This is a genomic window from Nitrospirillum guaranorum, from assembly GCF_034653275.1.
In the GTDB taxonomy this organism is placed as follows: domain Bacteria; phylum Pseudomonadota; class Alphaproteobacteria; order Azospirillales; family Azospirillaceae; genus Nitrospirillum.
The window spans coordinates 279773-336111 of record NZ_JAYEES010000004.1 but is presented as its reverse complement, the minus strand read 5'-3'; the positions used below and the strand labels follow the sequence as shown (position 1 = coordinate 336111).

The 56339-nt window shown below is 68.2% G+C and carries 49 protein-coding genes and 1 pseudogene (1 of these 50 cut by a window edge); 12 read left to right on the top strand and 38 right to left on the bottom strand.

Features of this window, described 5'->3' with window-relative positions:
* The 5 genes from UAJ10_RS23350 to UAJ10_RS23330 form a co-directional block, all read right to left on the bottom strand.
* A protein-coding gene (locus UAJ10_RS23350; RefSeq protein WP_322917649.1) for a molybdopterin molybdotransferase MoeA crosses the window boundary here: on the bottom strand, window positions 1–1133 show its 5' portion. The gene continues 103 nt to the left of window position 1, outside the view; 1133 of the gene's 1236 nt are visible here — the first part of the coding sequence; it begins with the start codon at window positions 1131–1133; its stop codon lies beyond the left edge, outside the window.
* A 15-nt stretch (window positions 1134–1148) separates the two neighbouring features.
* The gene (gene mobB, locus UAJ10_RS23345) at window positions 1149–1664 is read right to left on the bottom strand and encodes a molybdopterin-guanine dinucleotide biosynthesis protein B (RefSeq protein ID WP_322917648.1); all 516 of its coding nucleotides are present in this window, start codon (window positions 1662–1664) and stop codon (window positions 1149–1151) included.
* Between the two features lie 62 nt (window positions 1665–1726).
* Window positions 1727–3523, bottom strand: coding sequence for a hypothetical protein (locus UAJ10_RS23340; protein WP_322917647.1), 1797 nt, complete (start codon window positions 3521–3523; stop codon window positions 1727–1729).
* 5 nt (window positions 3524–3528) lie between these two features.
* Complete coding sequence (locus UAJ10_RS23335) at window positions 3529–4581, bottom strand: glycosyltransferase family 2 protein (protein WP_322917646.1); 1053 nt, start codon at window positions 4579–4581, stop codon at window positions 3529–3531.
* 824 nt (window positions 4582–5405) lie between these two features.
* Window positions 5406–6170: an RluA family pseudouridine synthase gene (locus UAJ10_RS23330; RefSeq protein ID WP_322917645.1), complete on the bottom strand. Its 765-nt coding sequence runs from the start codon at window positions 6168–6170 to the stop codon at window positions 5406–5408.
* Window positions 6171–6395: 225 nt separating this feature from the next.
* On the opposite strand from UAJ10_RS23330, the gene UAJ10_RS23325 reads away from it, so the two are divergent.
* The 4 genes from UAJ10_RS23325 (at window position 6396) to UAJ10_RS23310 (ending at window position 11019) form a co-directional block, all read left to right on the top strand.
* Window positions 6396–7205 carry a DUF2076 domain-containing protein gene (locus UAJ10_RS23325; protein ID WP_322917644.1) on the top strand — a complete coding sequence of 270 codons (810 nt, stop codon included), beginning with the start codon at window positions 6396–6398 and terminating at the stop codon, window positions 7203–7205.
* A gap of 126 nt (window positions 7206–7331) precedes the next feature.
* Window positions 7332–8834: a Do family serine endopeptidase gene (locus UAJ10_RS23320; protein WP_322917643.1), complete on the top strand. Its 1503-nt coding sequence runs from the start codon at window positions 7332–7334 to the stop codon at window positions 8832–8834.
* Between the two features lie 92 nt (window positions 8835–8926).
* Complete coding sequence (locus UAJ10_RS23315) at window positions 8927–9601, top strand: response regulator transcription factor (RefSeq protein WP_322917642.1); 675 nt, start codon at window positions 8927–8929, stop codon at window positions 9599–9601.
* Window positions 9586–11019: a sensor histidine kinase gene (locus UAJ10_RS23310; RefSeq protein WP_322917641.1), complete on the top strand. Its 1434-nt coding sequence runs from the start codon at window positions 9586–9588 to the stop codon at window positions 11017–11019. The genes UAJ10_RS23315 and UAJ10_RS23310 overlap by 16 nt, the downstream gene beginning before the upstream one ends.
* A gap of 23 nt (window positions 11020–11042) precedes the next feature.
* Here UAJ10_RS23310 and UAJ10_RS23305 read toward each other — a convergent pair whose 3' ends face one another.
* Window positions 11043–13754, bottom strand: a complete 2712-nt coding sequence (locus UAJ10_RS23305) for a glycoside hydrolase family 38 N-terminal domain-containing protein (protein ID WP_322917640.1) — start codon at window positions 13752–13754, stop codon at window positions 11043–11045.
* Between the two features lie 322 nt (window positions 13755–14076).
* Between UAJ10_RS23305 and UAJ10_RS23300 the strand changes: the two genes are divergently transcribed.
* Window positions 14077–15672, top strand: a complete 1596-nt coding sequence (locus UAJ10_RS23300) for a HAMP domain-containing methyl-accepting chemotaxis protein (protein ID WP_322917639.1) — start codon at window positions 14077–14079, stop codon at window positions 15670–15672.
* Between the two features lie 84 nt (window positions 15673–15756).
* Window positions 15757–16371 carry a class I SAM-dependent methyltransferase gene (locus tag UAJ10_RS23295; RefSeq protein WP_322917638.1) on the top strand — a complete coding sequence of 205 codons (615 nt, stop codon included), beginning with the start codon at window positions 15757–15759 and terminating at the stop codon, window positions 16369–16371.
* A gap of 1 nt (window position 16372) precedes the next feature.
* Here the strand turns inward: UAJ10_RS23295 and UAJ10_RS23290 are convergent, their stop codons facing one another.
* The 9 genes and pseudogenes from UAJ10_RS23290 to proS all read right to left on the bottom strand — a co-directional run bounded on the left by UAJ10_RS23290 (window position 16373) and on the right by proS (window position 25932).
* Window positions 16373–16942, bottom strand: a complete 570-nt coding sequence (locus UAJ10_RS23290) for a hypothetical protein (protein ID WP_322917637.1) — start codon at window positions 16940–16942, stop codon at window positions 16373–16375.
* Between the two features lie 3 nt (window positions 16943–16945).
* On the bottom strand, window positions 16946–18238 hold the full coding sequence (gene tcuC / locus UAJ10_RS23285) for an MFS transporter (RefSeq protein WP_322917636.1): 1293 nt from the start codon (window positions 18236–18238) through the stop codon (window positions 16946–16948).
* Window positions 18239–18315: 77 nt separating this feature from the next.
* Window positions 18316–19296: a retroviral-like aspartic protease family protein gene (locus UAJ10_RS23280; RefSeq protein ID WP_322917635.1), complete on the bottom strand. Its 981-nt coding sequence runs from the start codon at window positions 19294–19296 to the stop codon at window positions 18316–18318.
* 100 nt (window positions 19297–19396) lie between these two features.
* A complete protein-coding gene (locus tag UAJ10_RS23275; protein ID WP_322917634.1) occupies window positions 19397–20365 on the bottom strand; it encodes a retropepsin-like aspartic protease in 969 nt (322 codons plus the stop codon).
* A 32-nt stretch (window positions 20366–20397) separates the two neighbouring features.
* A complete protein-coding gene (locus UAJ10_RS23270) occupies window positions 20398–21456 on the bottom strand; it encodes a pepsin/retropepsin-like aspartic protease family protein (RefSeq protein WP_322917633.1) in 1059 nt (352 codons plus the stop codon).
* Window positions 21457–21538: 82 nt separating this feature from the next.
* On the bottom strand, window positions 21539–22468 hold the full coding sequence (locus tag UAJ10_RS23265; protein WP_322917632.1) for a DNA-3-methyladenine glycosylase family protein: 930 nt from the start codon (window positions 22466–22468) through the stop codon (window positions 21539–21541).
* A pseudogene (locus tag UAJ10_RS23260) lies at window positions 22465–23213 on the bottom strand (ABC transporter ATP-binding protein). Before UAJ10_RS23260 ends, UAJ10_RS23265 begins: the two are co-directional and overlap by 4 nt.
* A complete protein-coding gene (locus UAJ10_RS23255; protein ID WP_322917631.1) occupies window positions 23206–24486 on the bottom strand; it encodes a lipoprotein-releasing ABC transporter permease subunit in 1281 nt (426 codons plus the stop codon). The pseudogene UAJ10_RS23260 and the gene UAJ10_RS23255 overlap by 8 nt, the downstream one beginning before the upstream one ends.
* A 129-nt stretch (window positions 24487–24615) precedes the next feature.
* The gene (gene proS / locus UAJ10_RS23250) at window positions 24616–25932 is read right to left on the bottom strand and encodes a proline--tRNA ligase (RefSeq protein WP_322917630.1); all 1317 of its coding nucleotides are present in this window, start codon (window positions 25930–25932) and stop codon (window positions 24616–24618) included.
* 449 nt (window positions 25933–26381) lie between these two features.
* Between proS and UAJ10_RS23245 the strand changes: the two genes are divergently transcribed.
* Entirely contained in the window at window positions 26382–28073 is a 1692-nt protein-coding gene (locus UAJ10_RS23245) for a methyl-accepting chemotaxis protein (protein WP_322917629.1), read from the top strand.
* A gap of 72 nt (window positions 28074–28145) precedes the next feature.
* On the opposite strand, the gene UAJ10_RS23240 is transcribed toward UAJ10_RS23245, so the two are convergent.
* The 3 genes from UAJ10_RS23240 to UAJ10_RS23230 form a co-directional block, all read right to left on the bottom strand.
* Window positions 28146–29963 (bottom strand): DUF885 domain-containing protein, encoded by a 1818-nt coding sequence (locus UAJ10_RS23240; RefSeq protein WP_322917628.1) that lies wholly within the window; start codon window positions 29961–29963, stop codon window positions 28146–28148.
* Window positions 29964–30093: 130 nt separating this feature from the next.
* Window positions 30094–30648 (bottom strand): hemerythrin domain-containing protein, encoded by a 555-nt coding sequence (locus UAJ10_RS23235; RefSeq protein WP_322917627.1) that lies wholly within the window; start codon window positions 30646–30648, stop codon window positions 30094–30096.
* Window positions 30649–30734: 86 nt separating this feature from the next.
* Window positions 30735–31169 carry a hypothetical protein gene (locus UAJ10_RS23230; protein ID WP_322917626.1) on the bottom strand — a complete coding sequence of 145 codons (435 nt, stop codon included), beginning with the start codon at window positions 31167–31169 and terminating at the stop codon, window positions 30735–30737.
* A gap of 91 nt (window positions 31170–31260) precedes the next feature.
* Between UAJ10_RS23230 and UAJ10_RS23225 the strand changes: the two genes are divergently transcribed.
* Window positions 31261–32553 (top strand): NCS2 family permease, encoded by a 1293-nt coding sequence (locus UAJ10_RS23225; protein ID WP_322917625.1) that lies wholly within the window; start codon window positions 31261–31263, stop codon window positions 32551–32553.
* A 730-nt stretch (window positions 32554–33283) separates the two neighbouring features.
* Window positions 33284–34264, top strand: a complete 981-nt coding sequence (locus UAJ10_RS23220) for a LysR family transcriptional regulator (protein ID WP_322917624.1) — start codon at window positions 33284–33286, stop codon at window positions 34262–34264.
* Window positions 34265–34289: 25 nt separating this feature from the next.
* Here the strand turns inward: UAJ10_RS23220 and UAJ10_RS23215 are convergent, their stop codons facing one another.
* Window positions 34290–34847, bottom strand: coding sequence for a DNA-3-methyladenine glycosylase I (locus UAJ10_RS23215; protein WP_322917623.1), 558 nt, complete (start codon window positions 34845–34847; stop codon window positions 34290–34292).
* 79 nt (window positions 34848–34926) lie between these two features.
* Between UAJ10_RS23215 and UAJ10_RS23210 the strand changes: the two genes are divergently transcribed.
* The 3 genes from UAJ10_RS23210 to UAJ10_RS23200 all read left to right on the top strand — a co-directional run bounded on the left by UAJ10_RS23210 (window position 34927) and on the right by UAJ10_RS23200 (window position 37175).
* The gene (locus UAJ10_RS23210; RefSeq protein WP_322917622.1) at window positions 34927–36168 is read left to right on the top strand and encodes an iron-containing alcohol dehydrogenase; all 1242 of its coding nucleotides are present in this window, start codon (window positions 34927–34929) and stop codon (window positions 36166–36168) included.
* Between the two features lie 56 nt (window positions 36169–36224).
* Entirely contained in the window at window positions 36225–36551 is a 327-nt protein-coding gene (locus tag UAJ10_RS23205) for a hypothetical protein (RefSeq protein WP_322917621.1), read from the top strand.
* 279 nt (window positions 36552–36830) lie between these two features.
* Window positions 36831–37175: a hypothetical protein gene (locus UAJ10_RS23200; protein WP_322917620.1), complete on the top strand. Its 345-nt coding sequence runs from the start codon at window positions 36831–36833 to the stop codon at window positions 37173–37175.
* Between the two features lie 77 nt (window positions 37176–37252).
* Here UAJ10_RS23200 and UAJ10_RS23195 read toward each other — a convergent pair whose 3' ends face one another.
* The 19 genes from UAJ10_RS23195 to UAJ10_RS23105 form a co-directional block, all read right to left on the bottom strand.
* Window positions 37253–37789 carry a hypothetical protein gene (locus tag UAJ10_RS23195; protein WP_322917619.1) on the bottom strand — a complete coding sequence of 179 codons (537 nt, stop codon included), beginning with the start codon at window positions 37787–37789 and terminating at the stop codon, window positions 37253–37255.
* Window positions 37786–38292 (bottom strand): hypothetical protein, encoded by a 507-nt coding sequence (locus tag UAJ10_RS23190; RefSeq protein ID WP_322917618.1) that lies wholly within the window; start codon window positions 38290–38292, stop codon window positions 37786–37788. The genes UAJ10_RS23195 and UAJ10_RS23190 overlap by 4 nt, the downstream gene beginning before the upstream one ends.
* Window positions 38293–38352: 60 nt before the next feature.
* Window positions 38353–38616: a DUF1467 family protein gene (locus tag UAJ10_RS23185; protein ID WP_322917617.1), complete on the bottom strand. Its 264-nt coding sequence runs from the start codon at window positions 38614–38616 to the stop codon at window positions 38353–38355.
* 96 nt (window positions 38617–38712) lie between these two features.
* Window positions 38713–40377, bottom strand: a complete 1665-nt coding sequence (locus UAJ10_RS23180; protein ID WP_322917616.1) for a ribonuclease J — start codon at window positions 40375–40377, stop codon at window positions 38713–38715.
* A gap of 44 nt (window positions 40378–40421) precedes the next feature.
* Window positions 40422–41213, bottom strand: a complete 792-nt coding sequence (locus UAJ10_RS23175; RefSeq protein WP_322917615.1) for a type III pantothenate kinase — start codon at window positions 41211–41213, stop codon at window positions 40422–40424.
* A 17-nt stretch (window positions 41214–41230) separates the two neighbouring features.
* Entirely contained in the window at window positions 41231–41953 is a 723-nt protein-coding gene (locus UAJ10_RS23170) for a biotin--[acetyl-CoA-carboxylase] ligase (RefSeq protein ID WP_322917614.1), read from the bottom strand.
* 62 nt (window positions 41954–42015) lie between these two features.
* Complete coding sequence (gene nuoN / locus UAJ10_RS23165; protein ID WP_322917613.1) at window positions 42016–43455, bottom strand: NADH-quinone oxidoreductase subunit NuoN; 1440 nt, start codon at window positions 43453–43455, stop codon at window positions 42016–42018.
* A gap of 18 nt (window positions 43456–43473) precedes the next feature.
* Window positions 43474–45159 (bottom strand): NADH-quinone oxidoreductase subunit M, encoded by a 1686-nt coding sequence (locus UAJ10_RS23160; RefSeq protein ID WP_322917612.1) that lies wholly within the window; start codon window positions 45157–45159, stop codon window positions 43474–43476.
* A 19-nt stretch (window positions 45160–45178) separates the two neighbouring features.
* The gene (gene nuoL / locus UAJ10_RS23155; protein WP_322917611.1) at window positions 45179–47125 is read right to left on the bottom strand and encodes an NADH-quinone oxidoreductase subunit L; all 1947 of its coding nucleotides are present in this window, start codon (window positions 47123–47125) and stop codon (window positions 45179–45181) included.
* A 5-nt stretch (window positions 47126–47130) separates the two neighbouring features.
* Window positions 47131–47439 carry an NADH-quinone oxidoreductase subunit NuoK gene (gene nuoK / locus UAJ10_RS23150; protein WP_040846291.1) on the bottom strand — a complete coding sequence of 103 codons (309 nt, stop codon included), beginning with the start codon at window positions 47437–47439 and terminating at the stop codon, window positions 47131–47133.
* A gap of 15 nt (window positions 47440–47454) precedes the next feature.
* Window positions 47455–48063 carry an NADH-quinone oxidoreductase subunit J gene (locus UAJ10_RS23145; protein ID WP_040846282.1) on the bottom strand — a complete coding sequence of 203 codons (609 nt, stop codon included), beginning with the start codon at window positions 48061–48063 and terminating at the stop codon, window positions 47455–47457.
* A gap of 167 nt (window positions 48064–48230) precedes the next feature.
* Entirely contained in the window at window positions 48231–48719 is a 489-nt protein-coding gene (gene nuoI / locus UAJ10_RS23140; protein ID WP_088873695.1) for an NADH-quinone oxidoreductase subunit NuoI, read from the bottom strand.
* 89 nt (window positions 48720–48808) lie between these two features.
* Window positions 48809–49828 carry an NADH-quinone oxidoreductase subunit NuoH gene (nuoH, locus tag UAJ10_RS23135; protein WP_322917610.1) on the bottom strand — a complete coding sequence of 340 codons (1020 nt, stop codon included), beginning with the start codon at window positions 49826–49828 and terminating at the stop codon, window positions 48809–48811.
* Window positions 49821–51887 (bottom strand): NADH-quinone oxidoreductase subunit NuoG, encoded by a 2067-nt coding sequence (gene nuoG, locus UAJ10_RS23130; protein WP_322917609.1) that lies wholly within the window; start codon window positions 51885–51887, stop codon window positions 49821–49823. The genes nuoH and nuoG overlap by 8 nt, the downstream gene beginning before the upstream one ends.
* Before the next feature lie 20 nt (window positions 51888–51907).
* Window positions 51908–53188 carry an NADH-quinone oxidoreductase subunit NuoF gene (gene nuoF / locus UAJ10_RS23125; RefSeq protein WP_322917608.1) on the bottom strand — a complete coding sequence of 427 codons (1281 nt, stop codon included), beginning with the start codon at window positions 53186–53188 and terminating at the stop codon, window positions 51908–51910.
* Between the two features lie 5 nt (window positions 53189–53193).
* Entirely contained in the window at window positions 53194–53826 is a 633-nt protein-coding gene (nuoE, locus tag UAJ10_RS23120) for an NADH-quinone oxidoreductase subunit NuoE (RefSeq protein WP_145608528.1), read from the bottom strand.
* Window positions 53823–55016, bottom strand: a complete 1194-nt coding sequence (locus UAJ10_RS23115; RefSeq protein WP_322917607.1) for an NADH-quinone oxidoreductase subunit D — start codon at window positions 55014–55016, stop codon at window positions 53823–53825. Before UAJ10_RS23115 ends, nuoE begins: the two co-directional genes overlap by 4 nt.
* Window positions 55017–55024: 8 nt before the next feature.
* Window positions 55025–55672: an NADH-quinone oxidoreductase subunit C gene (locus tag UAJ10_RS23110; protein WP_322917606.1), complete on the bottom strand. Its 648-nt coding sequence runs from the start codon at window positions 55670–55672 to the stop codon at window positions 55025–55027.
* Window positions 55673–55693: 21 nt separating this feature from the next.
* Window positions 55694–56266, bottom strand: a complete 573-nt coding sequence (locus tag UAJ10_RS23105) for a NuoB/complex I 20 kDa subunit family protein (protein WP_040849827.1) — start codon at window positions 56264–56266, stop codon at window positions 55694–55696.
* Window positions 56267–56339: the final 73 nt, after the last annotated feature.

The window sequence follows — 56339 nt, the reverse complement described above, 5'->3', positions numbered from 1 at the left end:
GACAGGGCGGCGCTGCCGCCGGCGCCGGCCAGGTGGGCCACGGTGTCACCCCCCTCCTGCCGCAGCGCCACGCGCAGGTATTCGCGCTTGCCCGGGGCCCGGCCGTGGGCGAAGCCGCAGCGCACGGTGACGCGGGGCGGATCGGCGACGGTCTCGCCCGACAGGCGCTGCACCAGCGGCCGGCCCAGGGCGAGAAAGGCGGCGAAGGCGGCGAACGGGTTGCCGGGCAGCCCCAGGAAGGGGGTGTTCCCGACATGGCCGAACGCCAGCGGCTTGCCCGGCTTGAGGGCCAGGCGCCAGAAATCGATGCCGCCCAAGGCCGCCACCGCCGCCTTCACATGATCTTCCTCCCCGGCGGAGACGCCGCCGCTGCTGAGGATCAGGTCGGCCGTGAGGCTGGACAGGGTGGCCGCCAAGGCCGCGGGATCATCGCCGACGATGCCGGCCGGCACCACGCGGCAGCCCAGGCGACGCAGCAGGGCGGTCAGCAGGGGGCCGTTGGCATCATGGATGGCGCCGGGGGGCAGGGGGGCGCCGGCGGGCCGCACCTCGTTCCCGGTGGACAGCAGGGCCACGGTCAGGGGTGCGCGCACCGCCAGGCCCTGTTCCCCCAGCGCGGCGGCCAGCGCCACCGCCGCCGGGGACAGGCGCCGCCCGGCCGGCAGGGCCACCGCGCCGGCCGCGATATCCTCCCCCACCGCGCGGCAATGGCGGCCGGGGGCAAGGCCGGGCGGGGCCAGCAGCACGTCGCCGTCCAGGTCCGCATCCTCCTGCATCAGCACGGTGTCGGCGCCCTCGGGCAAGGGCGCGCCGGTGAAGATGCGTACGGCGGTGCCGGGCACCAGGGGTCCCGGCGCGTCCCCCGCCGCGATCCGGCCCGACAAGGGCAGGCGGACGGGGCCCGCCGCCCCGGCGACATCGCGGTGGTCCAAGGCGTAGCCATCCATGGCGGCCTGGGCGAAGGGCGGCAGGCTGCGCGCCGCCACCACGTCCCGGGCCAGGACACGGCCGTCGGCGGCATCCAACGCCACCGTCTCCACCGCCGTGACGGGCCCGAGCGCCCGCAACAGGCGGTCGCGCGCCTGGTCGACGCTGAGCAAGGTGTCGGGGTAGCAGTCGGTGGCGCCGGGCATGGGGATGGCCGTTCCTCAGTCCGCGCGGGCCAGACCAACATGGCCCAGGATAAAGGTGGCGATGTCGGCCACCGCGCCCAAGGGGAAACGCCGCAGGCCCGCCGGCACCGCCACCGGCGGCGGGTCGTCCGCCGCCAGGGCCACGATGGTGGGATCGTCCGGGAACAGCGGCGCCTTGCCGTTTTCCGCCCGCCAAATCTCCAGCTTAGGAATGGGGTCGCGCTTGAACCCTTCCACCAGCACCAGGTCCACGGGCGACAGCTTGGCGACAAGGTCGGCCAGCGTCGGCTCCGCCGCCCCGCGCAGCTCATGCATCAGGGCCCAGCGCCGGGACGACGCCACCAGCACCTCGGTGGCGCCGGCGGTGCGGTGGCGATGGCTATCCTTGCCCGGCTGGTCCACGTCGAAATCGTGGTGGGCATGCTTGAGGGTGGAGACGCCATAGCCGCGCCCCGTCAGTTCCGGGATCAGTTGGACCATCAAGGTGGTCTTGCCCGAACCGCTCCACCCCGCGAGGCCGAACAGCTTCATCTGGCGATCCTCCCCCTTCTTGGCCCCTTTTTGGCCTCGCAGGCCTTTGGGGGCCGCCTCGCTTACTGCGGCGGCTCCCGCAAATCACGCACATAGGCCAGCACCTCGCCATCGCGCTCGATGCGCACGATGTCCTGGCCCGCCGGGATTTCCTTGCAGGCCCAGCGGGTGAAGGCAAGGTAGAAATCGACAGGGCCGGTATTGCGGCGCGTCGGCTTCCAGGCCGGCGGCAGATAGTGGAACACCGAGGTGGGCGGGCCGCAAACGCGGATGCGGTAGGGCTGGGTCAAGGCCTGCGGGCCCTCCAGCTTCACCATGGTGTCGGTCAGGCGCTTGGCCGCCTCGGACAGGGAGCTGCCCCAGTAGTCCAGCTCGAACTTCGGCCCCGCGCCGCGCACGCCGCCGACGAAACGGTTGAACCAGATGGTCTCATAGGGGTGCAGGTGGGCCATGAACCCGACCTGCACGGCGGCGCAGGCCACCAGCAGCGCGGCCATGAAAGGGTTCAGCCAGAAATTGCGCGGCCAGCGCAGGGGCAGGCGTGTCACCAAGCCATTCAAGCCCAGGCCGGCGGCCGTGGCCAGGGGCGGCATCAGGAACAGCATGTGGCGGATGCCGTCGTACAGCACGGCATCCGTCGCCACCACCGCGGCCGGCGGCAGCAGCACGGCGGTGGTCAGCGCCACGCCATCCAGGCGCACGCCCGCCGGGAAGGGCCGGCGCAGGGTGGCCCGGGCACCGAAGGCCGCGATGGCGGCCAGGCCCAGCAGTTCCACCTCCGGCAGCTTCACGCCGAAGCCCACGGGCAGGTACCACCAGGGCAGATTGGTGGTGCGCACCTGCGCGCCGGCGAAGGTGAAGGTGAAATCCATGGGGAACTTGGAGAACTCGGCCAGCGCCTCCATGGGGTGGCGCAGGGGGTTCACCTGGGCCCACGGCCAGGCCGCGATCATGACGGCATAGGCGATGGGAACCGCGATCCACAGGCGGCGCACCAGGCGCCAGGCCTCTGCCCCCGTCTGCCGCGCGCCGTCACCGGCCAGCACGCGCTTGGCCAGATGGGCCAGCAGCGTCAGCATGATGGGCCCGGCCAGCAGCACGCCGCCCACGCGGATGCCCAGCGCCATGCCGAAGCACAGGCCCAGCATGGCGACGGAACCCAGGGACGGCCCCTTGGCGTCGGTGTCCAGGCTGCGCCCCACCCGCACCAGCCAGGACAAGGTCCAGGCGGCGGCCACGGCGAAGGGCACGTCCTTGGGGTTGGCGAAGGAATGCCCCCACCAATCCGGGATCAGCAGCAGGCACAGGCCGGCGATCAGCCCGGCGCGAGCCCCCGTCCCCCGCGCCGTCCCCTGCCCCGTTTCCGGGCTTTCAGCCATATCCTTGGCGATACGGCGCACGGCCAGCACGCCCAGCAGGCCGGTCAGCCCGCCGATCAGGCGGCGGGTGGCGTAGACGTCCAGCGGCAGCAGGTTCTCGAACAGCGCCTCGACCGTGTCGAACAGGGCGCCGTAGAGGTAAAGGTTCTGGAATTCGAGGACCGCGCGGTCCTTGCCCAGCGAGGCATACCATTCCAGTGCCCGCTGGCCGTATTCCACGTGCAGCGGCTCATCAAACGTGATGCCGAAGTCGGGGAAGGTGCAGGACACGGCCGCGACCGCCACCGCCATGACCAGCCAGAAGGCCACGTCCCACGGCGACAGCCGGCGCCACAAGGGCGGGCCCAGCCGCGCGCCGGCCGGCACCATGCGTCCGGCGCCGATGGCCCCGGTAGCGATGCCCCCAGGTCCGAGGGACGGCGCCGAAGGGGCGGTGTGCGGGCGGGCGGCCGACGCGTCAGGGGAACGGAGCAGGGACATGGGGGTCAGGGATGCCCCCCGGTGCCGCCGGCCATCATCCCGCCGGGCACCCCACCGGGGACCGGCGCGTCATCGAAGCCCACCCTCTCGCTCACCAGGTACATGGGTCGGCCCTTCACCTCGGTGAAGACGCGGCCGAGATAGTCGCCCAGGACACCGAGGCCGATGAGCTGCACGCCCCCCAGGAACAGGACGGCCACCATGAGCGAGGCGTAACCGGGCGTGTCACGGCCGAACATGATGGTCTTGGTGATGATGACCAGGCCATAGAAGAAGGAGGGCACCGACAGGGCGATGCCCAGCCAGGACCAGACGCGCAGCGGCACGTTGCTGAACGAGGCGACGCCGTCCAGGCCGAAGCGCAACAGGCGCCAGAAGTTGAAGGAGGTGGCGCCGGCGTGGCGCTGAGCCACCTCGAACGGCACGGCCACCTGGCGGAACCCCACCCAGCTGAACAGACCCTTCATGAAGCGGTTGCGCTCGGGCATGGCGTTCAGGGCGTCGACCACGCTGCGGTCCAGCAGGCGGAAGTCACCGGCGCCGCGCGGCAGCGTCACCTCCGACAGGTTGTCCAGCAGGCGGTAATAGATCTTGGTCAGGAAACGGCGCAGCCACGGGTCGGTCAGGCGGCTGGCGCGCACGCCATAGACCATCTGCATGCCCTGGCGCCACTGCTCGACGAAAATGGCGATGGTTTCCGGGGGGTGCTGCAGGTCGCCGTCCATCAGCACGACGGCGTCGCCGGTGGCGTGGCGCAGGCCGGCGGACATGGCTGCCTCCTTCCCGAAGTTGCGCGACAGGCGCAGCAGCTTCAGCCGGGGTTCGCGGCTTTGATGGAATGTAAGGGCGGCGAAGGTGCCATCGCGCGAGCCATCGTCCACGCAGATGATCTCGAACGGCAGGCCGATGCCCTCCAGCACCGGGACCAGGCGCTGGAACAGGGCGGCCAGGTTGCCTTCCTCATTGTGCATGGGGATGACGATGGACAGGCGCTTGGCCGCGGGTGCCACCGCCTGCTGCGCTTTGGAGCCGGACGCGGCCGAGAGGGAGGTCAACATGGGAGCGGTATCTGACTCGGGTTCTGACAACGTGATCATGTAGCGGCGTCCGCCTCACGAAACTCTATCGCATCATCCGCGGCGATGCGGAAGGGTTCCGGACAAAAACCGCGCCAAACGGCGCCCAAATAGCCAAGCCGCGGGCGCCCATGGCGTTCCCCGCGACGCCAACCCTATCCCAGGAAGGTTAACGCCCCGTCTACAGTCAAAGGGGGCGCTCCAGCAAGCGGTGGAGTCGGAATCGGCGGGGACGGCAGGGTGCCAGCGGGGCATGTCGGCGGCTTATGGCACGCCCGAAGGGCAAAAATGTGACGACGCCCGGAAATCGTTATGCCCGGCATCCTTGTCAGGATGCGGTCAGCTTGGCGTGGCAATGTCCCCTTGTCGCCAGCCGATGGAGACGGCGACAGCCCCGGGCGGGAGCCCCAACCCCCCGCCCGCGGCGCCGTCTCCTTGGCTGGTGGCACCGGCGCCCGCTCGTTCTAGACCGCGAGCGACTTCCCGTCCCTTCTGCCCCAACCGAGAGGGCGGGAACGGCGCCGGCAAGTACCCCGGGCTGGGGTTCTAGACCACCCTGCCCGGCGGACGTTCCCCGTACCTGCGGAGATCGGGCCGGCGTCCTGGCCTGTCTGGTCGCGTAGTGGATCTACCTCAAGCCATGGCGGCCCGCTGCCGTCCTGTCTTGAATTCCTTCCAAGCCTCGGGTCGGTGGCGCCACGCCACCGACCTTTTCTCTTTTGGCCGCCAGGCGACGCCGGCGACAGTGCTTATACGCCGCCCCCGCGCCAACCCGTCGTGGCATTCGGTCGGTTGTTTCGACCCCGTCAGTTGTTTCCGACAGCGAATCCCAGGCGCTGGAAAGTGTCGGCGAGATGCGGGGACAGCGGCGCCGTGGCCTCCAGCGGTGATTCCGACGGGGCCCACCAGGGCAGGGCCACCCAGCGGGCATGCAGATGCAGTGGGATGGCCGGCGCGGGATCGCGCCCGCCCTCAACCCGCCAGTCACGGCCATAGATGGGGTCGCCCAGCATGGGCCAGCCCATGGCCTCGCAATGGGCCCGCAGCTGGTGCATGCGCCCGGTGCGCGGCGTCAGCTCCAGCCAGGACAGGATCCGCCCGTCCGAATCGGCGCCGGTGGCCATGAGCCGCCATTCGGTCAGGGCGTGCTTGCCCTCCGCATGGTCCACCATCATGCGGGAGCATCCCGGCACCGGACGCTTGATCAGCGGCAGCTCGATGCGCCCCTCCGCCGCCTCCGGCCGGCCCTTGACCACCGCCCAGTAACGCTTGCCCACGCGGCCCGCCAGGAACAGCTTTCCCAGCCGGGTGGACGCCGTCTCGTTCAGACCCAGCACCAGGCAGCCGGTGGTATCCTTGTCCAGGCGGTGGGCCAGGCGCGGCGCCGGCGCGCCGTCCGCCACCAGCCAGGGCAGGTAGCGTTCCAGGTGGTCGGTGGACTTGGTGCCGTAATGCACCGGCAGGCCATAGGGCTTGTCCACGACCAGGACGTCGGCGTCCTGGTACAGGACGCGGGCGCGCATTTCGTCAGGCGTGTAGGCGGGCGGCGCCAGGGGAAGCATGATGGCCATGGGCAGACGGCGTGCCCCAAGAAGGCACCCTCGGCAAGTCAAAAAGACGGGGTGTTCCTATCGCTTTAGGCCCGCCGCCGCATGAAAAAAACTTAATCCTGCTGCCACGGGCTGGAAAGTCTGTCGCGACCATGATCATCCTCGTTGCGGCGGGCGATGATCGCCCCATGTTAGTTGGGCCGCCGTGCTAAGACGGTAACAAAGGAAAGCAGTCGAGGAACCATCATGACCCCGAAGGACCGCGAAGATTTGACAGCCCTGCTGGCGCGTGTGTCCCGACTGGACGGCATGCCCCGCGACCCTGAATCGGACCGCCTGGTGGGTGAGGCGCTGTCGCGCCAGCCCGCCCTGCCCTACATCATGGCCCAGGCCCTGCTGGCCCAGCAGGAGGCGCTGGTGGACGCGCAGCGCCGCCTGGCCGACCTGCAGCAGAACGCCCCCAGCCGGCCGCAGGGCGGCCCCCCGCCCTTCACCGGCCAGTCCAGCGGCCCGTCGTTCAACCAACCCTCGGGGCAGCCCGCCAGTCAGGCGTCCGGCCCCTGGGGCCAGTCCTCCTATCCGGCGCAGCAGCAGCCCCAGCCGCCCTACGGCCAGGCCTACGCCGCGCCGCAGCCGGCATACGGCCAGCCCACCTACGGCGCGCCGCCCGCCTACGCCCAGCCCCGCAGCTTCATGCGCGGCATGTTCGAGACCATGGCCGGCGTCGCCGGCGGCGTGCTGGCGGCCGACGCGGTGGAATCCCTGTTCCGGGGCGGCCATGGCGGCCTCGGGGGCGGCGGCTTCGGCGGCGGTTCCCCCTGGGGTGCCGGCTACGGCGGCGACCGGGTGGACGAGACGGTGATCAACAACACCACCGTCAACGAGACCATCATCAACGAGAATGGCGACCGCTACAACTCCGGCCGCCAGGACGCCAACTACCGCGATGACGCCTATCGTGACAACGGTGGCCGCGACGACAACAGCGGCTACCAGGACGCCAGCTACGACAGCGCCGACGACGGCGGTTTCGATGATGGCTCCATCGACACCTGAGCCGTGCCGGCCGATCCGCAATCCGGCCGCAATTCCCTGACCTGATCCCACGGAACCCGGCCCACCCGGGCGGGTCCCGGACGCCAAAAGACCAAGAAATATCTTCGTGAAAGCGAGCTTGAGACCATGACCTCCCTGCCCACCGTTCGCACCGCCAAGAAGCGCTTTCCCCGTCTGGCCGTCACCGCGCTGGCCATCGGCCTGATGACCGGCACCGCCCTGGTGGCGCCGCCGGCCGCCATCACCGCCCATGCCGCCAGCCCCGCCTCACTGCCCAGCTTCGCCGACCTGGTGGAGAAGGTGACGCCGGCGGTGGTGACCATCACCGCCGCGCACAAGGTGACGACGCCGCAGGTGCCGCAGGAGCTGCAGGAGATGATGCGTCACTTCGGCCTGCCGGACGAGGCGCTGCCGGGCGGCGGCGGCCGCGGCGGCAACGGCCGTCCGCGCATCGAATCCGCCCTGGGCTCGGGCTTCGTCATCGACCCCAGCGGCTACATCGTCACCAACCGCCACGTCATCGAGGGCGCCGACGAGGTGAAGGTCCACTTCCAGGACCAGACCGACGACGTGCCGGCCAAGATCGTGGGCCAGGACGAGCGGTCGGACCTGGCTCTGCTGAAGGTCGAACCCAAGAAGCCGCTGCAGGCCCTGGCCTTCGGCGACAGCGACAAGATGCGCCCGGGCGACTGGGTGATCGCCGTGGGCAACCCCTTCGGCCTGGGCGGCACCGTCACCGCCGGCATCGTCTCGGCCCGCGGCCGTGACATCGACGCCGCCAACCTGAACGACTTCCTGCAGATCGACGCCTCGATCAACAAGGGCAATTCCGGCGGCCCGACCTTCAACGCCAACGGCGAGGTCATCGGCATCAACACCGCCATCTTCTCGCCCACCGGCGGCTCGGTCGGCATCGGCTTCGCCATCCCGTCCAACGTGGCCAAGCCCGTGATCGAGAAGCTGAAGACCACGGGCCATGTGCAGCGCGGCTATCTCGGCGTGACCCTGCAGGCCGTCACGCCGGAGATCGCCGACAGCCTGGGCCTGAAGGAGCCGAAGGGCGCCATCATCAACGCCGTCTCGCCCAAGAGCCCGGCGGAGAAGGGCGGCCTGAAGCAGGGCGACGTGGTGCAGAGCATCAACGGCAAGTCCATCGACAACCAGCGCGACCTGGCCCGCAACGTGGCCGGCATCGACCCGGGCAAGACCGTGGACCTGGGTGTGCTGCGCGCCGGCAAGGCCATCACCGTGTCGGTGAAGCTGGGCGAGGCGCCCAACAGCGGCGACAAGGACAACGGCCCCGGCGGCTCCACCACGCCGGACGGCAAGGGTGACAACGCCTCCGTGGCAGGCCTGAAGCTGGGCAAGCTGGACGACCGCACGCGGGAGCGCATGGGCCTGGACAGCGACGCCCAGGGTGTCGTCATCGTCGACCCCGGCAAGGACGAGCTGGGCCTGCGCCCCGGCGACATCATCGCCAGCGTGAACAACGAGAGCGTGAAGGCGCCGGCGGACGTCAACAACCAGGTGGAAAAGGCCAAGAAGGACGGCCGCAAGTCCGTCCTGCTGCTGGTCCGCCGCGGTGACCAGCAGATGTTCCTGCCCCTGCCCGTGACGCCCAAGGGCTGACGCATCCCGGGGTTCTTGAAAACAATACGGGGCTGGGCGATGGATGCTTCCTCGCCTGGCCCTTTGTTTATCCACCTTCCAGGTTCGACCCCATGAAGATCCTAGTCATCGAGGACGACGCCCAGGCCGCCGCCTACATGCTGAAAGGCCTGAAGGAGGCTGGGCACGTCGTGGACCACGCGCCCGACGGCACCCAGGGGCTGTACCTGGCGGGGGCGGAGCATTACGACGCCCTGGTGGTGGACCGCATGCTGCCTGGCCGCGACGGCCTGTCCCTGGTCAGCCTGCTGCGCGCCGCCGGCAACGACACGCCCGTGCTGGTGCTGAGCGCCCTGGGCAGCGTGGAGGACCGGGTGACCGGCCTGCGCGCCGGCGGCGACGACTACCTGACCAAGCCCTACGCCTTTTCCGAGCTGCTGGCCCGGTTGGAAAGCCTGGGCCGCCGCCGCGCCGCCCCGCAGGCCCAGGCCACCAAGCTGGTGGTGGGCGACCTGGAGATGGATTTGCTGGCCCGCACGGTGAAGCGCGCCGGCAAGGTCATCGATCTGCTGCCGCGCGAGTTCCAGCTTCTGGAATGCCTGATGCGCAACGCCGGCAGCGTGGTGACCCGCACCATGCTGCTGGAGCAGGTGTGGGACTATCACTTCGACCCGCAGACCAACGTCATCGACGTGCACATCGCGCGCCTGCGCCAGAAGGTGGACAAGGGCTTCGACCAGGCCCTGATCCAGACCGTGCGGGGGGCCGGGTATTGCTTACGTCCCTGAAACGTCCGGCCGGGGAGGCGGCGGGCGTCGACCTGTCGTCCGACCGGCACCGCCATTTGGGCCGGCTGCTGCGCACCACCACCTTCCGCTTCGCCCTGATCTACCTGGGGCTGTTCATCGGCTCCGTCCTGCTGGTGCTGTGGCTGATCTACTGGTCCACGGCGGGCTTCCTGGCGGGCCAGGCCGACACCGGCATCCGCGAGGACATGCAGGCCCTGGCCGACCGCTATCGCACCGGCGGCATGGCCAGCCTGGCGGAGGCGGTGAACGAACGCGGCATGGGCAACGCCTCCTCCATCTACATCCTATCGGCGGGCTCGGGCGCCACCCTGGCTGGCAACCAGTTCTGGCCCAAGGGCGTGGATGAGGCCGGCTGGGCCAACCTGCCGGTGAAGGATCCCAGCACCGGCCAGGTGCGGCCCGGCGACGTGCGCGCCCTGATCGCGGTCCTGCCCGGCGGCTATCGCGTGCTGGTGGGCCGCGACCTGGGCGAGGTGCGTGTGCTGCGCGAGCGGCTGGAGCGGGTCATCGGCTGGAGCATGGGCCTGGCCCTGGTGCTGGGCCTGGTCGGCGGCCTGGCCATGAGCCGCGTCTGGCTGCGCCGCCTGGACGGCGTCACCCGCACGGCGGAGGCCATCCGCGAGGGCATGCTGGTCAGCCGCGTGCCCCTGACGGGCAGCGGCGATGAGTTCGACCAGCTGGCCCACACCCTGAACGCCATGCTGGACCGCATCGAGGCGCTGGTGGCCGGCATCCGCCATGTCAGCCAGGGTATCGCCCACGACCTGCGCACCCCCCTCACCCGCCTGCGCACGCGCCTGGAACTGGCCCTGATGCATGACACGGTGGAGAACCCGCGCGAGGTGCTGGAGGCCGCGATCGAGGAGGTGGACCACCTGCTGGCCACCTTCCGCGCCCTGCTGGCCATCGCGGAGGTGGAATCGGGTGGCAACCTGCCCATCGCCCCGGTGCAACTGGACACCCTGGCGCTCAGCACCGGGGAGCTGTACGACGCGGTGGCGGAGGACCAGGGCATCACCTTCACCATGGCGGTGGAGGCGACCGGCCCGGCCGCCATGGTCCAAGGCAACCGCCAGCTGCTGGGCCAGGCCCTGGCCAACCTGTTGGACAACGCCCTGAAGTATACGCCGGAGGGCGGCCACGTCAGCCTGACCGTGGCCAGCGATGGCCCCACCCGGGTACGCATCACCGTGGCCGACAACGGCCCCGGCATCCCGGCGGAAGACCGCGAGCGGGTGCGCGAACGCTTCTTCCGCCTGGAACGCGACCAGGCCCGCCCCGGCAGCGGCCTGGGCCTGAGCCTGGTGGACGCCGTCGCCCAACGCCATGGCGGCACCCTGGTGCTGGACGACAACCGCCCGGGCCTGAAGGCGCAGTTGCTGCTGCCGCTGGGGTGACCACCAAAGGAGGGCGGCCGTCCTCAGGTGAGCTGCACGGTGGCCAGGGCGTTGGTCATCGTCAGGGTGACAGTCCCGCCGGTGAGCGCCACCCCCTGGTTCGGCCCCGGCCAGGCACCCTCCGCCGCCGTGACCGCCACCGCCTGCGTCGGCGCCAGACCGGCCCCCAGCGACAGGGTGACATCCTGCGACTGGTTGGCGGGTGTGTAGAGGCGCAGCACGACGCTGTCCGCGTTGGCGGCGAAGCTGCCGGGTTTGGCCACGGTCAGGATGGCGGTGCCGCCGGTGACAGCGGCGACGCTGTCCCGGCTGGGTAGGCCCTTGGTGACCCCGGTCTTGCTGGGCAGCAGGGCGCCCTGCAGCGGCGTGTTGTACGAAAGCGCCTCCTGCAAGGGCGCGCCGCTTTCCGGCGTGCCCAAACCACCGGGCACCCGCAGCGCATAGGCCTGGGTGTGGACGGCGGTATCCGTCCCGTCGGCGCCGTGGCCGCCGCTGGTGGGTGTGTTGCGCGCCAGACAGCTGATCAGCGCGGCGTCCGCGTCGAAGGCCCACGCCGGAATGCCGCCGTGATAGAGGGCCGCCAGCGTGTCGCCCGCCTGGTCCTGGGGCAGCACGAAGTTGTGGGTGGCCTGGAAGGTGGGCGGTCCCCAGAAGGGCTGGCCCTTGCCGTTCCGCAGCGGCTGCTGGCTGGTCCAATGATAGGGCGTGCCATGCACCAGGCCGGTCACCGCCGCCGACAGGGGGAAGCGGGTCATGACGGAATAAAGGGAGGGCGCCGGCCCCGTGGTGACCATGCGCAGGAAGGGTTCCCCGGCCACCAGTTCATAATCGCGGGTATAGCGCACCGTGGCGCCGCTGACCGTGTAGGCCACGACCGTGCGCAGCCGCACCCGCACGGGCCCCGTCTCCAGCATCACGGCGCCCAGGCACGGGCCGGAGGTGGCGACCGTGACGCCGGTGTCAACGTGGAAAGGATAGTCGCCGTCCACATATTCGTCGCCGAATTGGTAGAGGCCACCGCCGTCGGCGTAAAAGACGATGTCGTTGCCCGTGCCGGACAGGATGTCGGTGCTGGTGGACTGGTCGACCAGCGATTCGATGCCCCAGTTGGCGGCGGGCGAGATGGTGGCGATCAGGTAATCGTTCTGCAGGACATAACTGCCGTCGGTGGCGCACGTGATGCTCACGGCGGACGTCCCGTTCCGGGTGGCCCCTTTGTCGGGTGCGCCGGCGGACAGGCTGCCGGTGGCGTCATAGCCCAGGCTGTCGACCGTGGCCATGAAAAGCATCTCCCCATCCGAGGAGATCTGTGCGGCACCCTGGGTGGTGCCGAAGGTCACGTGGCCCAGGTTGGGTACGGCCACGTCCGGGATGGCGACCAGGCCCGTCCGGGCGAAGCCCAGGGAATTGGCCACCAGCACGGGATAGGTCTCGTCACTGGGCGCCATCATCGAGGCCAGGGCGTTCAGGGCCGTGGCGCGCAGGCCGGCGGCGGTCCCCGCCACGCCGCGCAGCAGGGGCAGCTGTTCGGTGGCGTAGACGGCGTCGTTGGCGGTGCCGCAGACGTAGTCATGGTGGGTGCTGGGCAGGAAGGCCATCCAGGCGGCCGCCAGGTCATCCCAGAAGCCGGTGGGCAGGGCGTTGTTGTAGCCGGTGTCGTTGGGCCGGGTCAGCAGGCCGAACACCTCGGCCGCCACCAGCGCGCGCAGCGCGCGGTTGTGCAGCGTCTTCAACGCCATGCGGCTGGCGTAATAGCCGGTCCAGTATGGTGTGCCGTTGTAGGGCGCCAGCAGCGGCAGGGGATAACTGTCCTGGTTCTGCCGCAACTGGGTGATGAAGGTGTCGAACGTACCCAGCGTCACCTCGACGTTGGTCGCCTGGGCGCCGCCGCCGGCCACCTGGTTATCGTTCCATTGAGTGACGGCCGCCGGCAGCCCCGTCAGCGGCATGCTGAAATCGTTGTCGATGGGGATGTAGAGATAAGGGGTGGCCGCCGCACCGTACTGGACCGGGTCGCTGTCCTGGGTCGGCAAATAGGCGTTGGTGAACAGCGAGATTTGGGTGGCCTGGGCGGGACTGCCCAATTGGTTGCCGAAGGCGTAGCTGTCGGGCATCCAATGCGTGATGGCGGTCGACCCGTCCGAGGCCTGCCAGGTGAAGTCGAAATGGGTGGCCGGCCAGTCCTGGCCCGCCGGCGACTGGATCGGATCGGGCACTGGGCAACTGCTGTTGCTGCCCGGCAGGCGGGAGAAGCCGATGCCGGTGAAACCCAGCGCCTGGGTCAACACCGGCAGCTCGGGATCCTGGCCGAAATCATCCGGGATCCAGCAGTGCGGCTTGGGCGTGATGAAGGGCAGCGCCTGCGACAGCCAGACATGGCCCATCAGGTAGTTGCGCAGGAAAGCCTCGCCCGCGCACACCAGGCAATCGGGCGAGGTGATGCCCCCGCCCAGCACCTGGAAGGTGTCGCCATTCTCCAACACCGCCTGCAAGACGCCCACCTGCTCCGGCGAGACATCGATGTAGCGCTTGAAATACCCCATCTCGCAGATGGTGTAGTAATAGGTGACGCCATCGACGGTGGGGGCCGACACGTTGGTGATGGCCTGGTCCAGGATGGCCTTCACCCCCTGGCCGTACTTGTAGTACCAGAAGTTCTGCTCGAAGGTGTAAAGCCAGTCCCAGTCCAGATGGGCCGATTGGTCGAGATACATCGTGTAGGGTGAAATCGACATGAAGGGTCCCTCCCGCCAAATCGACGCCTCTGGGGGCGCCTGGTCGGGAACCAGCAGACCACAACCATCGGTCGATATTTCGTTAAATTATTACAGCTCTATCTTCAGCACACGCCATCCGTCGGTGGCGGCGTGCCCCCTGTCCGCCAGATGTACCCAATAGACCTTACCCCCGATCAGGGCATCAGCGACGCGGCCCAGTGATTAATCCGCCAAACTAACACTATCCCTTCGCGTGCGCCTTTTGGGTACTTCGTTAAGCATCGCTTCAGAGTCCGGGCCGCAGAGTTCAACGAATGAATATTCGAGGGACCGTTCTGCGATGCTGAATAACGTGAAGATTGGGGTTCGCCTCACTTTGCTGGTGGGTTGCTTGGCGCTGGTCGCCGTTTTATCCGGCGCCATGGGCTTGCACGGCGCCTGGACCACCAACCAGGACCTCAAGAGCGTCTACGAGGATCGCACGGTCGCGCTGGCCGACCTGACCGCCGTTCAGGACAACCTGTACCGCTTGCGCGCCGCGCGCGGTGCCGGCACGACGGCCGCCAGCGCCGACAGGGGCATGGAGGCGGCCTGGTCACATTACATGTCGACCTACCTGACGCCGGAGGAAGCCGGCCTGGCGCGGGCGTTCGAGCCGGCGTACACGGCGTATCGGGGACTGGCCGGCGGCGACACCCAGGACCGGGAGGCCTTCGACCAGGTGATGGAGCGCCTGGGGCCGCTGATCGCCCTGCAGGTCAACGAAGCGAAACGGATTTTCGACGAGTCGGTGGCGCGCTTCAGCCGCACCATGATCCTGACCGTCGGCATCAGCGCGCTCGGCATCGTCGGCGGCATCATCCTCGCGGTCATCGTCGTCCGGTCCGTGACCGGGGGCATCGGCGGCATCATCACCGTCATGTCCCGGCTGACGGCGGGAGATACCGCCGTCGAGGTGCGGGGATTGGGACGCCGGGATGAAATCGGCGACCTGGCCCAGGCCGCCGAGGCGTTCAAGCAAAGCACCCTGCGCGTCCGCGCCATGGAGGAGGCCGCGGCGCGCGAGAAGCAGGAGGCCGAGGCGCGGCGCAAGGCCGCGTTGCTGGGCATGGCCTCTCGTTTCGAAAGCTCCGTCAAGGGCGTGGTCGACGCCGTGGCCGGCGCGGCCACGGAAATGCAGGCGGCGGCACAGAGCATGGCCGCCACCGCCGAGGAAACCAGCCGCCAGTCGCAGACGGTGGCCGGCGCCGCCGACATCGCCGCCGCCAACGTCAACACCGTGGCCAGCGCGACCGAGGAATTGTCGGCCTCGATCAGCGAGATCGGCCGCCAGGTGGCCCGGTCCTCGACCGTGGCGTCGGCCGCCGTCGCCACCACTGGCGAGACGGTCGAAACGGTGACCACCTTGAAGGGCTCCGCCGCCGACATCAGCGCCGTGGTGGCGCTGATCAACGAGATCGCCAGCCAGACCAACCTGCTGGCGCTGAACGCGACCATCGAGGCCGCCCGCGCGGGCGAGGCGGGGAAGGGCTTCGCGGTCGTCGCCAGCGAGGTCAAGGCCCTGGCGACCCAGACCGCGAGGGCCACGGAGGAAGTGGCGACACGCGTCGGCGACATCCAGCGCGCCTCCAACGCCGCCGGCCTATCCATATCGGCCATCGCCGACACCATCGGGGAGATCAACGGCATCGCCGCCGCGATCTCCGCCGCCGTGGACCAGCAGAGCGCCGCGGCGAACGACATCGCCGGAAGCATCACCCAGGCCGCCGCCGGCACCAGCGAGGTGTCCAGCACCATCGCCAGCGTCACCCAGGCCGCCGGGGAAACCGGGGCGGCCGCCACACAGGTGCTGGCCGCCGCGCACAGCCTGTCGACCGAGTCCGAACATCTGCGGCGGGAGGTGGCGGAGTTCCTGGCGACGGTGCGCGCGGCCTGACCGGCACCGGCATCCTTGCGCCGCCCTTGCACCTGGCCTATCGCTGGATGGGCCAGGTTGAAACAGGTCGCAAGGATTTGCCCCGTGGACGACGACGCCGACCGCATCATCGACCTGTACCGGCGCCACGGCCTGGCGTGGGAGGCCGACCGCCAGGCCAGCCAGCGCCACCGCCCCGACATGGAGGGCCCCTGGCTGGACCGTTTCCTGGCCGTGGCGCCCCCCGGACCGATCCTGGATCTGGGCTGTGGTGGCGGGGACCCCATGGCCAGCTACCTGATGGCCCGGGGCCGCGCCGTCACCGGCGTGGACAGCGCCCCCGCCCTGCTGGACCTGGCCCGCGCCCGCATGCCGGGGCAGGACTGGCGGCTGGCCGACATGCGCGCCCTGGATTTGGGCCAGGGATATGCCGGTATCCTGGCCTGGAACAGCTTCTTCCACCTGGACTTCGACGACCAGCGGGCCATGTTCGCCGTGTTCCAGCGCCACGCCCTGCCGGGCGCCGCGCTGATGTTCACCAGCGGCCCGCGACACGGCGTGGCCATGGGCCGCTATGCCGGCGAACCGCTGTACCACGCCAGCCTGGACCCGGCCGAATACCGCGCCCTGCTGGGGGCGCACGGCTTCGACGTCGTGGCGTATCGCGCCGAGGATCCGGACTGCGGCCGGCACACCGTGTGGCTGGCGCGGGGGCGGTAGCCTACCCCCCTTGGTCGGCCCGCCATTTGCACAACGCCAGCACGGCGATCAATATCAGGGAAAGCATGGCGAGGGCGTCCGCCCCCAATCGCCACGACGGCCCCAACCCGGGCTTCCCATGTGCCCAAACCGTGAAGGCCAAGGGCTGAAGAAGCAGGACCACGATCTGCCACCACGGCCGCCGCCGTAACATTTCCCGCTGCACCGCCTCAGGAGGAGGGCCGGCGTCTTCCGGCTGTCGGTCGCCGAAGGCGCGCTCCACCATGGCCAGCGGCCCTGCCTCAACCGCCGCCAAGCCGAAAGCCAACAGCAAAAGCCCACACAGGGCCCAGAGGCCCACCGCCCCTCCGCTGATGATGCCGATCAACGTCAGCAGGGCGATGGTGACCGGGTAAGCAACGACCGCGCAAGCGAGAGCGATGGAACGTGTGCGTCGCCGGCGTTCATATCGGAACATCAGCACGGCCCGCTCCGACGCCGTCACGCGGATTGCCGGACCGGTCAAGCCCTTACGGAAAACGTAGCCGTCCCCTGATGGCTGGAACACATCATCCGCCTCCTCCGCCGCCATCGTTCACCCCTCAGCATGCCGCTTGGCGAAGCGCGCGCTGACGGGCACGGCGACCAGACCGCAGAACGCCGCCGCCGACAGCCACAGGCCCGGCATGGCGGCGTTGCCGCCGTGCTTCACCAGGTAGGTGCTGACGAAGGGGGTGAAGCCGCCGGCCGCCGTGGCCAGGCTGTAGGCGAGGGAGAAGCCCGCCGTGCGCACGGCGGCGGGCACGATCTCGGTCAGGTAGACCACCATGGCGCCGTTGTAGCAGGCGTAGAGGAAGGACAACCACAGCTCCACCCCCAGCAGGCGGCCGAAACTGGGCGCATCGGCCAGCCAGCCGAGCGCCGGGTAGGCGGTGGCCAAGGCCAGCACGGTGCAGGTCACCAGAATGGGCCGGCGCCCGATGCGGTCGGACAGCGCGCCGGACAGGGGCAACCACAGCAGGTTGCTAGCGCCCACGGCCAGGGTCACCAGCAGGGCGTCCATGTCGCTGAGGTGCAGGGCGTCGCGGCCGAAGGTGGGGGTGTAGGCGGTGATGAAATAGAAGGACACGGTGGTCATCAGCACCAGGCCCACGCCCGTCAGCACCACGCCCCAGTTGGCCGCCAGCGAGGCCAGGATTTCCCCCACCGTGGGCCGGTGCTTGCGCGCCAGGAAAACCTCCGTCTCGGTCAGGGACCGGCGGATATGGAACAGGAAGGGCACGATCAGGCAGCCCACCACCAGGGGAATGCGCCAGCCCCAGGCCTGCATGGTGTCGGGCGGCAGGTAGAAGGTCAGCGCCACACCGATGAGGGCGGCCACCATGACCGCCACCTGCTGGCTGGCCGACTGCCAGCTGACGTAGAAACCCTTGTGGCCCGGGGTGGCGATCTCCGACAGGTAGACGGAGACGCCGCCCAGCTCCACCCCCGCCGACAGGCCCTGCACCAGCCGGCCCAGCAGCACCAGCAGGGGCGACAGCAGGCCGATGGTGGCGTAACCCGGCATCAGCGCGATGGTGATGGTGCCCACCGACATCAGGCCCAGGGTCAGCAACAGCCCATCGCGCCGTCCCTTGCGGTCGATATAAGCGCCCAGCGCCAGTGCGCCGATGGGCCGCATCAGGAAACCGGCGCCGAAGGTGGCGAAGGTCAGCAGCAAGCCGGCGGTGTCGCTGCCCTTGGGGAAATAAGCGCGGCTGATGGCGCCGGCGAAATAGCCGAACACCATGAAATCGTACATTTCCAGGAAATTGCCGCTGGCGACCCGCACCACCGTCATCACCTGGTGCCACCGGCTCCGGCCCACGTCCGCCGACATCACGCCCATTTTGCACCACCAACCATTTCCTCACCACCCCACCCTGCCACGACGGCCCCGCCACCGCCAGGGCGTGGGACGGGCGGTCAATTCGCCGCCGGGGCCTTGGCGTCGGTGGCCTTCACGGCGTCGCCGTCCCTGGTGCGGGGGGCGAACACGGGGCGGCCGACGTTGGTGAAGAACACCTTGCCCTGGCTGTTGGCGATGTAGATGCGGTGGGTCTTGATGAAATCGGCCCCCAGGAACATGCCGATGGCGTTGACGCGGTCGGGCTCGCCGAACACGGCGAAATCGCCCACGTTCAGGCGCACCCGGCGCACAGTCTCATCCCCGATGGTGAAGCTGGCGAAGGTGCCGATCCAGGTGGGCACGTGCTTCTTGCCGATGCCGTGAAACTCGGTGCCCACGGCCACGTCGGGCCCATCCTCATGCACGTCGGCCAGATGGGCGGTGCGCAACAGGACCGAGCTGTGGGTGAAGCCGGTGTCCAGCAGGGCCCAGGTCTCACGGTCGTTCAGCGCGACGCGCACCTGGATGTCGCGGTGGCCCAGCGGCAAGGTTGGCCGCAGCGCCGCCTCGGCATAATCCTGCGCCCAATAGGCCAGCGGCACGCCGCTGCAACCCTTGGGCTCGAAGAAGCGGACCGCGCCGTTGGCGAAATCCAGCTCGACGTCGTATTGGGCGAAGATGTCCTGGCCCAGGATCATCTCCACGTCCGGGCCGAAATTGTCGTTCTGCACCACGTGCACCATGGGCGCGTCGGCCCACCAGTCGCCGGCCGACAACTTCTTCAGCTTGACCTGCCCCATGGCGGCGGTGCCGCCGATCCCCCCCAGCTTGTGCTGGCTGCTGACCTCCAGGCCCAGGCGCTCCGCCCCCGCCTGGGACAGGACCGTCATTTCGGCCCCGGTGTCCAGCAGGGCGCGCACGGCGGTGCCGTTGACGGTGGCCTCAACGATAGGCTGGTTACGTTCCAGCCGCACGGGCAGCTCCGAGATCTTGTTCAGATGGCAGTCGGCGGCATCCGCCAGGGCCGCGCGCGACAACACCACGCCGGGCAACGCCATCACGCCCATCAGGGCAAGCACCCCCCATCGCCGAACGCCCCCGCGCCGGCGCGACCCAATATCCCGCATCGAAAAACCCCCGTCTTCCGCTTGCCCCGGCTCAGGTTCCGGATGGACCGAACACCGGCTTGGCCACGTTGGTGAAGTAGATCTTGTCCTGGCTGTTGGCGATGAAGATGCGGTGCGACCGGATGAAGTCCATGCCCAGCACCATGGCCAGGCTGCCGTCGCGCTCCACGCCCAGATTGTAATAGTCGCCCACCGACAGGCGGGCGTTGCGGATGGTCTCGTCCCCCACGGCCAGTGTGTCGAAGGTGCCGATCCAGGTGGGCACCGGCGTGCGGCCGATGTCCCGCCGCTCCGGCCCCGGCGCCGAACCGGGGCTGTCCTCGCGCACGTTCACGCGGTGGGCCAGGCGGGTCAGCACCGTGCTGGTGCGCACGCCGGTGTCCAGCCGCGCCCAGAATTCCAGCCCGTTCAGCTGCACCACCACGCGGCTGACGGAATAGCTGCCGAACCCGTGGGAGCGCAGCGTGGCCTGGGAATAGGTCTGGGCCCAGTAGGCCAGCGGCGTGTCATCGCAGTCCGCCGGGCGGAAGAAACGAATGACGTTGTGCGCCATGTCCAGCTCGACATCGGCCTGCACGAACAGGTCCTGGCCCAGCACCATATCGACATTGGCGCCGAAATCGCCCGCGTCCACCAGCTGCAGGCGATAGCCGCTGCCCTGCCAGGGGCCGAAGCTGAGCGTGTCGGCCTTCATGGTGCCGGCCTTGCGCCAGTCCCCCTGACCCAGGTTCACGCCGCGCACGGTGCGCTCCTGAAAGTCCAGGCCCAGCCGCCGGGCCGCCTGCACCGACACCAGATGGCGGGTGGTGCCGGTGTCGACCAGCGCCCGCACCGGCTTGCCATCCAGCAGGCCGTCGGCGATGGGCAGGCCGTTCTCCAGATGGATGGGCAGTTCCCCCACCGGGTTCAGCCGGCAATCCGCCGAGCCCGCCAGGGCCGGGGCGGCGGCCAGGCTAAGGGCCAGGGCGGCGGCGGAAACGATGCTGGAGATGGGGCGCATGGGGGCGATCCTTGGAATCAGGGACGACGGGCTCAGCGCTCAGGCGTCACTTCGGTATCCGGCGTCTGCGTATCGAAAATGGGCCGGGAAACGTTGGTAAAATAGATCTTGTCCTGGCTGTTGGCGATGAAGATGCGGTGCGACTTAATGAAGTCCATGCCCAGGATAAGGCCCCACGCGTGCCGCCCCACGTCGGACTGGAAGTCGGGGTTGAAGCGGGTGAATCGCAGCTTCACATTGTTCAGCGTTTCATCCCCGATGGCCAGGCTGTTGAAGGTACCTACCGACAATGGGTACTTCTCGCTCTCTTGCGGCCCGATCATGGCAAGCTTGGTGACGCCGGGATCGCCCTCATAAACACCCTGCTGGTGAGCGATGGTGTCGCTGAGCGTGCTGTAACGTGTCCCGGTCGACAGGCGGGCCAGGAATTCATGCCCGTTGAGCCGCACCCAAACGCGGTTGCTGAAGCGGCGGCGGGGATCCTGGGAATATTGCATGCCCGCCTCGGCGTAGGTGTCCGCCCAGTAGGCCAGGGGCACGCCCTCGCATCCCTGTGCCTGGAAGAAGCGGACGGCATTGTGCGCGAAGTCCAGTTCCACATCGGCCTGGGAAAAGACGTCCTGTCCAAGGACGAGGTCGACACCCCCGGCGCCCATGGCCACCACCTGAAGCTTCAGATGATCCGCTTGCCAGCCGCCCACGGTCAGGTTGTCCACCGAAACGGCCCCGATCTCCCGCAAGCCACGACCCGGCGTGAGCACCACACGGGCCATGGGCAGGTGCGTCACCTCTAGCCCCAGCCGCTCAGCCGCGGCTTCCGTCAGCGTGGTTTTCGAACTGCCGGTGGATACGGCGACACGGATGGGCCGACCATTCAGCGTTCCGTCCACCTCCGGCCGACCGCTATCCAGACGCACCGCCAATTCAGCGACCTTCTGAAGGTGGCAATCCTCAGGCCCGGCCGAAGCGGCCCCGGACAGGAGCGAAAGGGAGAAGACCAGAGCGATGAGGCGGTGATGCGGCATGGGAAGCGAGTTCCGGACATTGAATTTCGCCTCTATATTGCAAACTTGCGCATAGCCAACAAGCATGGGGCGTGGTCCGCGGCATGGGCGACTCCACCGCTTGGCTCATCCGCGACATCCCGCCGCAGCCAGCGGCCGCTGGCGCGCCTCAGGCCAGGCTGGCCCACAGGTGGGCGGTGGCCAGGCTGCGCCAGGGCGCGTGGGGGCGCATCAGGGTGGCCTGCTCCTCCGCCGTGGGGCGGCGGTCCATGGCGTGGAAGCGTTGCAGCGCGGCCGCCAGGCCGGCGTCGCCCACCGGCACGCGGTCGGGCAGGCCGCAGCCGCGCATCAGGACGTAGTTGGTGGTCCACGGCCCGATGCCGCGCAGGGCCAGCAAGGCCGCCTCGGCCGCCGCCTCTCCTGTGGGGTCGGTGTCCAACCGCTCCAGCGCGGCCAGGTCGAGCCGGCCGTCCATCGCCGCCTGGGCGGCTTCGATCAGGTAGCGCGCCTTGGAGCGGGAGAAGCGGCGGGCGGTCAGCAACGCCGGATCCAGGGCCGCCACCGCCGCCGCGTCCGGATGCGCGATCATGCCCGAGGGGTGGGGCCGGCCGGCCAGCAGGATGAGCTGGCGGCGCAAGTCGCTGGCGAAGGTCAGGTTGATCTGCTGGCCGATGATGGCCCAGGCCAGCGCCTCGAACACCGTGGCCGCCAGGGGCGGGCGGTAGCCCCGGCGGTTGCCCACTAGGCGCGCCGTCGTCGCGTCGTGGTCCGCCCGCGCCTCCAGTCCGGCGGCGGCATCGGCCAGCGCCGGCGTCAGGCCCAGCATGCGCAACGCCACCCGCTGGGCGCGCGCCAGGATCAGGGGGTCGTCGCTGTCCATGCCCATCACCAAGGTGCCGCCGCCGGCGGGCGCGGTGAGGGTCAGCAGGTAGGCGCGGCCGTCGAACTCCAGCGCCTTGGTCAGCGCCGGGCCCGCCACCCGCTCGGCCGGGGCATCACGGTCGCGGTACCAGTCGCGGCCGTGGTAGCGCCAGGCGGCGTCGGGGTCGAAGCCCGGCGGCAGGTCCCCCGGTGGCAGGTCTAGGGTCTGCTGGCTCAAGACTCCACCAGCACGCCGTCGCGCAGCTCCACCACCCGGTCCATGCGCGCCGCCAGGTCCAGGTTATGGGTGGCGACCAAGGCGCCGAAGCCGTCCCTGTTCCCCCCGGCCCAGTACCGCTGCCCCGCACCAGGCGGGTCAGCAGCGCGAACACGTCGTCGGAAGTGTGGTGGTCCAGGTTGCCCGTGGGCTCATCGGCGATCAGCAGGCTGGGCCGGTTGGCCAGCGCGCGGGCGATGGCCACGCGCTGCTGCTCGCCACCCGACAGGCGGGCCGGGCGGTGGCCGCCCCGGGCGGCCAAACCCACCTGGGCCAGCAACTCCTTGGCCCGCTCGCGCGCCGCGGCCTTGGGCACGCCGGCGATCATCTGCGGCAGGATGATGTTCTCCTCCGCGCTGAACTCCGGCAGCAGGTGGTGGAACTGGTAGACGAAGCCGATGGTCTCCCGCCGCAGGGCGGTGCGGCCGGCGTCATCCAGCGTGGCGGCGTCGCGGCCGTCGATGCGGATGACGCCGCCGTCGGCATGCTCCAGCAGGCCGGCGATGTGCAGCAGGGTGGACTTGCCGGCGCCGCTGGGCCCCACCAGGGCCACGATCTCCCCCCGGCGCACCGAACAGGCGGCGCCGCGCAGCACCTCCAGCACCGCCCCCGCCTGCTGGAAGCGGCGCACGACGCCGGACAGTTCCAGGACGGTGTCGCCGGCTGCCGGCAGGGGCATGGTTTCCATCACGGACAGGTCACTCATAACGCAGGGCCTCCACCGGATCGAGGCGGGCGGCCCGCCAGGAGGGGTAGACGGTGGCGGCGAAGGACAGGAACAGGGCCATGACGCCCACCTGCGTCACCTCCATCCAGTCCAGCTTGGCCGGGATCTGGGTGAAGAAATAGATTTCGGCGTTGAACAGGTCGCGGCCGATGATGGCCTGCAGGAACTGGCGGATGGCCTCGATGTTCTTGGTGAACAGCACGCCCAGGATCATGCCGAAGACGGTGCCGACCACGCCGATGCTGGCCCCCGTCAGGAAGAAGATGCGCAAGACCATGCCCCGGCTGGCCCCCATGGTGCGCAGGATGGCGATGTCCCGCCCCTTGTCCTTCACCAGCATGATCATGCTGCTGATGACGTTGAACGCCGCCACCAGGATGATCAGCGACAGGATCAGGAACATGACGTTGCGTTCCACGTCGATGGCGCTGACGAAGGCGGCGCTGCGCTGGCGCCAGTCATAGACGCGGTACTGCTGCCCCGCCGCGCGGGTGGCGGCGGCCAGGTAGGGATCGATGTGGGTGGGGTCCTGCACGAACACCTCGATGGAGGTGTAGCCGTTGGCCACGCCGAAGAAGGTCTGCGCGGCGGACAGCGGCATGAAGATCAGGCCGTTGTCCACGTCGTACATGCCGACGTCGAAGATGGCGGCCACGGGGTAGGTGCGGGCGCGCGGGATGGACCCGAAGGCCGTCTGATTGAAGCGTGGGCTGACCAGGCGCAGCTGGTCGCCCACATGCAGGTTCAGACGCTTGGCCATGCGGCTACCGATGGCGATGCCGTCGCCCAGGTTGGCCTCATCCCCCGTGGCGCCGGTGGCGGCGCCGAAAGCCTCCGCCGCCCCCTCGACCAAGTGGGTGGAGACGATGGGCCGGCGGCGGAAATCCGCCGGCGTGATGCCGTGGACGTAAGCCGCGCTGGCCGTGCCGTCCTGGGTGATCAGGGCCTGCCCCTCCACCGTCGGCATGACGGCGGTGACGCCGGGCACGGTCAGCAGGCGCTGGGTGACGGCGTCGTTCTCGGGCATGGGGCCCAGCAGGGACTGCACCTCCAGATGGCTGTACAGGCCCAGCACCCGTCCCAACAACTCGGTGCGGAAGCCGTTCATCACCGACATGACGATGATGAGCGTGGCGACGCCCAGGCCGATGCCCAGCAGGGAGAAGCCGGCGATGACGGAGATGAACCCCTCTTGCCGGCGCGCCCGGAGGTAGCGCATCGCGACCATGCGTTCAAAGGCGGAAAAGATCATGAAGGCCCGGCCGTCGAGATGAAGTGGCGATGAGGCAATGCACGTGATTGGATGCCCATGATTCTGGGCGGAAAAAGGCGCCCGCTCCCTACCACACGGGAAAGGGGCGGGCGTCCCGTTTCTTGGCGTTCAGGCCTTGATCAGCTCGGCCAGCGCGGCCTCGACCGGCAGCTCGCGCTTCTCGCCGGTGGCGCGGCGCTTCAGCTCCACCACACCGGCCTTCAGGCCGCGGGGGCCCACGGTCAGCTGCCAGGGCAGGCCGATCAGGTCCATGTCGGCGAACTTGGCGCCCGGGCGCTCGTTGCGGTCGTCGTACAGGGCCTCCACACCGGCGGCGGTCAGCTTGGCGTAGAGCTCGTCACACAGGGTGGCGCAGGCGGCGTCATCGGCCTTCAGGTTGATCAGGCCGACCTGGAAGGGGGCGACGGCGTCCGGCCAGATGATGCCGTTCTCGTCATGGCTGGATTCGATGATGGCGCCCATCAGGCGCGACACGCCGATGCCGTAGCTGCCCATCTCCACCGCCACCGGCTCCCCATCCGGGCCGGCCACGACGGCGCCCATGGGCTTGGAATACTTGGTGCCGAAATAGAAGATGTGGCCGACCTCGATGCCGCGGGCGGAGACCAGCTGATCCTCCGGCACCTCGCAGGTGGCGGGGTCGTGCTTCTCGTCCGTGGCGGCGTAGATGCTGGTGTACTTGGCGAAGAAGTCCTTCAGGTCGCTGCCGGCCTCCGGCGGGTTCTGCAGCACGTCCAGGTTCAGCCAATCCTTGTGGCAGAACACGCCGCTCTCCCCCGTCTCGGCCAGGATGATGAACTCATGGCTGAGGTCGCCGCCGATGGGGCCGGTGTCGGCGCGCATGGGGATGGCCTTCAGCCCCATGCGGGCGAAGGTGCGCAGATAGGCCAGGAACATCTTGCGGTAGGACAGCTTGGCGCCTTCGGCGTCCAGGTCGAAGGAGTAATTGTCCTTCATCAGGAACTCACGGCCGCGCATGACACCGAAGCGGGGGCGGATCTCGTCCCGGAACTTCCACTGGATGTGATACAGGTTCTTCGGCAGGTCCTTGTAGCTGCGCACGAACGTCTTGAAGATGTCGGTGATCATCTCCTCGTTCGTGGGGCCGTACAGCAGCTCACGGTCGTGGCGGTCGGTGATGCGCAGCATCTCCTTGCCGTAATCGTCATAGCGGCCCGACTGGCGCCACAGCTCCGCCGACTGGATGGTGGGCATCAGCAGTTCCTGGGCGCCGGCGGCGTCCTGCTCCTCCCTTACGATCTGCGAAATCTTGCGCAGGACCTTCCAGCCCAGCGGCAACCAGGCGTAGATGCCGGCGCTGGTCTGCCGGATCATGCCGGCGCGCAGCATCAGCCGGTGCGAGGCGATCTGCGCCTCCGCCGGGGTTTCCTTCAGGGTGGGCAGGAAAAACTGGGAGGAGCGCATCGCGGGAACCCGTCGCCTTCATGAACTGGATTACGGAAATGGAGCCGCGACTTTAGGCAATGACGCCCCCCCTGTCCATGGCGGCGGGGCGCAAGGGCATTTCGGACATGTCCCGCCGATGGCCGCCGCGCGCAAACGCATGGCGGATATACGTCCCGGATTTTCGCAGGATAGGTATGTTTCGGCGACAGGCCGACCAAAGCTCAAGGCCTAGGCCGTAAGTACTATCAGGTTAAATATGTCCAAACGCGCGCAATGAATCACCATTTCCACTTTCAGCTGAAATAACGACTTAGGGAGTTTTTTAGAAGCCATCTAAATTATACCTGGGCGGCAATAATAGATGGGACCCATGCGTTGACCTTGAAATCCGGCTTATGGTTTTTACCGGCCATTAACCAATCGCTGTTATCACGCCGGGACAGCCCGCCGCCCAAAGGACCGCAATCATGTTGGCCAACGCCAAAATCCTGACAAAGATTAACCTGGTCATCCTCGTCATGGCGCTTTCCGCCGTCGCCGTCGGCATCGCCGGCTACATCGGCATGTCGAAGCTGTCGGTCGCGACGCACCGCCTGGACGTCATGGGGACCAACCTGCACCAGGCGGCGCAGCTGAACGCCAACGTGATTTACATGAACCGCGGTGAGTACCGCATGGCCGCCGATCCCAAGGATACCGAGGACGTCGCCAAGAACGTTTCCGGCCGGGTCGACGAGTTCGCCAAGAACATGACCCTGCTGGACCAACAGGTGGAGGGCAAGTACCGGCCCATGCTGGCGGAGATCAAGACCGCCTTCGCCGCCTATAAGAAGGAATTCGACGGCACGCTGGCGGCCAGCCGCAAGCATGCGGATCTGAAGAACGAGGCCGCCCGCCAGGAAATCCTGGACGAGGTCGCGCAGTCCCGCACCGCCTCCACCGCGCTCAGCAACAAGATCAAGGTGCTGCAGGAGGCCTTGGATGAGGACGGCACCACCGTCGCCCAGGAGGCCCAGGCCGTCGCCCACGACCTGACCATCATGATCGTCGCGGTCGCCGTCGTCGGCATCGCCATCGGTATCGTCGTCGGCATGCTGATCGCCCGCCGCGGCCTGGTCACCCCCATCACCCACATCGTGCGCAACCTGCAGGACCTGGCCCACGGCCGCCTGACCATCGAGATCTTCGGCGCCGAACGCGGCGACGAGGTGGGCGACATCGCGAAGACCGCCCTGGTCTTCCGGGACAATGCCCGCGAGGCCGAGCGCCTGCGCGCCGAGCAAGCCCAGGAACAGGCCGCCCGCGTCGCCCGTGCCGCCGCCCTGGAAAGCCTGACCCGCACCTTCGACGTGCAGGCTGGCGACGTCATCGGCGCCGTCGCCTCCGCCGCGACGCAGATGCAGGCCACCGCCAGCTCGCTGTCCGCCTCGGCCGAGCAGACCACCCGCCAGTCCGCCACCGTGGCCGCCGGCGCGGTCGAGGCCTCGGCCAACGTGCAGACCGTGGCCGCCGCCGCGGAGGAGCTGAGCTCTTCCATCCAGGAGATCAGCCGCCAGGTGGCGCAGTCGACCACCGTCGCCGGCGACGCCGTGCGCCAGGCCACCCACACCGGCGCCATCGTCGCCGGATTGGAGCAGACCACCCAGAAGATCGGCGAGATCGTGGGCCTGATCACCAACATCGCCAGCCAGACCAACCTGCTGGCCCTGAACGCCACCATCGAGGCCGCGCGCGCCGGTGAGGCGGGCAAGGGCTTCGCCGTCGTGGCCAGCGAGGTGAAGAGCCTGGCCAACCAGACCTCGAAGGCGACCGAGGAGATCAGCACCCAGATCGCCCAGGTCCAGGAGGCGACACGGGAGGCGGTGACCGCCATCGGCGCCATCTCCGGCACCATCGAGAACATCAACAGCATCGCCACCACCATCGCCTCGGCGGTGGAGGAGCAGGGTGCCGCCACGCAGGAGATCGCCCGCAACGTGCAGCAGGCGGCCGCCGGCGCCGACAGCGTCACCCACAACATCCAGGGCGTCTCGGCCGCCGCGGATGAGACGGGCCATTCCGCCCATGATGTGCTGACCGCCGCCACCTCCATGGCCCGCGAGGCCGAGAAGATGCGCGGCCTGGTGGAGAAGTTCCTGGTGGACGCCAAGGCGGCGTGACGCGAACCGCTTTATCCTGAAAGACGAACGGCCCGGGAAGCGATTCCCGGGCCGTTCTATTTAGCAAGGCGATCAGCCCCGCCGCACCCGGGCGATGTAGTCGCCCACCATGGTCTGCAGCACGTCCAGCGGCACGGCGCCGGAGTTCAGGCCCACCTGGTGGAAGTCCTTGATGTCGAACTTGTCGCCCAGGGCCGTCTTGGCCTGGTCGCGCAGACGGTTCCAAAGGGTGTGGCCGATCTTGTAGCTGCAGGCCTGGCCCGGCCATGCGCAATAGCGGTCGGTCTCGCGCGTCATGGCGCTTTCGGTGTCGCCCGTCAGATCCACCATGTACTTCACCGCCTGCTCCCGGCTCCACCGCTTGTGGTGCATGCCGGTGTCGATGACGCAACGGCCGGCACGGAACAGCAGGAACTTCAGGAAGCCGATGCGGCCCAGCGGGTCGGCGTCGTACATACCCAGTTCGTCGGCCAGCTGCTCGGCATACAGGGCCCAGCCCTCGCCATAGCCGGAGAAGAACATGTTGGCGCGGTAGAGAGGGATGCCCTTGGTCTCCTGCGCGATGCAGCCCTGCAGGTGGTGGCCGGGGATGCCCTCGTGATAGACGGTGGTGGGCAGCGACCACTTGGGCCATTCGGCCGTGTCGTGCAGGTTGAAGTAGATGGTGCCCACCCGGTCGCCTTCCAGCGGCGGGGATTCGTAATAGGCCAGCGGCGCGCCGGCCTCGATGGCCGCCGGCACGCGCTGCACCCGCGCCTTGGCCTTGGGGATGTCGCGGAACATGCGCGGCAGGCGGGACGCCATGTCGTCCAGCTTCACCTGCAAATCGGCCACCAGCTGGGCCTTGCCCTCGTCGGTGTTGGGGTAGGTGCTCTCGGGCCGGGCGCGCAGGGCCTTGATGCGCTCCGCCACCGTGCCCTGGGTCAGGCCCTGGGCCGCCAGCAGCGATTCCAGCCGCGCGCCGATCTCCTTGGCCTGGTCCAGGCCGATCTGGTGCACCTCGTCCGGGGACAGGGTGGTGGTGGTGCTGGACTTCAGGCCCTGGGCGTACCAGGCCTCGCCGTCCTTGATGTGCCAGACGCCAGCGTCGTGCGTGGCCGTCTGGCGGGCGGCCTCCACCGCCGCGATCTGGCGGTCCAGCGCCGGGCCGACCTTGTCGGTGTAAATCTTGGCCGCCTGGGCGCCATAGGTGTCGCCCAACCCCTTGTCTTTGGCGCGCCTGGCCACCGAGGACACCAGGCCGGACTTACCCGCGTCCACCCGCAGGGCGCGCAGCTGGGTCAGGGTCGTGTCCAGCATGAAGTCGGCGGCCAGGATGCCCTGGGCGGCGTCATGCTTGAACTGCGCCGTCTCGGTGTCCAGCGCGCCGGCGAAGGCCTCCAGCCGCGCCAGATAGGCGTCGGCGTCGGCCTTGACCTCGACGGGATGGTGCACGTCCAGGAAGTTGGGAATGGACTGGTAGGCGCCCTGCAACTGGCACAGCTCGTACGGCGACCCGCCGGAGCCGAAGGGGAACTTGCGGGCGCCCTCCACCGCCTCGGCCAGGACGTATTCCACGCTGTCGTAATTCACCGCGTCGATGCCGGTCAGGGCCTTGCGGTCGATGGCCTTCAGGCGGCGCAGCTGGCTTTCCGTGGCGGCGGTGTCGGCCTTGCGGCCGGCGGGGCTGCGATCGTCCAGCTTGGCGCGCAGGCCGGCCAGCTTGCCGGTGTCCATGCCGGCCATGGTGGCACCTTCGGGACTGCGCCGCAGATCTTCCTGGAAGAAGACATCCAGCAGATGGTTCAGGTCGGCGGCGGGCTTGGAATCTTGGGCGGCGAAGCCGGGGCGGACCTTGGCCAGGGCGACCGAGGCGGCGCTGGCGGCCAGGAAGGCGCGACGATTGAACATGAAGTCCCCTTTATAATTTGATGGGCGAGACTACCGCCCCCGGGGACCGTGAAAAAGGCCCGGCCTGTAACGCGATGGTTACAGGCGGCGCCCGCGCCCCATCGAAGGGGCCACGGGCGCCGTGCCGCCGTCAGGAGTAGGCCTTACCCCACTCCGCCATCAGTTCCTCCTTGCGGGCCTTCAGGCGCTCGCCCATCTCGTTCAGGTCCTCGTCGCCGCGCTTGGCTTGGGAGAACAGGCCGCCGGGCTGCTCCTCTTCCTTGACATGGTGCTTGATGTACTCGCCCAGCACCTTGACCTTGGCGTCATAGAACTCGTCGCCGGGCTTCATGGCCTCGATCTCGGCGATCAGCTTCTTGGCGCCGTCATGCTCGACATAAGCCTCGTCCAGCATGTCGTCCTCCACCTCGCCCCGTTCCTCGGGATAGAAAATCTCTTCCTCGATGGCGGTATGGACCTTCAGGGCCAGGGCGATCTTGTTGAACAGCGCCAGCTTCTCATCATCGCCGTCCAGCTGTTCGTACTCATCGAACCAGCCTTCCACCTCGCGGTGGTCCTGCTTCAGCAGGCTGACCGCCAGCGGATCGCGCGTGGCGGTGCGCCGGGTGCGGCGCGGCTTGGTGCGGGTCTTGGCCTTGGTGTGGGACTTGGTGGCGTGGGCGGCGGTCTTGTGGGCCGTGGCCATGGGTGCGCTCCTTCTGCGGATGGTTGGCGCCATTGTTGGGCCCCTGAAACCCGCCGCGCGCACCCAAGGTTCCGCTTCGGTATCCCTTACCGGCCCGACAGCCCTTGCTGGCGGCACAGCGCCGCCAGTTCATCCGCCGCCGGATCGGCCAGGGGCTGGCCGTTGAACAGCACCTGGTCCCCCTCCACCGTCAGCAGGCCCAGGTAGGCGTCGGCCCGGGGCCGCACCGTGCCGGCGGCGCGTGGCAGCGCGCGGGCCAGGCGCGCCGTCAGCGGGATCTCGATGCGCTGGGGCGCCGGAAGGCGGACACCGCCGTCCAGGTCGGCCGGCGCCACCGGGTTGCCGTCCACATCCACGCCCGGCTGATAGGCGACATCGGGCGCCGGCTCATGCCGTACCGCCCATTGGCAGGCGGCGGGGTCGACGGCGATGGTGGGGCCCCGCGGCGGCGGCGCCTGCCCCCAGGCGGCACCGGCCGCCAGCGTCAGCAGGCCGGTCATCACAACGGCGATCCGCGGCATTGGCTTTGTCCTTGCTTGGCGGGGGCGTCCGCGCCGACCATGGGCGTGATCCTTCGATAACGCGGGCCTTAGAATAACGCGGGGGCTTCCTTTGCTTGATCGTTTTTTCGGGCTGACGCCCCATGGCACCACCGTGCGCACGGAGATCCTGGCCGGGGTCACCACCTTCCTGACCATGGCCTACATCATCTTCGTGAACCCCCAGGTGCTGGGCAAGGCCGGCATGGATCCGGGGGCGGTGTTCGTGGCCACCTGCCTGGCCTCCGCCCTGGGCTGCTTCGTCATGGGGCTGTACGCCAACTATCCCATCGCGCTGGCGCCGGGCATGGGCCTGAACGCCTACTTCGCCTATTCGGTGGTGGGGGGCATGGGCTATCCCTGGCCAGTGGCGCTGGGGGCCGTCTTCCTGTCGGGCGTGGGCTTCACGCTGCTGAGCCTGCTGCCGGTGCGCGAGGCCATCGTCAACGCCATCCCAACGGGGCTGAAGCACGCCATCTCCGCCGGCATCGGCCTGTTCCTAGGGCTGATCGCCCTGCAGAACGCCGGGATCGTCGCGGCCCACCCCGCCACCATGGTGACCCTGGGGCCCCTGGGCAAACCGCAGGCCTTGCTGGCCTGCGCCGGCTTCCTGGCGCTGGTGGTGCTGGTGGCGCGCGGGATCACCGGCGCCGTGGTCATCGCCATCATCGGCACGGCGCTGGCCGGCATGGCGCTGGGCGTCACGCCCCTGATCGCCAGCCCCGTCTCCCTGCCGCCCAACCCGGCGCCCACGCTGCTGCGGATGGATGTGGCCGGCGCCTTCAGCATGGGCCTGACCGCCATCATCTTCGCCTTCCTGTTCGTCGACCTGTTCGACACCGCCGGCACGCTGGTGGGCGTGTCCCACCGCGCCGGGTTGCTGGACGCCCAGGGCCGCCTGCCCCGGCTGAAGCGCGCCCTGCTGGCCGACAGCCTGGCCACCACCGCCGGCGCCGTGCTGGGCACCTCCACCGTCACCGCCTATATCGAGAGCGCGGCCGGCACTTTCGCCGGCGGGCGCACTGGCCTGACCGCCGTGGTGGTCGGCCTGCTGTTCCTGGCCGCCCTGTTCCTGTCGCCCCTGGCGGCCGCCATCCCGGGCTACGCCACCGCCCCGGCGCTGTTCTACGTCGCCTGCCTGATGGTGCGCGGCCTGGCGGAGATCGACTGGGACGACGTGACCGACTCGGTTCCGGCGGTGATCACGGCCCTGGCCATGCCCTTCACCTTCTCCATCGCCGACGGCATCGCCTTCGGCCTGATCGCCCACTGCGCCATCAAGCTGCTGACCGGCAAGGGGCGGGAGTTGGGTTTGGCCCTGCCCATTCTGGCGGCACTGTTCGTGCTGCGCTTCGCCCTGGCTTAAATGCCAGGGCCTTGATCCGCTTGGGGAATTCCCTGGCTTTCGTTGAGTGAAATTTATGATTGGCCGCTGTTTTTGACCGAAAAGGCCGCCTTTCGGGCATCGTGCCTTGAAAATGATCAAAAAACAGATGACGGAATGATTTCGTCTCCCTATACTCCGCCCTCGTAAACACAAGGGCATAAAAAAGACCGCGCTCGCGATAGCGCGGCGCGGCCTTGAGTTTAGGGAGGAATCGCCACCAAGCGACTCAATGTCAGAGGGGGATGTACCCTCCAACGCTTGGATAATGCTACGCCGAGTTTTCGAAAGGCAAGCCCTAACGGAGGGCTGGCCTTTCTTTTTGTGCTTTTTCTGTGCTTTTGCACAATGAATAGCCAATTGCTTACTTTATGTGCCTGGAATTGCCCTGTTTATGATCAGGCGCTACCCGGCGACGCCGCGAAATCGCTCCGCAGCGCAACAGAATCGCCCTCGAATCACCCCTTCTCATGCTGCGACGCCGAAGTGCGCATCGGCGCCTATCCGGAACGGGGAGCGCCCCTCCGTCGGACGGCGATGACGCCCGCGCCCGAACCAAGACCGTCGGCCGAGGCAAAATGCCCACGGTTGGGGCACAACCCGGATGGTTGCGGTACCAGCCTCAATAATAGGCAGCCGACCCTCGCCCTGGACCGGCGACGTGATTGCATTTTAGAATTATAATCCCAGCCATCCATTTTCAGTGGTGATCATGGCGTCGCCCTCGCCTGCCGCTTCCTTCCGGCCCTTGGACCTCGATGCCGTGCACGCCTTCGTGCTGGTGGCCACGCTGCGCAGCTTCACCCGCGCGGCGGAGGCGCTGGGCACCACCCAGTCGGCCATCAGCCTGAAGCTGAAGCGGCTGGAGGACAGGCTGGGTCAGCGACTGCTGGAGCGCACGCCCCGCCAGGTGCGGCTGTCGTCCCAGGGGGCCGCCTTCCTGGAACCGGCGCGCCGGTTGCTGGCGGCGCACGACCTGGCCCTGGCGGGCCTGGAGGAGGCGCCGCACCGCCTGGTCATCGGCATCAGCGACCACGTCGCCGGCCGCGACCTGCCCGGCCTGCTGGCCCGCCTGCAGGGCCGCGACCCCACCCTGGTGATGGAGGTGCGCATCGCCGCCTCGCGCGACCTGGGCGGCCTGCTGGAGCGCGGGGACCTGGACGCCGCCATCCTGCGGCTGGAGCCGCCGCTGGACGGACGCCCGGCGGAGTTGGCGGCCGAGGTGGGGGAGCCGCTGTTCATCGATCCCCTGTGCTGGTTCGCCGCGCCGGGCTGGGAACCGCCCCCGGCCGCCCCCTGCCCATCGCCACCCTGTCCGCCCCGTGCGGCGTGCGCGGCCATGCCGTGCGGGCGCTGGACGCCACCGGCATTCCCTGGACCGAGGTGTTCGTGGGCGGTGGCGTCGCCGCGGTGGGCGCGGCCGTGCTGGCGGGCCTGGGCGTCGCGGCCCTGGCACCGCGCGCAGCGCCCCTGGGCGCCGTCGAGGTGGGCGGGCGTTTCGGCCTGCCGCCGCTGCCCAGCGCGCCGGTCGTGCTGCGCGCCACCGTCAGCGACCGGCGCAGCCGCGCCGCGCTGGCGACGCTGGTGGCGGCGTTCAAAGCGGCAGGCTGAAGATAAACCAGCAGCTTTCAGCCGGCTGGAGGCCGGCGACCGCCTGCCCCGGAGCGAGTACCGCAGGGCGTGGCGAGGATAGCCAGCGGATGCTGGCACCGCACATATTAATACACAAACCCGTCGGCCACCGCCTTGCGCCACGGCTGGCCCAGCGCGGCCAGCTCATGATCCACGGGGCAATCCCCGGCATGGGCCAACGGCAGGTAGCCGATGCTCATCAGGAATTCGCCCACGATCTCGCCGCCGGTGAAGCGGAAGGTGCGGCGGAACAGCTTCACCCACTCCGCCTTGGTCAGGGGATGGTGGGCGGCGATCCAGGCGGCGAAGCCGCCGTGGCTGGCGCGCAGACCCTGGATGATCCGAGCGTTGTGGATGGCGGCCTCGATCTTCAGGCGGTTGCGGACGATGCCGGCGTCCTGCATCAGGCGCTCCACGTCCCCGGGCCCCATCGCCGCCACCTTGTCGACATCGAAGTTCTGGAAGGCGGCGTTGAAGGCCTGCCGCTTGCGCAGCACCACCAGCCAGGACAGGCCGGCCTGGTTGACCTCCAGCATCAGGCGCTCGAACAGCACCGCCTCATCCGTCGTGGGAAAGCCATGTTCCCGATCGTGGTAAGGCCCGTGGAAGGGATGGCCCGGGGCGATGGCGCAGTATCCCGACATGGGCTGGAATCCTTCGGTGAAGGGTATGAGGATGACGCGGGCGGATGCTAGAAGGGGACGCGGCAGGAGGAAACCCCAAATGACCCCAGCGATCACCGACGGCCATCACACCGGCGCCCGTCACACCGACTCCCATTGGGCCGACGCCCATCTTGGCGGTGGCCATCCCACCGACTTCACGTTCGAGACCACACCCCGCATCCTGGCCCAGGTGGGCGGGGCCGGGCGGCTGGGGGAACTGGCGCGCGACCTGGGGGTGGGGCGCGTCTTCGTGGTGACCGACCCCGGCCTGGTGAAGGCCGGGGTGGCGGAGCCGGCCCTGGCCGGCCTGCGCGCCGCCAACATCGAAGCCGTGCTGTACACCGAGGTGCAGGCCGACCCGCCGGAGGCGGTGGTGCTGCACGCCGTGGCCGCCGCCCGCGCGGCCCAGGCGGACGCCGTCATCGGCCTGGGCGGCGGCAGCTCCCTGGACACGGCCAAGCTGGTGGCCCTGCTGGCCGGCCACCCCCAGAACCTGCCCGACATCTACGGCATCAACCTGGCGCGCGGCCCCCGGCTGAAGCTGATCCAGGTGCCGACCACGGCGGGCACGGGCTCGGAAGTGACGGCCATCGCCATCGTCACCACGCCCAACCATGAGAAGAAGGGCGTGGTCAGCCCCCTGCTCTATCCCGACGCCGCCGTGCTGGACGCGACGTTGACCCTGGGCCTGCCCCCGGCGGTGACGGCCATGACCGGCATCGACGCCATGGTGCACGCCATCGAGGCCTATACCAGCCGGCTGAAGAAGAACCCCCTGTCCGACAGCCTGGCGACCCGGGCGCTGACGCTGCTGTACGCCAACCTGCCGCGCGTGCTGGCCGACGGCCGCGACGTGGCGGCCCGGGCCGCCATGCTGCAGGGCTCGCTTCTGGCCGGCATGGCCTTCGCCAACGCGCCGGTGGCGGCGGTGCACGCCCTGGCCTATCCCCTGGGCGGCCATTTCCATGTGCCGCATGGCCACAGCAACGCCCTGGTGCTGGCCCCCATCCTGGCCTTCAATCGCGGCCATGCGGAGCGGGCCTATGCCGAGCTGGGCCGCCTGATCGACCCGGCGTTGAGCGGCGCCGAAGATACGGCCGCTTCCCACGGTTTCGTGGACGCCATGACCCGGCTGGTGGGCGCCATGCCCTTCGGCCGGCGCTTGGCGGACGTGGGCGTCACCGCCGAGCACATCCCCGTGCTGGCGCAGGACGCGATGAAGGTGCAGCGCCTGCTGGTCAACAACCCCCGCCCCGTCACCCTGGATGATGCCCTGGCCCTGTACCGCGCCGTCCTCTGATCCCCTGGCTTCTGATCCCCATCTTCTGATCCGCTGAGAGAGCGTTCCGTCCGCCCATGACACCGACCCTGTCGCCCGCCGCCCGCCGCCGCCTGTTCCGCAACGTGCTGGCCTTTTTCATCACCCTGGTCGCCGTCTGCGTGGCGGCCGGTCTCATCGGCGGCACCATGGCCGTGGTGCTGGTGCTGCGCCTGGTGTTCGGCATCGGCGCGCTGTGCTCCGGCGTGTGGATGTTCTTCCTGCTGGCGCGCCAGATGATCCGCAACGGCCGGCCGCCCCATCCCTTCTTCTATGGCGGCTACGCCATCATCCTGGGTTGCCTGGGTGGTGTGGCGGTCTTGGGCGCCCTGATGCTGCTTCAGGTGGCGCGGCAGTTTTCCTGAAGCCTGTCCTGACCTATCCAAATGGCGGCAAATCGCCTCAGCCGGATAGACTAACCCTATCGATATACCGGTCCGGCATGGATATGAATATTTTCCAATAGAGCGGACAAAATGTGGAGCCCGCGGCGACACTATTTTGCCATCAATCCTTGGCCTCATTGGCGGCGAGGATCGAGTGATTGGCGATTACCTACGTTATGCGTGACGGGAACTTGCCGTCTTCTTCGTAACAACGGTGGCGCCAATGATATCGGCCCAGTCAAACCAAGAGGTGACCCCATGAAGTCCGTCATGAAGTCCGCCCGCGCCACCGTCAGCGCCGCCGCCCTGGCCGTGGCACTGACCGGTGGCCTGTTCATCGCCGGCGCCAGCCCGGCCCAAGCCCAGGTGGGCGTCGACCTGTGGGTGCGCGAGGCCCCGCCGCCGCCGCGCCACGAGGTGATCCCCCCGCCGCCGGAGCCGGGCCACGTCTGGGTGGGCGGCCACTGGGCCTGGCATGATCGCTGGGACTGGGAGGAAGGGCACTACGCCGCCCCGCCCCATCCCCACGCCCATTGGGTGCCCGGCCACTGGCGGACCCGCCCCGACGGCCGCCATATGTGGGTCGAGGGCCACTGGCGCTAACCACGGCCAGGGCTGAATGAAAAAGGGCGGCATCGGGGCCACCGGTGCCGCCCTTTCCTTATGCGTTTTGGGGGTCTTCAGCGGCGGCGGAAGGCCACGGCGCCCAGGACGCGGTACCCCATGGACGCGCTGAAGCGCTGGGTGGCGCGCTTGGTCGCCTCCTCCGCCGTGTCGGCGCCCACCAGGTAGACGCGGCCGGACACCCAATCGTCGACATAATCGGACGGCGCCATGCGGGCGGTCGCCGTCTCGCCGAAATCGGGGTTGGAGACGGTCAGTTCCCAGAAGTGCTGCGCGTTCAGGGTCTGGCGATCCAGCAGGACCAGGGGCTGCAGCCGCCGCTCGCGCAGGGCCTTGCGCTCCTTGTCCAGGTTGTCCAGTTCCTCGCGCAGTTCCTCCAGCGTGGCGTCCACCGTGTCCATGGTGTTGGTGATCTGCTCCAACTCGCCGGAGGTGCCGTCGATCTCCTGCCGGAACTGGGCCACCAGGGCCTCGCGCTTTTCCAGCTGCCGGCTCAGTTCCAGCCGGCGCACCGTCAGTTCCCGCCACTGGCGGAACAGCAGCGCCGCCAGCAGGCCGATCAGCAGCAGCAACAGCCATCCCAGTTCCATCATGCCCCCCGGCGAAACCCGGTGGGACGCAGCGGCCCCTTTTCCGGGAAGTGCATCTCGATCTGCCGGCGGGCGGCGGCTTCCGATTCAGCCCAGATGCTGCCGCGGTGGTCGACACCGCGCAGGGCGGCCGGCAGCTCGCGCCCCGGTTCCACCGTGGCCGAGGGCATGAGGGTGCAGGCGTACTCCTCCTTATCCTTCGAGGGTTCGCCGATCTGGTGCAGGACGTAGAAGTCGCGGGCGCGCATGTCGTTGTTGTCGACGCGCAGCTGGGAAATCGCCATGCGCATCTTCGCGGCATCCGCCCGCTTCGAGCCCAGCGCCATGCGCTGCTGCTCCAGGAAGGACAGGACCTGCGTCTTCTCGTTGGAGACGGCGCGCATCTTGTCGGTGGAGGAGCCCAGCGACTTGCGCAGGCGCAATTCCACGGTCTGCCGCCATAGCCACAGCAGAATGGCGGCCAACAGCAGCAGGGCGGAAAACCCCATCAGGATTTGGATCAGCATTCCCCAGACGACCGTACGGGCCCGAACCAACAGCCGACCGCCGTGCCAAGCCCCACCGCCTCAGGAAGGCGCGTTCCCCGGGGGATCGAACAGCCGATCGTAGTTAATGAGGCCAAAATGAAAAACAGCCCAGACGAGCCCGAGAATTACCGCTGAAATCAGGCTCGTCCATATGAATTTGCGCTTGAGATCGGGAAACACCGGGGCGCCGGGATCATTGCCCTTTTGCGGGCTGTCGTCGCGGCGCACGCCGACGGGCAGCACCGCGAACAGAACCACCCACCACAGCGTGAAATAGATCGCGACCAGCGTGACCAGGCTCATGACGCATCCCATCCCCAGGGCCCATGGGCGGCGCGAAAAGGCGCCCGCCCGGGCCGTTTTGGCGGCGTCCCGGGGGCGCCGCTTCCCCTGTCCGGCTTACACCCGCACCAGGTGCACCTCGGTCACCGGCTTGCGGCCTTGGGCCGCGTGGAAGGTACGCCGCACGGCCAGACGCGCGGCCTCGGTCACGGCCGCGTCATCCCGCCGCTCCGCCTCGGCCAGCTTGTCGACCGCCTGGCCGATGCCCTTCACCAGTCCCTCGATGAACAGGGAATCCTCTTCCCCGTCCAGCAGGCCGATGACCGACAGCTTCGGGTCCGCCAGCAACTCGGTGTCGTCCATCACCAGGGTGACCACGGCGGCCCCATTGAAGACCATGCGGTTGCGGGTGCGCAGCAGGGTGCCGCCCAAGGGCACCAGGCGGCGACCGTCCAGGCACAGCTTGCCCGAGGGCACCGTGCCGATGATCTCCGGTTCACCTGGGCCGATGCGGATGACCACACCGTTCTCCGGCACCAGGGCGCGCGGCACCTGGCATTCCAGCGCCAGGTCGGCGTGGGCCTTCAGGTGGCGCTGCTCGCCATGCACCGGCACGGCCAGGAAGGGGCGCACCCACTGGTACATCTGCGCCAGCTCGTCCCGCGCCGGATGGCCGGAGACATGGACATCGGCGTCGCTGGCCGTCACCACCTCGATGCCGCGCCGGATCAGGCCGTTCTGCACCTTGGCGATGGCCTTCTCATTGCCCGGGATTTCGCGGGAGGAGAAGACGACGACGTCGCCCGGCTCCAGGTCGATCTCGGGGTGGTCGCCATCGGCGATGCGGGCCAGGGCGGCGCGCGGCTCCCCCTGGCTGCCGGTGCAGATCAGCACCTGGGCCTCGCGCGGCAGATAGCCCACGTCATGCTCGGTGACGAAGGGCGGCAGATCCTTGAGGTAGCCGGTGGCGCGCGCGGCCTCGTTGATGCGGCGCAGGCTGCGGCCCACCAGGGCCACCTGGCGGTCATGCGCGGCGGCGGCCTTGGCGATGGAATGCAGGCGCGCGACGTTGGTGGCGAAGCAGGCCACGGCCACGCGCCGGCCGGGGTAGCGGCCGATCAGCTCCTCCAGCCCCACGGCGACGGTGCCCTCCGACCCCGAGGTGCCGGGCACGGTGGCGTTGGTGCTGTCGCACACCAGGGCGGTGACCCCTTGGTGCCCCAGGGCGATCAGCGCCGCCTCATCCACCGGCGCGCCCACGCGCGGGTCGGGGTCCAGCTTCCAGTCGCCGGTGTGAAGCACCGTGCCGCCTGGCGTGCGGATGACCAGGGCGTTGGGCTCGGGAATGGAATGGGTGAGGCTGATCAGCTCGATATCGAAGGGGCCGACCTGGAAGCGGCCGGACAGCGGCACCTCGATGATCTGCACCAGGCCGCTGAACTCCGTCTCGCGCAGCTTGGCGCGCAGCACGGCGGCGGTGAACGGCGTGGCGTAGACGGGGCAGCGGAGTTCCGTCCACAGGTACTGCACGGCGCCCAGGTGGTCCTCATGCGCGTGGGTCAGAACCAGGCCGGCCAGGTCTTCCCGCCGCTCGGCGATGAATTCAGGGTCGGGCATGACCACGTCCACGCCGGGCGCGGCGTCATCGCCGAAGCTGACCCCCAGGTCGACCATCAGCCACTTGCCGGCGTGATGGTAGAGGTTGAGGTTCATACCGATTTCGCCGGACCCACCCAACGGCAGGAAATACAGGGCGTCGGGGGACAGCAAATCGTCGATCATGGAAACCTAAAAAACGGGAACGGCGGGACGGGGCGAACGGGGCGTCAGCCCCCTGATTTGGCGTTGCGGCGGTGGATGAGCAAGAGGCCGCGTAGGGTCAGGTCGGCATCGATGTGGTCGACCATGCCCGTTTCCTCCGCGAACACCCGCACCATGCCGCCCGTGCCGATGACGGTGACGGGCGGCGTGCCGCTGGGCGACAGCTCCGCCTTGATACGGCGCAACAGGCCCTCGATCATCGCGGTATAGCCCCAATACATGCCGGACTGCATGGCGCCCACCGTGCCGCGGCCGATGACGCGGTCGGGCTTGGCGATATCGACCTTGGGCAACTGCGCGGCCACACGGTGCAGGGCGTCCAGCGACAGGGTGGGCCCGGGGGCGATGACACCACCGGCGAAGGCGCCGTCGGCATCGACCACATCAAAGGTAGTGCCGGTGCCGATATCCAGGACAACCAGGGGCGCCTTATATCGTTCCGTGGCCGCAACGGCGTTGACCAGACGGTCAGCGCCGGCCTCGCGCGGGTTGTCGATGCGAATCTCGATGCCCAGGTCCACCGCCGGATCGCCGATGCGCATGGGCACGCAGCCGAAATGATCCTTGCACAGCCGGATCAGATCGGGTGTGGCCGCCGGGACGACGGAGGACAGGATGGCGGCGTTGACATCCTGGGCCGCCAGCCCCTTCAGGGCCATGGCCGAGGTCAGCCACACCGCGTACTCGTCGGAGGTGCGGCGGCTGTCGGTGGAAATGCGCCAGCGCCCCCGGGGCGCGTCGCCGTCATAGATGGCGAAGACCACGTTGGTGTTGCCGGCATCGATGGCGAGCAGCATGGGGCGGGCTCCCTGTCTCAGGCGGTCGGCTGGACAGCGTGGGGGAAGAAGACGTCGCCGGCCGTGACCTTCACCGTGCCGCCGGCGGTTTCCACCAGCAGGGCGCCATCGGCGTCCAGGTCGGCCAGGCGGCCCTCGAACGCGCGGTCATGCAGGCGCACGGTCACGGTGCCACCGATGCCTTGGGCGGCGTTCAGCCAGGCGGCGCGGACCGGCGCGAAACCATAATCCTGCCAGCGGCGGTACCAGCGGTCATAGGCGCGCGCGTAAGCGGCCATGACCAGGTCTGGCTCCACATCCGCGCCCTGGGCCAGCAGGGACGTGGTGGCGTATCCCGGGGTATCTGGATGGTGCCGCACGTTCAGGCCCATGCCGACGGCCACCCAGACGACGCTACCGTCCGCCTCCGCCTCGGATTCCAGCAGGATGCCGGCGATCTTGGCGCCCTCGACCAGGACGTCGTTGGGCCATTTCAGCTTGGGCGCGGCGGGGATCAGGCCGTCCACCGCCTCCCCCGCCGCCAGCGCGGTGACGAAGGACAGCTCGGCCGCCCGTTGGGGCGTGCCGCCGGGGCGCAGCAACAGGGTGCAGTAGAGATTGCCAGGCTCGGAGGTCCAGGAACGGCCACGCCGGCCCCGGCCCGCTTCTTGGCGAACGGCCCGCACCAGCGTGCCTTCCGGCGCGCCGGCACGGGCCATGTCCTTGACGATGTCATTGGTGCTGCCGCAGCGCTCCAGCACCGTCGGCCGGATCCACTCCGGCAGACGGTGGGACGGGGTGCCAGGGGTCAGCGCCAGCCCGCTCAATGGAACAGGCTGGCGGCGGCGGCGGCGGCGCTGTTCAGCACCGGGGTGCCGATCACCAGGGCCACCGGGAACACCACCAGGGCGGTGGCGGTGACGACCCAGGACAGGCCGGCCGTGGGACGGTCCAGCGGCTCCTTCACGTCGTCGAACCAGGAGACCTTACAGATCTTCAGATAATAGTAGAGGCTGATGCCGCTGGTCAGCGCCATGATGATGGACAGCGGGTACAGCCCGGCCTTCCACGCGGCCATGAACACCAGCAGCTTGCCGAAGAAGCCGGCCGCCGGCGGCACGCCCGCCATGGAGAACATGAACACGGCCAGGGCGAGGGCCAGCATGGGGTTGGTCTTGGAGAGGCCGGACAGGTCGGCGATCTCTTCCACAGCCTTACCCTTCTGGCGCATGCCGATGATGATGGCGAAGGTGCCAACGGTCATCACCAGGTAGATCGCCATGTAGATCAGCACGGCCTGCACGCCCTCGGCGGTGCCCGCCGCCACGCCGACAAGGGCGTAGCCGATGTTGGCGATGGAGCTGTAGGCCATCAGGCGCTTGATGTTGCTCTGGCGGATGGCCGCCAGCGAGCCCACCACCATGGAAGCGACGGAGCAGAACTCGATCACCTGGCGCCACTGCGGCAGCAGGGAACCGAAGGGCCCCTCCAGCACGCGGATGAACAGGCAGATGGCGGCCACCTTGGGCGCCACGGCGAAGAAGGCCGTGACCGGGGTGGGGGCGCCCTCGTACACGTCCGGCGTCCACATGTGGAACGGCACGGCGGAGATCTTGAAGGCCAGGCCGGCGGCGACGAAGACCAGGCCGACGATGACGCCCAGGGACGCCGGGCCGGCCTGCAGGACCTGGGCGATGGTGATGAAGTTGGTGGTGCCGGCGAAGCCGTAGATCAGGCTGATGCCGTACAGCAGCATGCCGGAGGACAAGGCGCCCAGCACGAAGTACTTCAGGCCGGCCTCGGTGCTCTTGGCGAAATCGCGGCGGAAGGACGCGATGACGTAGAGCGACAGGCTCTGCAGTTCCAGGCCGACATACAGGGTCAGCAGGTCGTTGGCCGACACCATCATCATCATGCCGACGGTCGCCAGCAGCATGAGCACCGGATACTCGAACCGGTCCATGTCCTCGCGAGCAATGAAGTTCTGGGCGATGACGATGGAGAGGCCGGTACCCAGCAGGACCAGCAGCTTGGAGAAGACGGCGAAGCCATCGGTGATGAACAGGCCGGAGAAGGCCACGTCGTAGCCTTCCTGGCGGAACAGCAGCACGGCGGTCACCACCAGCGCCACCACGGCCAGGCCGCTGACCAGGCGGGTGCCATTCTTGCCGCTGAACACACCCAGCATCAGCAGCGCGAGCGCCGCCACGGCCAGGAAGATCTCAGGCAGGGCCGGGATCAGATCGGTAAGGACAGGTTGCATGGATCGTTTCCCGCTGGATCAGTGGCCGGCGTCGGGGTTGGCGTCCGCCTTGGGCTCGCTCTGGGCGGGCGCTTCGGCGGGCGTTTCAGAAGTGGTCGGCTCAACCGCCGGCTCGGTGCCCGGCGTCTCGCTGGTCGCCGGATGGGCCGAGAGGGTCCCGGCGTTGGCGGCCGGGACGAAGGCGGAGGCCGGGTTGGCGACCGGCGGGGTCAAACCCTCGGCGGCCAGGGCCTCGCGGTGGTGCGACAGGATGTGGTCCAGCGACGCGGCGTACACGCTGCTGAAGCTCTTCGGGTAGACGCCCATCATGATGACGATGGCGACCAGCGGGGCGAAGTAGACGATCTCCTTCCCGTTCAGGTCGGGCATGGCGATCACGTCCGGCTTCTCCAGCTTGCCGTAGAATAGCTTGCGATAGAGCAGCAGCATGTAGGCGGCGCCGAACACCAGGCCGGTGGAGGCGAACAGGCCCACCCAGGTGTTGGCCTCGTACGCGCCCAGCATGGACAGGAACTCACCCACGAAACCCGAGGTGCCGGGCAGGCCGACCGAGGCCAGCATGAACAGCATGAACACCACGGCGTACTTGGGCATGTTGTGCGCCATGCCGCCGTAGCGCGCGATCTCACGGGTGTGCAGGCGGTTGTAGACCACGCCGATGCAGAGGAAGAGGGCCGCCGACACCACGGTGTGCGACAGCATCTGGAACATGGCGCCGTCCAGGCCCTGGGCGTTGGCGGAGAAGATGCCCATGCTGACGTAACCCATGTGGGCCACGGAGGAATAGGCGATCATCTTCTTCATGTCGGTCTGCGCCAGCGCCACCAGCGAGGTGTAGATGATGGCGACGACCGACATCACGAACACCAGGTTGGTGTAGGTGGCCGAGCCGATGGGCAGCATCTGCAGGTTGGCGCGGATCAGACCGTAACCGCCCATCTTCAGCATGACGCCGGCCAGCATGACGGAGCCGGCGGTCGGCGCCTCCACGTGGGCGAAGGGCAGCCAGGTGTGGAACGGCCACATCGGGGTCTTCACCGCGAAGGCGGCGAAGAAGGCCAGCCACAGGATCTTCTGCATGGACGGGTCGAAGGTGTGGTCCAGCATCACCCGCATGTCCATCGTGCCGACCTGCAGGTACATGGCGACGATGGCCAGCAGCATCAGGACGGAGCCGATGAAGGTGTAGATGAAGAACTTGTAGGCGGCATAGATGCGGCCCGGACCACCCCACACGCCGATCATCAGGAACATCGGCAGCAGGACACCTTCGAAGAAGATGTAGAACAGGATGAAGTCCAGCGCGGTGAACATGCCGACCAGCATGGTCTCCAGCAGCAGGAGCGACATCATGAACTCCTTCACGCGCTTCTCGATGCTGTCCCAGGAGGCCAGCACGCAGACGGGCGTGAGGAAGGTCGAGGCCAGCACGAACCAGACGGACACGCCGTCGATGCCGCGCAGGTACTGGATGCCCAGGGCGGGGATCCAGCTGTGTTCCTCCACCAGCTGGAAGCCGGCGCTGGAGGGGTCGAACTTCACCAGGATGAACAGCGAAACGATGAAGGTGAGAAGCGACGTCGCGAGGGCGATCGCCTTCGCGTTCCGCGCCACGGCCTGTTCTTCGCCGCGCACCAGCAGGATGAGTAGGGCGCCAATCGACGGAAGGAACGTCGTCAGCGACAGGATCGGCCAATCAGCCATCTTAGATGCCTCGTCCTGCTCAGGGCTTGAAGTAGAACCAGCCGACCAGCGCGACCACGCCGATCACCATGGCGAATGCGTAGTGGTAGACGTACCCGGACTGCAGACGGCTGACGCCGGCGGCCACGCCGCGGGTGGTCTTGGCGACGCCATCGGGGCCGAGGCCGTCGATAATGGCGCCGTCACCGGCCTTCCACAGGCCGAAGCCAAGGACCTGGGCCGGCTTCACGAACAGCACGTCGTAAATCTGGTCGAAGAAGTACTTGTTGAAGACCAGCACGTGCAGCGGCTTCACGATCTTGGTGAAGGTCGCCGGGATGCCGGGCACAAACATGTAGCAGACGTAGGCCAGGCCGATGCCAGCCAAGCCGACGATCAGTGGCAGGAGGCCCACCCATTCCGGACCCTCATGGGCGGCGTGGATGCTGTCATGGGCGTGCAGGACCTGGATGGCGCCGCGCCAGAATTCGGCGCGGGCGGCATGGCCGACGAACCACTCGTAGCCGCCGATACCGGCGACCAGGGCGCCGATGGCCAGCACGGTCAGCGGACCGGTCATGACCAGCGGGCTTTCGTGCACGTGGTCCATGACCTCCTTGGAGGCGCGCGGCTTGCCATGGAAGGTCATGATCAGCAAGCGCCAGGAGTAGAAGGCGGTCATGAAGGCGGCGGCGATGCCCAGCCAGTAGGCGAAGTGGCCGACGGCGGTGCCGGAGCCGTAGGCGGCCTCCAGGACGATGTCCTTGGAGTAGAAGCCCGCGAAACCGTACACGCCGGGAATGCCGACACCGGCCAGGGCCAGGTTGCCAATCCACATCACCACATAGGTGAAGGGGATGAGCCTGGCGATGCCGCCCATCTTGCGCATGTCCTGCTCACCCGACATGGCGTGGATGACGGAACCGGCGCCCAGGAACAGCAGGGCCTTGAAGAAGGCGTGGGTCATCAGGTGGAAGACGGCGGCCTGGTAAGCCGACACGCCGATGGCGAAGAACATGTAGCCCAGCTGGCTCATCGTCGAATAGGCGATGACGCGCTTGATGTCGAACTGGGTCATGCCGATCGTGGCGGCGACGAAGGCGGTCAGGGCGCCCAGCACGGTCACCACGGCCAGCGCGGTGGGGGCGTACTCGAACACCGGGCTCATGCGGGCCAGCATGAAGACGCCGGCGGTCACCATGGTGGCGGCGTGGATGAGGGCCGACACCGGGGTCGGGCCCTCCATCGCGTCCGGCAGCCAGGTGTGCAGGCCCAGCTGGGCCGACTTGCCCATCGCGCCGACGAACAGCAGCAGGCAGGCGCAGTCCAGCGCCGACACATGCCAGCCCAGGAAGTTGAAGGTGGCGTGGGCCTTGCCAGCGGCGGCCGGGAAGATCGTGCCGAATTCGACGCTGCCGAAGATGATGAAGATCGAGAAGATGCCCAGGGCGAAGCCGAAGTCACCCACGCGGTTCACCAGGAACGCCTTCATGGAGGCGTCGTTGGCGCTCTTCTTCTCGAACCAGAAGTTGATCAGCAGGTAGGAGGCGACACCGACACCCTCCCAGCCGAAGAACATCTGCACCAAATTGTCCGAGGTCACCAGCATGAGCATCATGAAGGTGAACAGGCTGAGGTAGGACATGAACCGGGGCTTGTCCGGGTCATGGCTCATGTAGCCGACGGAGTAGATGTGGACCATGGTCGACACGCCGTTGACCACGATCAGCATGACCGCCGTCAGGGTATCGACGCGCAGGGCCCAATCGACGTGGAAGTCGCCGCTGGCGACCCAGTTGGCCAGCGGAACCACGGTGGCATGTCCGTTCACGGCCACGTCGATGAACAGGATGACGGACAGGACCAGTGCCGCCACCATGGCGCCGCAGGTGACGAGCTGGGAACCCAGGTCACCGATGCGGCGGCCGAAGAAGCCGGCGATGAACGCCGCGAGGAGCGGCAGGAAGATTGCTGCGATAACGGCCATGACCCTCAACCCTTCATCAGGTTGATGTCCTCAACCGCGATCGAGCCACGGTTGCGGAAGTAGATGACGAGGATGGCGAGGCCGATGGCGGCCTCGGCAGCCGCAACGGTCAGGATGAACAGGGCGAACACCTGTCCCACGAGATCGTGCAGGAAGACCGAGAAGGCGACGAGGTTGATGTTGACGGCGAGCAGGATCAGCTCGATCGACATCAGGATGATGATGACGTTGCGGCGGTTCAGGAAGATGCCGAACACGCCCAGGATGAACAGGATGGCCGCCACCGACAGGTAGTGGCCCAGACCGATATCCATCATGTTTTCCATGGTTTACACGCCCTCCCCGGTCTGGACCTTGACCACGGCCACCACGTCCTCGCGGCGGCGGGCCAGCTGGTCGGCGATGACCTGGCGGCGCACGCCCTTGCGCGAGCGCAGGGTCAGCACGATGGCGCCGATCATGGCGACCAGCAGCACCAGGCCGGAGGCCTCGAAGATGAAGGCGTATTGGGTGTAGAGCAGGTCGCCCAGCGCCTGGGCGTTGCCCACGCTTTCCGGCGTCGGCGCCGCGCGGACGCTGTCCGCCGGGCCGGCGTAGACCCAGCCGGAGATCACCAGGCCCAGTTCCGCCAGCAGGGCCGCCCCCACGGCGAGGCCCGCCGGCAGGTAGCGCAGGAAGCCCTTGCGCAGTTCCTGGAAGTTGATGTCCAGCATCATGACGACAAAGAGGAACAGCACCGCCACGGCGCCCACGTAGACGATGACCAGGATCATCGCCACGAATTCCGCCCCGATCAGCACGAACAGGCCGGCCGCGTTGAAGAAGGCCAGGATCAGGAACAGGACGGAGTGCACCGGGTTGCGCGCCGTGATCACCAGCATGCCGGCCAGCACCAGCACGGCGGCGAACAGATAGAAGGCGAGAGCGGGCAGTATCATCGGCGGCTCTCCTTCCGGTGCGGGTTGCGGACGTTGGCGATCAAGATTTCTCTCCGGTAACCGGGCCCATCGTCTGGGTCCCTGACTCGACGTCGGGGGCGCGGGCGATCCCGCGCGCGGGTGTCACGGGGTTAGGCGTCACAAGGCTTGAAAAAAGGCGCTCAGGCTCAGCGGTAGGGCGCATCCGCGGCGATGTTGGCCGCCAGCAGGGGTTCCCAGCGGTCGCCGTTCGCCAGCAGCTTTTCCTTGTTGTAGAAAAGCTCCTCGCGCGTCTCGGTGGCGAACTCGATGTTCGGCCCTTCGACGATGGCGTCTACGGGGCAGGCCTCCTGGCAGAGACCGCAGTAGATGCACTTGGTCATGTCGATGTCGTAGCGGGTGGTCCGGCGCGAGCCGTCCTCACGGGGTTCCGCTTCGATGGTGATGGCCAGGGCCGGGCACACCGCTTCGCACAGCTTGCAGGCGATGCAGCGCTCTTCCCCGTTGGGATAGCGGCGCAGCGCGTGTTCGCCGCGGAAGCGGGGGCTCAGCGGGCTGCGCTCATACGGGTAGTTGAGCGTCACCCGGGGCTTGAACATGTAGCTGAAGGTCAGGGCGAAGCCCTTCACCAGCTCGGTCATGAACAGGCCGCGCGCCGTACGGTCGAGCCAGGCCATGTCGTCACCTCATTCCTTGATGCGGGGGGCGGCTCCCCCCGCGGTCACAAGTCAGTACCAAAGTCCCGCCCGGGGCGGGGACGCATCGCTCAGTGCGGCAGCTTGTCGAAGTAGACAAGGAAGCCGGAAGTCAGGATCACCCAGACCAGGGAGAACGGCAGGAAGACCTTCCAGCCCAGGCGCATCAGCTGGTCATAGCGGTAGCGGGGCAGCGTGCCGCGCACCCAGATGAACACGAACATCAGGAGGCAGATCTTGATGATCAGGTTCAGCGGGCCGGGGATGAAGCCCAGGAAGGGGAAGGGCTGCCAGCCGCCCAGGAACAGGATGGAGGTCATCCCGCTCATCAGGAGCATGCTGATGTACTCGCCCAGGAAGAACAGGGCGAAGGTCATGGCCGAGTATTCGGTGTGGAAACCGCCCACCAGTTCGGACTCGCCTTCCGGCAGGTCGAAGGGGGCGCGGTTGGTTTCCGCGAGCGCCGAGATGAAGAACACGACGAACATGGGGAATAGCGGGATGCAGAACCACAGGTGGCTCTGCGCCCGGACGATGTCCGACAGGTTCAGCGAGCCGACGCACAACAGCACGGTGATGATGACGAAGCCGATGGAGACCTCGTAGGACACCATCTGCGCGGCGGAGCGCAGGCCGCCCAGGAAGGCGTACTTCGAGTTGGACGCCCAGCCCGACATGATGATGCCGTAGACGCCCAGCGAGCTGATGGCGAAGAGGTAGAGCACGCCGACGTTGATGTCGGACAGCACCAGGCCCTCGCCGAAGGGGATGACCGCCCAGGCCACCAGCGCCAGGATGAAGGTGATCATCGGCGCGACCAGGAACACGGCGCGGTTGGCGCCGGCCGGGATGATCGTCTCCTTGGTCATCAGCTTCAGGCCGTCGGCGAACGGCTGCAGCAGACCGAAGGGGCCGACCAGGATCGGGCCCTGGCGCAGCTGGATGGCGGCCAGCACCTTGCGTTCCATGTAGGTCATCATGGCCATCGCGATCAGCAACGGCACCGTGATCACCAGGATCTTCAGGATGATCGCCACCAGGGTCGCCCAGGTGAGGGGCAGCCCCAGGTGCAGGGCGAGGAAATCAGCCATGGGTACCGGTCCTCTCGGCAACGGCGGGCGACACGAAGGCCTCCGTGCATTCGGCCATGGTGGCCGAGGCGCGGCTGATCGCGTCGGTCATGTAGAAGTTCTCCACCGGCAGGGTGAAGGGGGCGGCGGCCACGGCACCGGCGGTACCAAAGGCACCCCAGGCGGCCGGCGTGGCGCGGTCGATCTGGGCGAACACCGGGTTGGCGTCGGCCAGCCGCTTGCGCAGCTGCTGCAGGGTGTCATACGGCAGGGGCTTGCCCAGGGCGCCCGACAGCGCGCGGATGATCTTCCAATCCTCGCGCGCCTCGCCCACCGGGAAGGTGGCCTGGCGGGTATGCTGGGCGCGGCCCTCGGTGTTGACGTAGGTCGCGTTCTTCTCGGTGTAGGCGGCACCCGGCAGGATGACGTCGGCGCGGTGGGCGCCCCGGTCGCCGTGGTGGCCCTGGTAGATCACGAAGGCGCGACCGAAGTTCTGGGCGTCGATCTCGTCGGCGCCCAGCAGGTAGACCACCTCGACCTCGCCCTTGCGGGCGCCGTCCAGGATGCCGGCCAGGTCGCGGCCGCCCTTGGCGGGCAGGAAGCCCAGGTCCAGGGCGCCGACGCGGGAGGCCGCCCGGTGCAGGACGTTGAAGCCGTTCCAGTCCTCGCGCACCAGGCCGCAGGCCTCGGCCACCGCGCGGGCGGCGGCCCAGACGGCGGCGCCGTCGGCACGGGCCAGGGCGCCGGAGCCCAGGATCAGCAGGGGCTTCTTGGCGGCCTTCAGCGTCTCGGCGTAGGGGTGGCTGCCGTCGGCGATGGCGTTCAGCAGCGTGGCGTCGTTGCCCAGGTGCTCGATGGGGAAGGTCAGATCGACGCGCGGGCCCAGCACGGTGACGGTCAGGCCACCCTGCAGGTAGCGCTTGCGGATGCGGGCGTTGACCAGGCTGCCTTCCCAGCGCGGGTTGGTGCCGATCAGAAGGATCTGGTCCGCCTGCTCGATGCCCGCGATGGTGCTGTTGAAGATGTAGCCGGCGCGGGATGCCGCGTCGATGGCGCTGCCGTCCTGGCGGCTTTCCAGGCTGGCCACACCCATGCCGCCCAGCAGGTCCTTCAGGGCCAGCAGGCTTTCGGCGTCGGCCAGATCGCCGGCGATGGCGGCGATCTTCTCCGGCGCGGCACCCTTCAGCTTGGAGGCGGTCAGGGCCAAGGCCTCTTCCCACGAGGCGGCGCGCAGCTTGCCATTCTCGCGGATGTACGGGCGGTCCAGGCGCTGGCGCTTCAGGCCGTCATGGGCGTAGCGGGTCTTGTCGCTGATCCATTCCTCGTTCACCGCCTCGTTCAGGCGGGGGAGGATGCGCAGCACTTCGCCGCCGCGGGTGTCGATGCGGATGTTGGAACCGACGGCGTCCAGGACGTCCACCAATTCCGTCTTGCGCAGTTCCCAGGGGCGGGCGGTGAAGGCGTAGGGCTTGGAGGTCAGCGCGCCCACGGGGCACACGTCCACCAGGTTGCCCGACAGCTCGGACGAGACGGCGGCCTCGACGTAGGTGCCGATCTCCATGTGCTCGCCACGGCCGGTGGCGCCCATCACGGACACGCCCGCGATCTCATCGCTGAAGCGGATGCAGCGCGTGCAGTGGATGCAGCGCGTCATGATCGTCTTGATCAGCGGGCCCAGGTTCTTGTCCTTGACCGCGCGCTTTTCCTCACCATAGCGGCCCCGGTCGAAACCGTAGCCCACGGCCTGGTCCTGCAGGTCGCACTCGCCGCCCTGGTCGCAGATGGGGCAGTCCAGCGGGTGGTTGATGAGCAGGAACTCCATCACCCCCTTGCGCGCCTTGTGCACGGTGTCGGTGTCGGTCTTGATCACCATGCCTTCGCCGCAGGGCATGGCGCAGCTGGCGATGGGCTTGGGCGCCTTCTCCATCTCCACCAGGCACATGCGGCAGTTGGCCGGGACCGACAGCTTCTCGTGATAGCAGAAGCGCGGAACCTCGATGCCCAGCTGCTCGCAGGCCTGCAGCACGGAGGTGCCAGGCGCCACTTCAAGCTCGATACCGTCGATGGTCAGTTTCGGCATGTCTCAAATCCTTCCACCGATCACTCGGCAGCGATGCTCTGGCGATAATCGGCGATGCGGCGTTCCATCTCCGGACGGAAGTGCCGGATCAGGCCCTGCACGGGCCAGGCGGCGGCATCGCCCAAGGCGCAGATGGTGCGGCCTTCGATCTGCTTGGTGACGTCCTGCAGCATGTCGATCTCTTCCAGGCGGGCCTGGCCACGGACCATGCGGTCCATGACGCGGGCCAGCCAGCCGGTGCCTTCGCGGCAGGGTGTGCACTGGCCGCAGCTCTCATGCATGTAGAACTTCGACAGGCGGGCGATGGCGCGGACGATGTCGGTCGACTTGTCCATGACGATCACGGCGGCCGTGCCCAGGCCGGACCCGACCTCGCGCAGGCTGTCGAAGTCCATCAGCACGGTGTCGCAGACGCTTTTGGGCATCACCGGCACGGAGGAGCCGCCGGGGATGACGGCCAGCAGGTTGTCCCAGCCGCCGCGCACGCCGCCGGCGTGGCGCTCGATCAGCTCCTTCAGGGGGATGCCCATCTCCTCTTCCACGTTGCACGGCTTGTTCACGTGGCCGGAGATGCAGAACAGCTTGGTGCCCACATTCTTGGGGCGGCCGATGCCGGCGAACCAGGCGGGGCCGCGACGCAGAATGGTGGGAACGCCCGCGATGCTTTCCACGTTGTTGACCGTGGTCGGGCGGGAGTACAGGCCGGCGTTGGCGGGGAACGGCGGCTTGTTGCGCGGCTGGCCCTTCTTGCCCTCGATGGACTCGATGAGCGCGGTTTCCTCGCCGCAGATGTAGGCGCCCGCACCCTTGTGCAGGTAGATATCGTAGTCGTAGCCGCTGCCGCAGGCGTTCTTGCCGATCAGGCCGGCGGCGTAGGCCTCGTCGATGGCGACCTGGACGTTGGACGCCTCGTTGTAGAACTCGCCACGGATGTAGATGTAGCAGGCGGTGGCGCCGATGGCGAAACCGGCGATCAGGCAGCCTTCGATCAGCTTGTGCGGATCGTGGCGTAGGATCTCGCGGTCCTTGCAGGTGCCGGGCTCGCCCTCGTCGGCGTTGATCACCAGGTAGACGGGGCCGTCCACCTTCTTGGGCATGAACGACCACTTCAGGCCGGTGGAGAAGCCGGCGCCGCCACGGCCGCGCATGCCCGATTCCTTCACCTGCTCGATGATGGTGTCGCGGCCGCGGGCCAGGATGTCCTTGGTGCCGTCCCAGTCGCCGCGCTTGCGGGCGGCTTCCAGGCGGAAGTCCTCATAGCCGTAGAGGTTGGTGTAGATGCGGTCTTCGTCGCGCAACATCGGCCTTACTCCTGCGACGCCGGCTTGACGCCGTTACGCTGCGCCATCTCGATCAGGGTCGTCGGACCGCCGATGGGCGCGGAATTGATGCGGCCGTTCTGCGGGCCGGGCTTGGGCGTCTCGCCCCGGATCAGGGTGTCCAGCAGCGCCTCGGTCGAGGGGCCGTCCAGATCCTCGTAATAGATGTCGTTGAGCGAGATGACGGGCGCGTTGACGCAGGCGCCGGCGCACTCCACCTCGACCACCGTGAACTGGCCGTCGGCCGTGGTCTCGCCCGGGCCGATGCCCAGCTTGCGCTTGCACGCCGCCAGCACCTCGTCCGACCCGCGCAGCCAGCAGGGGGTGGTCGTGCAGACCTGCACGAAGTGCTTACCCACCGGCTTCAGGTTGTACATGGTGTAGAAGCTGGCGACCTCGTACACGCGGATGGGAGCCATGCCCAGCATGCCGGCGACGTAGTCCATGGCGGCGCGGGGCAGCCAGTTGTCGTGCTGGCGCTGGGCCAGGTCCAACAGCGGCATCACGGCGCTCGCCTGGCGGCCTTCCGGATACTTGGCGATGATCCGCTGGGCCAGGGCCAGGTTGTCGGCGGTGAATTCGAAGGTCGCCGGACCGGCAGGGGTCTCGGAAGCGCTCATCGGTCGATCTCTCCGAACACGACGTCGATGGAGCCGATGATCGCGACGGCGTCGGCGAGCATGTGGCCCCGGGACATGAAATCAACACCCTGCAGATGGGCGATGCCCGTCGGCCGGATCTTGCAACGATAAGGACGGTTGGATCCGTCGGAGACCAAGTACACGCCGAACTCGCCCTTGGGCGATTCCGTGGCGGTGTAGGTCTCGCCGGCGGGGACGTGATAACCCTCGGTGTACAGCTTGAAGTGATGGATCAGCGATTCCATCGAGCGCTTCATGTCGCCGCGCGGCGGCGGGGCGATCTTGCGGTCGTCCACCTTCACCGCACCCGGGGTCTGGCGCAGCTTGGCCACCGCCTGCTGCACGATCCGGTTGGACTGCCGCATCTCCTCCACGCGCACCAGGTAGCGGGCGTAGCAGTCGCCCGTCTTGCCCACGGCGACGTCGAAGTCGTACTCGGCGTAGGTGTCGTAGGGCTGGGCCTTGCGCAAGTCCCACGGGATGCCGGAGGCGCGCAGCACCGGGCCGGTGAAACCCCAGGCCAGCGCCTCGTCACCCGAGACGATGCCGATGTCGACCAGGCGCTGCTTGAAGATGCGGTTGGCGGTCAGCAGGCCTTCCACGTCATCGACAAACTTCTCGAACTTGGCCGCGTAGGCATCGATGTCGTCCAGCATGCCGGCCGGCAGGTCCTGATGGACGCCGCCCACGCGGAAGTAGTTGGCGTGCATGCGGGCGCCCGACACCCGCTCGTAGAACTCCATGAGCAGCTCGCGCTCCTCGAAGCCCCACAGGGCCGGGGTCAGCGCGCCCACGTCCATGGCGAACGTCGTGACGTTCAGCAGGTGGTTCAGGATGCGGGTCAGCTCGGCGAACAGCACGCGGATGTGCTGCGCGCGCTTGGGCGGGGTGATGCCCAGCAGCTTCTCCGCGGCCAGCACGAAGCTGTGCTCCTCCGACATCGGGGACACGTAGTCCAGCCGGTCGAAGTAGGGCATCGCCTGGATGTAGGTCTTGTACTCGATGAGCTTCTCGGTGCCGCGGTGCAGCAGACCGATGTGCGGGTCGGCCCGCTCGACGATCTCGCCGTCCATCTCCAGAACCAGGCGCAACACGCCGTGGGCGGCAGGGTGCTGCGGCCCGAAGTTCATCGTGTAGGGTTTGATTTGGCTTTCGACAGGATTGGCCATGGCCGATCTCACTTCTTCACGCCGCCGTCGCGCAGCGACGCGCCCAGCGGGATGACCGCCTTCTCGTCGCCCGGCAGTTGCACATCGGTCATCGCCTCCCAGGGCGACATGAAATCAAAGGCCCGGAAGTCCTGCGTCAGCTTCACCGGCTCATAGACGACGCGCTTCTGCTCGTCGTCGTAGCGGACCTCGACGTAGCCCGTCAGGGGGAAGTCCTTGCGCAGGGGGTGACCTTCGAAACCGTAGTCGGTCAGGATGCGGCGCAGGTCTGGATGGCCCGCGAAGAACACACCGAACATGTCCCAGGTCTCGCGCTCGTACCAGCCGGCGGCCGGGAACAGCGGGACGCAGGACGGGACGGGCGTGTCCTCATCCGTGGTGACCTTCACCCGCGCGCGCAGGTTCTTGGACACCGACAGCAGCATGTAGTTGACCTCGAACCGCTCCGGCTTGGACGGCCAGTCCACCGCGGTGATGTCCACCAGCTGGGTGCAGCGGCAGCCGGCGTCGTCGCGCAGCACCGTCAGGGTCTGCAGCAGGCCCTCGCGCGTGGTGCGGACCACCAGCTCGCCGTTCTGGATCTCGGTGCCGGTCACGGCGCCCGGCAGGGCCGCCGCGATCTTGGCGCCCAGCGCCTGTAGGGTTTCTTCGTTCATTCCCGATCCCTCGAGGGCCGCTTAGCGCCGAACCAGGCGGTTACCGCCCTTGATCTTCTTCTGCAGCTGCAGCACGCCGTAGACCAGCGCCTCAGCCGTGGGCGGGCAGCCCGGAACGTAGATGTCCACGGGCACGATGCGGTCGCAGCCGCGCACCACGGAATAGCTGTAGTGGTAGTAGCCGCCGCCGTTGGCGCAGGAGCCCATGGAGATGACCCAGCGCGGCTCCGCCATCTGGTCGTAAACCTTGCGCAGGGCCGGGGCCATCTTGTTGCACAGGGTGCCGGCCACGATCATCACGTCCGACTGGCGCGGGCTGGGACGCGGGATCACGCCGAACCGGTCCAGGTCGAAGCGGCTCATGTAGGCGTGGATCATTTCCACGGCGCAGCAGGCCAGGCCGAACGTCATGGGCCACAGGGAACCGGTGCGCGCCCATTCCTGCAGGGCGTCCAGCTTGGCGACGACGAACCCCTTGTCCTGCAACTCCGTCGTCACGGCCTTGATGTAGGCGTCCTGGGCGGGGCCCGGCGGCAGGGGCGCGCCCGCACCGGCGGGAACACCGGCGGGGGAAACGGAAGAGTGGGTTGGCAAAGACGTCACGGGTCTGGCTCCGGTGTGAACGGGCAGCGATGCGAAGGAACGAGGGGAAAAGGCTCAAGCGCCG

What these genes read in the sequence shown, in the direction of transcription:
- UAJ10_RS23335 (WP_322917646.1), bottom strand. Translation starts at nt 4,581, where the DNA reads ATGTTGACCTCCCTCTCGGCCGCGTCCGGCTCCAAAGCGCAGCAGGCG.
- UAJ10_RS23200 (WP_322917620.1), top strand. Translation starts at nt 36,831, where the DNA reads ATGAAGTCCGTCATGAAGTCCGCCCGCGCCACCGTCAGCGCCGCCGCC.
- nuoH (WP_322917610.1), bottom strand. Translation starts at nt 49,828, where the DNA reads ATGGCTGATTTCCTCGCCCTGCACCTGGGGCTGCCCCTCACCTGGGCG.
- UAJ10_RS23240 (WP_322917628.1), bottom strand. Translation starts at nt 29,963, where the DNA reads ATGTTCAATCGTCGCGCCTTCCTGGCCGCCAGCGCCGCCTCGGTCGCC.
- UAJ10_RS23145 (WP_040846282.1), bottom strand. Translation starts at nt 48,063, where the DNA reads ATGATACTGCCCGCTCTCGCCTTCTATCTGTTCGCCGCCGTGCTGGTG.
- tcuC (WP_322917636.1), bottom strand. Translation starts at nt 18,238, where the DNA reads ATGGGCGTGATGTCGGCGGACGTGGGCCGGAGCCGGTGGCACCAGGTG.
- UAJ10_RS23110 (WP_322917606.1), bottom strand. Translation starts at nt 55,672, where the DNA reads ATGAACGAAGAAACCCTACAGGCGCTGGGCGCCAAGATCGCGGCGGCC.
- UAJ10_RS23300 (WP_322917639.1), top strand. Translation starts at nt 14,077, where the DNA reads ATGCTGAATAACGTGAAGATTGGGGTTCGCCTCACTTTGCTGGTGGGT.
- UAJ10_RS23205 (WP_322917621.1), top strand. Translation starts at nt 36,225, where the DNA reads ATGACACCGACCCTGTCGCCCGCCGCCCGCCGCCGCCTGTTCCGCAAC.
- UAJ10_RS23280 (WP_322917635.1), bottom strand. Translation starts at nt 19,296, where the DNA reads ATGGCGTTGCCCGGCGTGGTGTTGTCGCGCGCGGCCCTGGCGGATGCC.
- UAJ10_RS23325 (WP_322917644.1), top strand. Translation starts at nt 6,396, where the DNA reads ATGACCCCGAAGGACCGCGAAGATTTGACAGCCCTGCTGGCGCGTGTG.
- UAJ10_RS23195 (WP_322917619.1), bottom strand. Translation starts at nt 37,789, where the DNA reads ATGATGGAACTGGGATGGCTGTTGCTGCTGCTGATCGGCCTGCTGGCG.
- UAJ10_RS23215 (WP_322917623.1), bottom strand. Translation starts at nt 34,847, where the DNA reads ATGTCGGGATACTGCGCCATCGCCCCGGGCCATCCCTTCCACGGGCCT.
- UAJ10_RS23245 (WP_322917629.1), top strand. Translation starts at nt 26,382, where the DNA reads ATGTTGGCCAACGCCAAAATCCTGACAAAGATTAACCTGGTCATCCTC.
- UAJ10_RS23220 (WP_322917624.1), top strand. Translation starts at nt 33,284, where the DNA reads ATGGCGTCGCCCTCGCCTGCCGCTTCCTTCCGGCCCTTGGACCTCGAT.
- UAJ10_RS23175 (WP_322917615.1), bottom strand. Translation starts at nt 41,213, where the DNA reads ATGCTGCTCGCCATCGATGCCGGCAACACCAACGTGGTCTTCGCCATC.
- UAJ10_RS23235 (WP_322917627.1), bottom strand. Translation starts at nt 30,648, where the DNA reads ATGGCCACGGCCCACAAGACCGCCGCCCACGCCACCAAGTCCCACACC.
- UAJ10_RS23180 (WP_322917616.1), bottom strand. Translation starts at nt 40,377, where the DNA reads ATGATCGACGATTTGCTGTCCCCCGACGCCCTGTATTTCCTGCCGTTG.
- UAJ10_RS23115 (WP_322917607.1), bottom strand. Translation starts at nt 55,016, where the DNA reads ATGGCCAATCCTGTCGAAAGCCAAATCAAACCCTACACGATGAACTTC.
- UAJ10_RS23270 (WP_322917633.1), bottom strand. Translation starts at nt 21,456, where the DNA reads ATGCTTGTTGGCTATGCGCAAGTTTGCAATATAGAGGCGAAATTCAAT.
- UAJ10_RS23330 (WP_322917645.1), bottom strand. Translation starts at nt 6,170, where the DNA reads ATGGCCATCATGCTTCCCCTGGCGCCGCCCGCCTACACGCCTGACGAA.
- UAJ10_RS23290 (WP_322917637.1), bottom strand. Translation starts at nt 16,942, where the DNA reads ATGGCGGCGGAGGAGGCGGATGATGTGTTCCAGCCATCAGGGGACGGC.
- UAJ10_RS23305 (WP_322917640.1), bottom strand. Translation starts at nt 13,754, where the DNA reads ATGTCGATTTCACCCTACACGATGTATCTCGACCAATCGGCCCATCTG.
- nuoK (WP_040846291.1), bottom strand. Translation starts at nt 47,439, where the DNA reads ATGGATATCGGTCTGGGCCACTACCTGTCGGTGGCGGCCATCCTGTTC.
- UAJ10_RS23190 (WP_322917618.1), bottom strand. Translation starts at nt 38,292, where the DNA reads ATGCTGATCCAAATCCTGATGGGGTTTTCCGCCCTGCTGCTGTTGGCC.
- UAJ10_RS23185 (WP_322917617.1), bottom strand. Translation starts at nt 38,616, where the DNA reads ATGAGCCTGGTCACGCTGGTCGCGATCTATTTCACGCTGTGGTGGGTG.
- nuoG (WP_322917609.1), bottom strand. Translation starts at nt 51,887, where the DNA reads ATGCCGAAACTGACCATCGACGGTATCGAGCTTGAAGTGGCGCCTGGC.
- UAJ10_RS23320 (WP_322917643.1), top strand. Translation starts at nt 7,332, where the DNA reads ATGACCTCCCTGCCCACCGTTCGCACCGCCAAGAAGCGCTTTCCCCGT.
- UAJ10_RS23340 (WP_322917647.1), bottom strand. Translation starts at nt 3,523, where the DNA reads ATGTCCCTGCTCCGTTCCCCTGACGCGTCGGCCGCCCGCCCGCACACC.
- nuoN (WP_322917613.1), bottom strand. Translation starts at nt 43,455, where the DNA reads ATGCAACCTGTCCTTACCGATCTGATCCCGGCCCTGCCTGAGATCTTC.
- nuoI (WP_088873695.1), bottom strand. Translation starts at nt 48,719, where the DNA reads ATGGCCTGGCTCGACCGTACGGCGCGCGGCCTGTTCATGACCGAGCTG.
- UAJ10_RS23315 (WP_322917642.1), top strand. Translation starts at nt 8,927, where the DNA reads ATGAAGATCCTAGTCATCGAGGACGACGCCCAGGCCGCCGCCTACATG.
- UAJ10_RS23210 (WP_322917622.1), top strand. Translation starts at nt 34,927, where the DNA reads ATGACCCCAGCGATCACCGACGGCCATCACACCGGCGCCCGTCACACC.
- nuoE (WP_145608528.1), bottom strand. Translation starts at nt 53,826, where the DNA reads ATGAGCGCTTCCGAGACCCCTGCCGGTCCGGCGACCTTCGAATTCACC.
- UAJ10_RS23275 (WP_322917634.1), bottom strand. Translation starts at nt 20,365, where the DNA reads ATGCGCCCCATCTCCAGCATCGTTTCCGCCGCCGCCCTGGCCCTTAGC.
- nuoL (WP_322917611.1), bottom strand. Translation starts at nt 47,125, where the DNA reads ATGGCCGTTATCGCAGCAATCTTCCTGCCGCTCCTCGCGGCGTTCATC.
- mobB (WP_322917648.1), bottom strand. Translation starts at nt 1,664, where the DNA reads ATGAAGCTGTTCGGCCTCGCGGGGTGGAGCGGTTCGGGCAAGACCACC.
- nuoF (WP_322917608.1), bottom strand. Translation starts at nt 53,188, where the DNA reads ATGTTGCGCGACGAAGACCGCATCTACACCAACCTCTACGGCTATGAG.
- UAJ10_RS23160 (WP_322917612.1), bottom strand. Translation starts at nt 45,159, where the DNA reads ATGGCTGATTGGCCGATCCTGTCGCTGACGACGTTCCTTCCGTCGATT.
- UAJ10_RS23255 (WP_322917631.1), bottom strand. Translation starts at nt 24,486, where the DNA reads ATGATCTTTTCCGCCTTTGAACGCATGGTCGCGATGCGCTACCTCCGG.
- proS (WP_322917630.1), bottom strand. Translation starts at nt 25,932, where the DNA reads ATGCGCTCCTCCCAGTTTTTCCTGCCCACCCTGAAGGAAACCCCGGCG.
- UAJ10_RS23230 (WP_322917626.1), bottom strand. Translation starts at nt 31,169, where the DNA reads ATGCCGCGGATCGCCGTTGTGATGACCGGCCTGCTGACGCTGGCGGCC.